Below are 56,355 nucleotides of genomic sequence, written 5' to 3'. Positions count from 1 at the left end.
TGCAGCTGCCCCGTCTGCGCCCGCGTCACCTGATCGTGTAACAAATTAAGGTTTGCGCCCGATGCTGCCGAAAAGCAGGAAAATTCCCACATTGCGCCAAGAAGGTTTCATATTGTTACCATCGCGGCGGATTCTTACCAGTACCGAGCACCTACCGACCGAAAGGGCCTCACGTGGCTAATGCCCTGCGTTTTTTGATCGTTGACGACTTCTCCACCATGCGGCGCATCGTGCGCAATCTGCTCAAGGAGAGCGGCTTTCCCGAAGCCGATGAAGCCGAAGACGGCGTCGTGGCACTGCACAAGCTGCGCAACAGCAAGTTTGATTTCGTGGTGACGGACATCAACATGCCCAACATGAACGGCTTCCAGCTGCTCACCGAAATCAAGCAGGACGACAAACTCAAGCACCTTCCCGTGCTGATGGTGACGGCCGAGGCACGCAAGGAGGACATCGTGGCAGCGGCCCAGGGCGGCGCGGCAGGCTACATCGTCAAGCCCTTCACCAAGGCCACGCTGGAAGAGAAAGTCAACCTGATCCTCAAAAAGCTGGGCCTGTAGGGCACGCGCCATGAGCAACCCGGATGTCCCCGACAGCGTCCACTACAAGGTGGGCGTTCTCACGCGCCAGCTGCATGACTCGCTCAACGAGCTGGGCTATGCGGACCGTTTGCGCGGCAGCATGGGAGAGCTGCCGGACGCGCAAAGCCGCCTTTCCTACATTGCGCGGCTGACCGGAGAAGCCGCCGAGAAGGTTCTGAACCGCGTCGAATTGGCCAAGGTCCAGCAGGACCGGTTGGCCGAGCGTGTCCGCGCCATGCGGGCACAGATGGTCGAGGACCCCGTGGCGGCCGTGGCCAAGGGCCGGGTGATGAACTTCCTGGAGGAAGTCGAGCAGGGCACGCAGCAGGCCGACGAGCACCTCACCGAGATCATGATGTCCCAGGACTTCCACGATCTCACGGGCCAGGTCATCGCCCGCGTGGTCTCGCTGGCCGCCGATCTGGAGGACCAGCTGGTGCAGCTGCTCATCCAGACCTCGCCCAACCCGCAGCAAACGGCGCTGGAGCCCCTGGAAAAGCCCAAGGAGCACCTCGCCGGCCCCGTGGTCGATCCCGAGAAGACGCCCGATGTGGTGACTTCGCAGTCCCAGGTGGACGATCTCCTGGCCAGCCTGGGATTCTGATCACCCCAGGGGGCGCCCGGCGCCTCCCCTCTCATTGCACGGCAGCCTCTTTCGCTTGGGCGCAAGGGGCTGACTGCCATCTTCGCGGCGCCCTTGCACCATGCGGCTGCCGTTCCTCCCCTTGTGCAGACAGCACATAAGCGCCGCTTGAGCCCCGCTTATCGGGGCTTCGCCTGCCTGGCTTGTTCCGACAATGACGCAAATCCTTCCGTCATTGCGCCATGGACTCCAGCCAAGACAAAAGCCTTCCCGCCACCGAACGCAAACTGCAGAAAACGCGTTCTGACGGCCAGGGTGCGCGCTCTCGGGACCTGTCGCACCTGGCCATCCTGGGCACGGGCGCGCTGATGATGCTGATGGGCGCAGAGCCCCTGATCCAGCACCTGCGCATGGCACTGGCCCAGCAATTGGCCTTCGACGCGCACACGGCCAAGACGCCGGCCCTGATGATGGAGCGCATGCTGTCCATGGGCAGCCTGGGCCTGAAGATTTCCCTGGTCGTTGCCGCCGTGACCACTGGTGCGGCCCTGGTGTCGGGCATGCTGGCCGGCGGCTGGATCCTGAGCCTCAAGCCCATCCAACCGCAGTTCAACCGCCTCAATCCGCTGTCGGGCCTGACCAACCTGTTTTCCAAGCAGCAGATGGTGACCGTGGTGAAGATGGTGGTGATGACGGCCATCCTCTCCTTCGTGGCCTGGAAGTTCCTGAGCGGCCATCTCGCCGAGATCGCCGCCATCTCCTCCCAGCCCTCGGCCATGGCGCTGTCCATGACGGGGCAATGGCTGGCCAGCGGCGTGGCCCTGCTGCTGCTGGTGGTGTTCCTGATGGCCGTGATCGACGTGCCGCTGCAGGCCTACCTGTTCAAGTCGCGCCTGAAGATGAGCCACGAGGAAGTCAAGCAGGAGCACAAGGAATCCGACGGCAACCCGCAGATCAAGAGCAAGATCCGCCAGAAGCAGCGCGAGATCGCCGACCGCGCCAGCGTCAACGCCGTGCCGCGCGCCGACTTCGTGGTCACCAACCCCACGCACTACGCCGTGGCCCTGCGCTACGACGAAAAGACCATGGCCGCCCCGCAGGTCATCTCCAAGGGCACGGACCTGGTGGCGCTGAAGATCCGCGAAGTCGCGGGCGCCCACAAGATCCCGGTGCTCGAATCCCCCATGCTGGCGCGCGCCCTGTACGCGCACGCCGATCTGGACCAAGCCATTCCCGCCGCGCTGTACACGGCCGTGGCCCAGGTCCTGGCCTATGTCTACCGCCTGAAGGCCGCGCTGCGCGGCGAAGGCCCCATGCCTGGCGATCTCGGCGAACCCGTCGTGCCCGCCGAACTCGATCCGCACCAGGGCCGCCGCGCGCCAGGCGCCGCCGCGACCACTGAAGGTACTGCTCCATGACGACGAATCCGCTCCAATCCCTGCAATCGATGTGGTCGAGCGAGAACGCCAAGTTCGCTCAGGGCCTAATGGCGCCGCTGCTGGTGGTGGCCATCCTGGCGCTGATGGTGCTGCCCATTCCGCCGTGGCTGCTGGACACCTTCTTCACGCTGAACATCGCCGTGGCGCTGATGGTGATGATGGTGGCGGCCTACATGATCCGGCCGCTGGACTTCGCGGCCTTCCCGTCGGTGCTGCTGCTGACCACGCTGATGCGCCTGTCGCTGAACGTGGCCTCCACCCGCGTGGTGCTGCTGGAGGGCCACACCGGCCCCGGCGCGGCCGGCGCGGTGATCGAGGCCTTCGGCCACTTCCTGATCGGCGGCAACTTCGCCGTCGGCCTGATCGTGTTCGCCATCCTGGTGGTGATCAACTTCGTGGTGATCACCAAGGGTGCCGAGCGTATCGCCGAAGTCTCGGCCCGCTTCACCCTGGACGCCATGCCCGGCAAGCAGATGGCCGTGGACGCCGACCTGAACGCCGGCCTGATCGACGAAAAGGAAGCCAAGCGCCGCCGCGCCGAGGTGCAGGAAGAGGCCAATTTCTTCGGCTCCATGGACGGTGCCAGCAAGTTCGTGCGCGGCGACGCGGTCGCCGGCATTCTGATCCTGGTGATCAACATCATCGGCGGCTTCGCCATCGGCATGATCCAGCACGGCCTGTCGGCCGGCCAGGCCGCCGACAGCTACATCCTGCTGGCCGTGGGCGATGCGCTGGTCGCGCAGATCCCCGGCCTGCTGATCTCGGTGGCCGCGGCCATGGTGATCTCGCGCGTGGGCAAGGAAACCGACATGGGCCAGCAGATCGCGCAGCAGCTGTTCATGTCGCCCAAGGTGCTGGGCATCACGGCCGGCGTGCTGGGCCTGCTGGGCGTCATTCCGGGCATGCCCCACGTCGTGTTCCTGTGCACCGGCGCGCTGCTGGGCTGGCTGGCCTGGATGCTCTCGCGCCGCCAGCAGGAACGCGCCTCCCAGCAGACCCAGGCGCCCGCACCCGTGGCCGCGCCCAGCGATGGCGAAGCCACCTGGGACGACCTGCAGCCGGTGGACCTGCTCGGCCTGGAGCTGGGCTACCGCCTGATCACCCTGGTGGACAAGGGCCGCCAGGGCGACCTGCTGACCCGCATCAAGGGCGTGCGCCGCAAGTTCGCCCAGGAAGTGGGCTTTCTGCCCCCGGCGGTGCATGTGCGCGACAACCTGGAGCTCAAGCCCAGCGCCTACCGCATCACCCTGCGCGGCGTGATGGTGGGCGAGGGCGAGGCCTTCCCCGGCATGTTCCTGGCCATCAATCCGGGCGGCATCAGCACCCCGCTGATCGGCACCCAGACCACCGACCCGGCCTTCGGCCTGCCCGCCCACTGGATCGACGAACGCCAGAAGGAAGCGGCACAAATGGCAGGCTTTACCGTGGTTGATTCGGAAACCGTGATGGCCACCCATTTGTCACACTTGATGCAAGTGCATGCCGCCAAGCTGATCAGCCGTACCGAGACGCAGCAGTTGGTGGAGCATGTGGCCAAACTGGCTCCCAAGCTGATCGAAGAAGTCATTCCGAAAATGGTGTCCATCACGACGTTCCAGAAAGTGCTCCAGCTGCTGCTGGAAGACTCGGTGCACGTGCGTGACATCCGCACCATCATCGAGACGCTGGCCGAGCACTCCTCGACCACGCAGGACCCTGTCGAGCTGGCCCGCCGCGTGCGCATTGCGCTGTCGCCGTCCATCGTCCAGCAGATCTACGGCCCGACCCGCGAGCTGAACGTCATCGCCATCGAGCCCGGACTCGAGCGCCTGCTGGTGCAGGCCCTGTCCAACCCCGGCTCCCCCTCACTGGATCCCGGCGTGGCCGAGATCCTCACCCAGAAGGCGGCCGACATGGCCAACCAGCAAGAAGAGCTGGGCCTGCCTGCCTGCCTGCTGGTTCCCGATTCCATCCGCAATTCCATTGCCCGCCTGGTGCGTCGCGTGGCGCCGCGTCTGCAGGTTCTCGCCCACAGCGAGATCCCCGAAACGCACACCATCCGCATCGGCTCGATTCTTAAAGGTGCATCCGCATGAACATCAAACGCTTCTACGCCCCCACCTCCCGCGAGGCCCTGGCCAAGGCGCGCATGGCTTTCGGAGCGGGCACCCTGATCCTGTCCAACCGCAACACGCCCGATGGCGTCGAGGTCATGGCCACGGCCGAGGACACGCTGGAGCACAGCAAGGCCGCTGCCAGCAGCACGCCGCTGCAGCAGGCCATCGAGCGCCGCTCTGCAGAGGAAACCACGGGCCTGCGCCCGCAGGTGCAGGCCAAGCTGATCCAGGCGCAGACCCAGCCGCGCACGGCGCAGCCGGCAATGCAGGCCGCACAGGCGGCTCCGTCGCGTGCTTCCCAGGCAACGTCGTCGGCGATTGCGCAGGCCATCTCGCAGGCAGCCTCGCTGTCGGCAGACGGTGCCGAGCCGGCCGGCCTGCGCCAAAGCGTGCAGGAAGACACCGAACAGCTGGCCATGAGCACCCTGTCCTTCCAGGACTATGTGCGCGAACGCATGCTGCGCCGCCGCCACGAGGCCGGCGTTGACGAGCCGCTGCCCAGCTTTGCCCAGCGCCGCAGCCTGGGCGACGCCCTGCGCGAAGCACCGGCCGCCGCGCCCACGGCTGCACAGCAGCCGTTCAAGGCACAGCCCGCGCCTTCCGTGGCCCGCCACAACCCGCTGCGCGCCAGCGCCGAAGCGCCGCTGCGCGAGACCCTGCGCAGCGAGCCCGCACCGACCATGGCCTCCCAGGCACTGCGCGATGAGCTGCAGTCCGTGCGCGACCTGATCGAAGAGCGCTTCAACACCCTGACCTGGCTGGGCCAGACGCGCCAGAACCCCATCCACGCCAACCTCACGCACAAGCTGATCCGCGCGGGCTACTCCCCCGTGCTGGCCCGCGCCCTGGTCGAGCACATGCCCCAGGACCTGTCCGCCGGCGACGCCGTGCGCTGGCTGATGCAGGTGCTGGAACGCAATCTGCGCACCGACGCCGACCAGGCCCCGCTGTACGAGCAAGGCGGCGTCTTCGCCCTGGTGGGCTCCACCGGCGTGGGCAAGACCACGACTACGGCCAAGCTGGCTGCCCTGTGCGCCGCCAAGTACGGCGCCGCCAGCGTCGGCCTGATCACCCTGGACACCTACCGCGTCGGCGCCCACGACCAGTTGCGCTCCTACGGCCGCATGCTGGGCGTGGTGGCCCACCTGGCCCATGACCGCGCCGCGCTGCAGGACCTGCTGGGCCTGCTGGCCAACAAGCAGCTGGTGCTGATCGACACCACGGGCGTGGCCCCGCGCGATCCGCGCAAGGACGAGATCCTCGACCTGCTGGACCTGCCCGGCATCCAGAAACTGCTGGCCGTGAACGCGGCCGGCCAGGGCGATGCGCTGGACGATGTGATGCAGGCCTTCAAGGCGCGCGGCTCCAGCCAGGCCATCCTCACCAAGGTGGACGAGGCCGTGAAGCTGGGCCCGTCGGTGGACACACTGATCCGCCACCAGATGCAGCTGCGCGGCGTGACCAACGGCCAGCGCGTGCCCGAAGACTGGGAACGCGCCGATGCGCAGCAACTGGTCTCCGCCTCCATGCGCGCCGCCACCCGCTCGGCCTTCGATCCCAAGGCGCTGGACCTGGACTTCTTCTTCACCCCGTCCAGCCCCAGCACGGAAGGCGAGATCCACCATGCTTGAAACCTTCCCCCAGCTGCACCAGGGCCTGGGCCTGCACGGCCAGCCCGGCGCCGCCGCTCCCATGGGCCTGCGTGTGCTGGCCATGCTGCGCGACACGGCCAACGACCCGCAGGGCCAGGCCGAACAATCCCTGCTGTGGCCGGTCTGTGCCAGCCTGCAGCGCCTGGGCCTGCCCGTTCTGGTGCTGGACGCCAGCCAGGGCGAGTCCCCGGATGCACCGGGCCTGGCGCAGCTGCTGCAGCAAAGCGCCTGGCAGGCCCGTACCGGCCTGCACCCCGATCCCCGTCACAGCTCGGTGGCCGTGCTGCCGGCGCGCCAGGGCCTGGATCTGCTGCCCCAGCAGGCACGCCAGGCCGGCATGACGCCCATGCAATGGCTGCAGCGCCACGTGCGCGGCTACGCCATCGTCATGCTGTATGCCAATGCCGACACGCTGGCCAGCAACCTGGCCGGCCAGGCCGTGCACCCGCTGATGGTGCTGCCCGAACAAGGCACCCGCGTGCTGGGCTGCTACCGCCAGCTCAAGCAGCTGGCAGTGCATGCCGGCCTGCGCTGCCTGCTGGCGCCGCTGCTGCCCAGCGCCGATGACCTGGGCGTGACCAGCTACGATTGGCGCCGTGGACAGACCGGCGCCCGCAGCCAGGCCGAGGATGCGCAACAGCTGCAATCGCAGATCGACGCGCTGATGCGCTGCGCGCAACGCCACCTGGGCCATGCGCCGGGACTGCTGCCCGTGCGCCTGCACCATGCACCGGACTTGCAGCGCCTGGCGCTGCAACTGCTCAACCATGCGGGCAGCGTGTTGCCACATGGCGGCCAGGATCTGGCCGCCGGCTTCGCGCCGCTGCCCGCATCCCATGCCTGGAGCCACTGACTGCCATGTACACCGCCAAAGGCCAACTCGACCGCGATGCACTGATCCGTCGGCATGTACCTCTGGTACGCCGGATCGCGCTGCACATGATCGCCAAGCTGCCTCCCAATGTGGAGCTTGATGATCTGATACAGGTCGGAATGATCGGCCTGGCCGAAGCACTGTCCCGCTTCGAGAGCGAGCAGGGCGTGCAATTCGAGACCTTCGCCAGCCAGCGCATCCGTGGCGCCATGCTCGATGAGCTGCGCGAAGGCGACTGGATGAGCCGCAGCTCGCGCAAGAGCCAAAAGGACATCGAGCACGCGCTGCACCGCCTGGAGCAGCGCCTGGGGCGCACGCCGCTGGAATCCGAGATCGCCGACGAACTGGGCATGGACCTGGACGACTACCAGTCGCTGCTGGGCAAGGTGCGCGGCACGCAGCTGGTGTATCTGGAGGACATGTCGGGCGGCGACGAGGGCGAGGACTTCCTCGAGCGCCACGTGGCCGACAGCGGCGCCGATCCCTTTGCGCTGCTGCGCGACCACCGCCTGCGCGTGGCCCTGGTCGAAGCCATCAAGGCCCTGCCCGAGCGCGAGCAGTACATCATGGGCATGTACTACGAGCACGACATGAACCTCAAGGAAATCGCCGCTGTGCTCGGCGTGACCGAATCGCGCGTGTGCCAGCTGCACAGCCAGGCGATTGCGCGCTTGCGTACGAAGATGCGGGCGCATTGACTGGGGGCACCCCTGAGGCGCTTGCGCGCCTTCCCCCTCTCTACCCGCTACGCGGGGGAGGGGGACGACACCCTTGCGGCGGGGCGGCCCTTGCTCGGTGTCCCTCGCTTTGGGGCGCGCCGGGTTTTGGCGCTGCTGGTCTGATCTATGTTTGCGGATCGATGCCGCATTCCCAGCCTTCCGCCCCCTTTTCCCTCTCCCATTCCCTTTTCTATGCGCTGCCGCGCATGGCCTGGACTTCGCGTTCGAAGATGCGCCAGAAGGCGGGTTCCTGCGTGGTGGCGAAGTTGATGCGCATGCAGGTGCTGGGCTGGCGGCCGGCGTGGAACATGGCGCCGGGGGCGATGAAGTAGCCGGCGTCCAGCAGGCGCTGGGCCAGGGTTTCGGTGTCCACGCCGGTGTCCACCCAGCCGAACATGCCGGCCGGCTCGGCCGCAAAGCGGGCGCCGGCCTGCTGGGCCAGTGCCACGCTGCGCATGCGGGCCTGGGCCAGGTGCTGGCGCAGGCGCTCGGCATGGCGGCGCAGCTGGCCCTGGTCCATGCAGTGGGCCAGGGCGCGTTCCATCAGCGAGGGGGTGGTGAGCGTGGACAGCAGCTTGGTGTCCACCAGGCGCTCCACCAGGGCGGGCGGGGGCGCCAGGTAGCCCACGCGCCAGTTGGGCGCCAGCAGTTTGGCGAAGCCGCTCACATAGATGCTGTGGCTGAGGCGGTCCAGCACGGTCATGCGCGCTGCGTGGTCGGGCGCGATCTCGCCATAGGTATCGTCCTCCACCACGTAGAAGCCGAATCGCCGCGCCAGCTGCAGCACCTCGTGGGCGCTGGCCGGTGACAGGCTGTAGCCGGTGGGGTTGTGCAGCACGCTCACGCTGACGTAGAGCTTGGGTGCGCAGCTTTCGCAGTAGCGCTGCATCACGGCCAGGTCCGGCCCGTCGGGGCCGCGCGGCACGGGCAGCACGCGCATGCCCAGCGATGCCAGGCGCGCGAATTCCACGGCCCAGCCGGGCTCCTCCACCATCACCGGGTCGCCCGGCTGCAGCAGGGCGCGGCTGACCACGTCCAGCCCATGCGTTGCGCCCATGGTGGTGATGATGTGCTGCGGCGCCGCCGCAATGCCCAGGCGCGCCAGGCGCCGCGACAGTGCCTCGCGCAGGCCGATGTCGCCCAGCGGGTCGCCGTAGCCCACGCAGGAGTCGTGCAGGGACTTGCCCGAGCAGGCCTTGCGCATGGCTGCCGCCAGGAAGCCTGCCTCCAGCCACTCGGCCGGCAGCACGCCCGCCCCGGGCTGCGGCCTGCCGCCCACGCTCTGGTGGAACATGCCGCGCACCAGCATGGAGGCATTGATGCGCGTGCCCTTGGGCACGCCAGTGGCCTCCTCGGCGGGGACCGCACGGGCCTGTTCGGGCTGCAGCAGCGGCGCATCCTGCACGAAGTCGCGCACGAAGAAGCCGCTTTGCGGCCGCGCCTCGACCAGGCCCTGGGCCTGCAGCAGGTCATAGGCGGCCACCACCGTGTGCGTGCTCACGCCCTGCTGGCGCGCGCATTCGCGCACCGAAGGCAGGCGTGCGCCCGCAGGCAGCAGCCGCATGCGGATGCGCTCGCCCAGGCGCTCGGCCAGCTGGGTGCTCAGGGTCTGCGGCGCCAGCCGCGAGAGGGGAACGGTCATACGGAAACGGGTGTGAACGGCTGCGAACGGCTGCAAACGGCTGCGAATGGGTCACCAGAAAGTCACTGTATCGGGATAGGCACCAATACAGAACATGCAATTGAGGGTCCAACTGTATTGGCACTGTACAGGTCTTGCACCTATATTTCATGCATTCGTGCTGCGGAGAAGGCCTGCCGTGCCCTCCTCCCCAACAGCCCCTGCCGCCTGTATGGAGACCTTCGGGGCCACCGCCTCATGCCACCGTCCGAACTCACCGCTTTGCTGCTGCTCGCCGCTTCCATGAGCTTCAGCCCCGGTCCCAACACCACGCTGTCCACGGCCCTGGCCGCCAACCACGGCCTGCGCCCGGCGCTGCGCTTCGTCCTGGCCGTGCCAGTGGGCTGGTGCGTGCTGCTGGTGCTGAGCACGGCCGGCGTGGGCGCGGCCATTGTCGCGGCGCCGCTGCTGCTGTGGCTGGTCAAGGCCGCCGGCATCGGCTACCTGCTGTGGATGGCCTGGCGCCTGAGCCGCAGCGCGCAGATGGCCTCGCTGCAATCGCCGCAGCAGCTGCAGGTGGGCTTCTGGCAGGGCGTGGGACTGCAATTCGTGAACATCAAGGCCTGGCTGCTGGCCCTGGCCATCGTGGCCGGCTGGCTGGCCGGGCGCGACGACCTGACCGAGCGCCTGGCCGTGGTGCTGCCCGTCATGGCCGCCTATGCCTTTTTCAGCAATCTGCTGTATGCCTGCGTGGGCGCACTGCTGCGCCACTGGCTGGCCCAGGGACGCAGGCTGCTGTGGTTCAACCGTGCCATGGCGACCATGCTGGCGCTGACGGCGATGTGGATGGTGGCCGCATGAGGGTCCTCCACCCACGCCCAGGCAAAGGCCGTACTGGCCTGCCCAGCTATTGAAGGGAGGATGCGCAGACCCTTCACGCCCGCGACAAAATACCCTCATTGCCGGCGCAAGAGCGAGCGCACTATCCGCACTCCGCTCTTCACATGCGGCCGGCCCGTGCCCCACGACGGCATGGCAATCCATACCAGCCCGCCCGCATGGCGGGCACCGCAAAGACCTGGAACTGCTTTTTTTATGACGACCTGGACGCTGGCAGACCGTGCTGCCAAGATGAACCCCTCCGCCATCCGCGAAATCCTCAAGCTCACTGACCGTCCCGGCATCATCAGCATGGCGGGAGGCCTGCCCTCGCCGCTGGCCTTCCCGCTGGACGAGTTCACCCAGGCCTGCCAGACCGTGATGCAGCGCGATGGCGCCTCGGCCCTGCAGTACGCCACCAGCGAGGGCTTCGCGCCCCTGCGCCAGGCCGTGGCCGACTTCCTGCCCTGGGAAGTGGACCCCGACCAGGTGCTGATCACCACCGGCTCGCAGCAGGCGCTGGACCTGATCGGCAAGGTCTTCCTGGACCGTGGCAGCCGCATGCTGGTCGAAAAGCCCACCTACCTGGGCGCGCTGCAGGCCTTTGCACCGCAGGAACCGATTCCCGTGGGCGTGGACAGCGATGACGACGGCATCCTCGTCGAGGACTTCGCCGCCAAGGCCGGCACCGGCGCCGACAAGGCACGCCTGGCCTACGTGCTGCCCAACTTCCAGAACCCCACCGGCCGCACCATGGCCGAGGCACGCCGCCAGGCCCTGGTGGACAAGGCGCGCGAACTCAACATCCCGCTGATCGAGGACAACCCCTACGGCGACCTGTGGTTCGAGCAGGCCCCTGCCCTGCCGCTGGCCGCGCGCAACCCCGAAGGCGTGATCTACCTGGGCTCGTTTTCCAAGGTGCTGGCCCCGGGCCTGCGCATCGGCTTCCTGGTGGCGCCCAAGTCCGTCTACAACAAGCTGCTGCAGGCCAAGCAGGCGGCCGACCTGCACACGCCGGGCTTCAACCAGCGTGTGGTGTCCGAGGTCATCAAGGACGGCTTCCTGGACCGCCATGTGCCCACCATCCGCGCCATGTACAAGCGCCAGCGCGACGCCATGCTGGCCGCGCTGGAACGCGAAATGGCCGGCCTGGACGTGCAGTGGACCCGTCCCGTGGGCGGCATGTTCCTGTGGGTTCGCCTGCCCAAGGGCATGGATGCGCAAAAGCTGCTGCCCGCCGCCGTGGAACGCGGCACGGCCTTCGTGCCCGGCGCGCCGTTCTATGCGGACGAGCCCCAGGCCAACACGCTGCGCCTGTCCTACGTGACCGTGTCGGCCGAGCAGATCGACAAGGGCATCGCCGCCCTGGCCGACGCCATCCGCTCCACGATGTAAACCACCCCCTGAGCGGCTAGCGCCGCTTCCCCCTCTCTACTTGCTTCGCAAGGGAGGGGGACGACGCCCTCGGCTAGGCGCCCCCGCCGTGAGGCGGCTCTTGCTCGGCGTCCCTGGTGTTTGGGCCAGTTACCTGCTTGGGCCAGGGGGAAGCCGACACGCAGTCGAACCAAAGTCCGGCTTGCTGTCGGCTTTTCCATCCTCCCTTCCATCTGCCCATTGCCATGACACCTGCATACGTCTCCCGCCAGCGCCCCTTCATGACCGTGGACGTGTTCACGGCACGGCCCTACCTGGGCAATCCGCTGGCCGTCGTGCTCGACGCCACCGGGTTGACCGATGCGCAGATGCAGTCCTTCGCGGCCTGGACCAATCTGTCCGAGACCACCTTCGTGCTGCCTCCCACCGAAGCGGGCCGCGCCGCAGGCGCCGACTACCGCGTGCGCATCTTCACGCCGGGCGGCGAGCTGCCCTTTGCCGGCCATCCCACGCTGGGCAGCTGCCAGGCCTGGCTGGCGCAGGGCGGCGTGCCGCAGCAGGCCCAGCGCATTTTGCAGGAATGCGCCAAGGGGCTGATCGGCATCGAGCGCCAGGACGGGCGCCTGGCCTTTCAGGCACCGTCCACCGACATCAGCGACGTGGAGCCCGGCCTGCTGGATGACGTGGCGGCCGCGCTGGGCGCAGAACGCGGCCAGATCCTGCGTGCGGCCTGGCTGGACAACGGCCCGCGCTGGATGGGCGTGCTCTTCGAACACCCCGACCAGGTGCTGTCGCTGGAGCCCGACCATGCAAGGCTCAAGGCGCTGAACACCAAGGTGGGCGCCTGCGCGTTGTACGACAGCGCGCAAGATGCACCGGCACTGATCGGCCGCAGCAGCCGCGAGGCCCGCGCCTTTGCCACGGGCCAGCGGCCAGCCGCAGCCGAGGCGGATGCCGCTCCCAGCCTGGAAGTGCGCGGCTTCGCCAGCCCAGTCGGCGTCACTGAAGACCCCGTCACCGGCAGCCTCAACGCCAGTCTGGCCCTGTGGCTGCGCGGCGAAGGTCTGCTGCATGCGCCCTACATCGCCAGCCAGGGCTGCTGCGTGGGGCGCGACGGGCGCGTCCACGTCAGCGAGGACGCGCAGGGCGCGCTGTGGATAGGCGGCCATGTCGTGGAATGCGTGAGCGGCCAGGTGCTGCTGTAGGGCCCGGCACGGCAGGCCTGTCGCCAAGGCGGCAGCCAGTCGCCCGCAGGACAAACGCCAGCGCCGGCGCTGGCCACAATCCGCGCCATGGGAACCCTCTATCTTGTGCGCCATGGCCAGGCCTCGTTTGGTGCCGAAGACTATGACCAGCTCAGCGAGCGCGGCACGGCGCAGTCGCAAAGGCTGGGTGCCTACTGGCGCGAACGCGGCCTGCGCTTCGACGCGGTCTACACGGGCACGCTGCGCCGCCATGCGCAGACGCTGGCCGGCATCGCCGACGGCCTGGGCAGCCTGCCTGCCGAGCAACACCGCACCCAGGCGCTTGCAGGCCTCGATGAATACGACAGCGGCGCGCTGCTGCAGGCCATCCATCCGGCGCCCCTGCCCAAGCCCGACACGCCCGAGCTGTACCGCCACCACTTCCGCCTGCTGTGCGATGCCCTGGCCCAGTGGATGGCCGGCACCATCAGCCCCAAAGGCATGCCCAGCTGGGATGATTTCTCAGGCGGCGTGCGCCAGGTGCTGGAGCGCGTGCGCCACGAGCATGCCGACGAAAACGTGCTCCTGGTCAGCAGTGGCGGTCCCATCTCCACCGCCGTGGGCCATGTGCTGGGCACCTCGCCCGAGGTCACCATTGCGCTGAACATGCGCATCCGCAACAGCGCCGTGACCGAGTTCACCACCAGCCCCAAGCGCCTGATGCTGCAGACCTTCAACACGCTCAACCACCTGGACACGGACGAGCACCGCAGCTGGATCACGCACGCCTGAGACGGCACCGGCAAGGCTGTCACACAGCTATCACGCCAAGGCATAGCAGCCAGAACACGGGCGCTCTGGGCCGGCCTGCGCTTTTGCGCCAAACTCGCCGGCCAGGAGACAAAAGACCCATGAACAAACGCCGTTTCACGCGCAGCGCCCTGGCCTGCGCGGCCCTGCTGCTGGCCGCCATCACCAGCCAGGCCCAGCCCCTGTCGAACAAGCCCATCCGCATCGTCGTGCCCTTTGGCGCAGGCGGCGTGGCCGACGTCACCTCGCGCGTCGTCGCGCAAAAACTGGCCTCGCAGCTGGGCCAGCCCGTCATCATCGACAACAAGCCCAGCGCAGGCGGCATCGTCGCGGCCGACACCGTAGCCAAGTCCGCGCCCGACGGGCATACGCTGTTCCTCATGTCCAACGGCAGTGCCGTCACCGTGGGGCTGTTCAACCAGCTGCCCTTCGACATGGTCAAGGACTTCACGCCGATATCCACCCTGGGCTACTTCGACATCGGCGTGCTCACCGCCAGCGACTCGCGCTTCAAGAACCTGGGCGAGCTGGTGGCCTGGGCCAAGGCCAACCCCGGCAAGCTCAACATCGGCAGCATCGCCATCGGCAGCACCCAGCATCTGGCAGCCGAACTGTTCAAGACCACCGCCGGCATCGACGCCCAGATCGTGCCCTTCAACGGCACCCCTGCCGTGGTCACGGCCCTGCGCGGCAAGCAGATCGACGCGGCCGTGGAAATCCTCACGCCCATCATGGGCCAGATCAACTCCAAGGCCGTCAACCTGCTGGCCATCACCGGCGACAAGCGCTCGGCCCTGCTGCCCGGCGTGCCCACGGCCCAGGAGTCAGGCGTCAAGGGCTTCGTCGCCTCCTCCTGGAACGCCCTGGCCGCCCCAGCCAAGACCCCTCCGGAAATCATCGCCCGCCTGAACAAGGAAATCGCCGCCGCCGTGAACTCCCCCGAAGTCACGCAGAAACTGCGCGAAATGAACGTGCAGGCCCAATCCAGCACGCCCGAGCAGACCGCGCAATTGCTGCAATCGGAAATCAAGCGCTGGGGCGACGTGATCGTCCAGGCCAAGATCCCAAAGCAATGAAGCAATGAAGCAATAAAGGAATAGGCCGAGCGAAGCAAAGGCCCGAGCAAACTCCCCGTATGTCAGCGCCTGCGTCGTGGCGGTTGCGGGGTTGCAAGCCTGCCGAAGGACAGGCTTGCTTCGTGATCTGACTCGCCGTGATGTTTGAACGTAGCGCGCAGCGCGAAGTGAGTTTCACGGCGAACCCCGCAGCCGCCACGACGCAGGTGGCCCCGCAGCGCAGCGAAGGGGTCGCGGACATTTGGGCGCATTTCTTTGCCTACTTTCTTGCTGCGCGGCAAGAAAGCAGGTCGGCCGCCGGGCCGAATCCCGGCCTCGAAAAACCACCACCCGGCAGGGTCCAAAAAGACCAAAAACTAAAGAGGCTCCGGCGCCCTTCCGACAGTATCCGCAGGCAGCGCAACCATCTCGGACAACAACCGCACCAGCCCCCGAGCCGAAGCCTCCACCATCAAAGCCCCCCGCTCGGCCGTGGCCCCCGCAGCATTCCCCACCGCCCCGCAAACGTTGTAATCCTCGATGGCCCAGCCCATCTTGGCGCTTCGCCCATTGCCCAGCAAGGCATGCCGCTGCGCCCTATCCTCCGAAGTGGAATGAAAGTCCCGCGCATGCTCCATGCGCACGGTCTCCGGCGCCAGGTGCAGCATCATCGACGTCTCCACCTCGCCGCCATGGATGCCGAAGCGGTGCTCATGCGCGCTGAACTGCGCATTGGCCGCATCGTCCACCAGTCCGAACCAGCTGCTGCTGTAGACCAGCAGGCCATGGCGCATGCGCAGCTCGCGCGCCACGATGTCCATCACGCTGACCTGGCCGCCATGGCCGTTGAGCAGCAGCAGCCGGCGCACGCCGGCGCGTGCCACGCAGGCGCCCAGCTCGGTCCACAGTGCGATCACCGTGGCGGGCGACAGCGTCAGCGTGCCGGCAAAGGATTGGTGCTCCACGCTGAAGCCGATGTTCTGCGGGGGAAGGAACAGCGCGGGCAGCTCGGGCGGCAGCAGCGGCAGGGCCGCATCGATCACGCCCTGCAGCAGGCGGGCGTCAACGGACATCGGCAGGTGCGGACCGTGCTGCTCCACGGCGGCCACGGGCAGCACGGCGATGGTTTCGGCAGCCAGGCCACTGGCCTGGGCCTGCGCAAAGTCGCGTGCAGAGGCCTCGGCCCACCAGCGGGAAGGCCAGGCGCCGGGGGATATCTGTTCGGGCGGGGAGTCTTGCATGGCCCGATATTAGGGCCATCCATGGGCTGCCGGAGCCCTCCTCACTCGGCCTTGAAGTTGGATTCCTTGACGATGCGTTTCCAGCGCTCGTTGTCCGACTCGATCAGCCGCGCGAACTCCTCGGGCGTTCCCCGGCGCGGCACATAGCTGTAGCTGCGCAGCTTGGCCAGCACGTCGGGCATCTGCATGACCTTGTCCATCTGCTGCGCGAGCTGGGCCACGATGTCGCGGGGCGTGCCCTTGGGCGCGAGCAGGCCCGACCAGGAACTGAAGCCCATGCCGTCCACGCCGGCCTCCTTGATGGTGGGCACCTGGGGAAAGACTTCGGCGCGCTGGGGCAGCAGCACGGCCAGCGCCTTGACCTTGCCCGTGCGGATCATCTCCACCGAGGTGAAGGAGTCGAACGAGAAATCCACCTCGCCCGCCACCACGGCCTGCATCTGCGGCGCCGTGCCCTTGTACTGGGCGTTGACGATGCCCGGCGCGCCAATCACCTTCTTGAACTGCTCGGTGATCAGCGAAATCATGCTGCTGCCCGAGGACACGCTCAGCGGCTTGCCCTGTTTGGCCATGGCGACCAGCTCCTGCAGGCTGTTCACGGGCAGGTCCTTGCGTGCGATGAGGACGAAGCCTACGTCGCACAGATGGCTGATGGGCTCGAAGCTGGACAGCGCCTCGTAGCTGGTCTTGTAGAGCACGGGGCTCAGGGTCTGCGCGCCGGCCGTGTTCATCAGCAGGGTGTAGCCATCGGGCGCAGCGCGGGCGGCCAGTTCCGTGCCGATGACGCCGTTGGCACCGCCCTTGTTGTCCACCACGAAGGACTGGCCGGTCAGCTCCCCGAGCTTTTGCATGGCCAGCCGCGCCACCACGTCGGTGGTGCCACCGGCGGGAAAGGGCACGATCACGCGCACGGACTTGTCGGGATAGGCAGCGGCCGCGCTTGCGTGCTGCGGCAGTCCCCAGGCTGCGGCCGCTGCCGCGCCAGCGGCCAGGAAGTGGCGGCGAGTTGTCTCCTGCATGGCTTGTCTCCTTGTGTTGCTCTATCCCGGATGGGTGGCCGGTCCATGATGGGCAACGGACATATCGCCTGTCCAATACCAAGCGCCTATGCAACGATATCTTTTGCCAATCGTCCTGCAGCCGGCCACAGGCGATCTCTCTGGACGGCCCGCTACCATCGCAGCCTGCAGCCGGGGGAACCAAAGACCATGCCCCTGGCTCCCACAGTCCGCCATGCCGCACCATCCACCTCTTCGCCACACTGCCCCCAGCACCTCGCCTTCTGGCTCCTCGCCTTTTTCCTTGCCGCCGCCAGCCTGCTTGCCACCCCTGCCGGCGCGCAGCTGCGCCTGAAGACCGGCAGCGGGGCGGCCGCGGCCGTGGACACGCCACGCGTGCGGGCCGAGCTCGTGGCCCAGGCACCCGAAGGCGTTCAGCCCGGACAGACGATGTGGCTGGGCCTGCTGATCACCCACCAGCCCGAATGGCATACCTACTGGAAGAACGCAGGTGACTCCGGCCTGGCCACCGAGCTGAACTGGCAGCTGCCTGCAGGCCTGACGGCGGGCGAGATCCAGTGGCCCGTGCCCGAGGCGCTGCGCGTGGGCCCGCTGCTCAACTACGGCTATGAGGGCCAGGTGCTGCTGCCCGTGCCCGTGCAGGTGGCCGCCGACTTCAAGCCACCCGCGTCCGGCATGCTGGACCTGCGCCTGCATGCGAACTGGCTGGTCTGCCGCGTGGAGTGCATTCCCGAGGAAGGCGATTTCCAGCTGCAGCTGCCCGTGCAGGGCAGCACGGCAGGCCAGGGTCAGGCCTTCACCCAGGCCTGGGCGCTCAAGCCCCAGGCACTGTCTGCGCCAGCCCAGGCCAAGGTGGTGCCGGCCAGCCAGCCAGCAGCAGAAGGCAGGACGCCCGACGAGCGCGTGCAGCTGCGCATCGAGGGCCTGCCGGAATCCCTGCAGGGCCGCACGCTGGACTTCTATCCCGAATCTTCCGACACCTTCCACCACGCGGCGGAACTGGGCAAGGACTGGCAGCAGCGCTGGGATGGTGCGGCCTGGGTGGCCGAGCTGCCCCTGTCCGACATGCGCGGCGACACCCCGGCCAAGCTGCCCGTGGTCCTGGCCCTGCCACCCGCCGAGCGCGCCGCAGCGCTGGAGCAAGGCCAGCCCGTGGCCTGGCGCGCCGAGGCCCCGGTCGAGGGCCGCTGGACGGCCGCCGCCATGGCCAGCGTTTCCCCCGCACTGGCCGCTGCCCTGGCGGCCAACCAGGCCGCTGCGCCTGCTGCCAGCGCCACCAGCCTCTGGATGGCCCTGCTCGGTGGCCTGGTGGGTGGACTGATCCTCAACCTCATGCCCTGCGTCTTCCCGGTGCTGGCCATCAAGATCCTGGGCTTTGCACGCCATGGACAGGACCGCCGCGCCCAGCGCCTGGGCGGGCTGGCCTATACGGCGGGCGTGGTGCTGTCCTTCCTGGCCCTAGGCGGACTGCTGCTGGCCCTGCGCGCGGCGGGCGAGCAGCTGGGCTGGGGCTTTCAGCTGCAGTCGCCGGCCATCGTGGCCCTGCTGGCAGCCCTGTTCACGCTGCTGGGGCTGAACCTGGCAGGCCTGTTCGAGTTCGGCTCCATGCTCCCCGGCCGCTGGGCTGCGGCCCATGCGCGCCATCCGGTGGCCGATGCCTTTCTGTCCGGCGTGCTGGCCGTGGCCATTGCCTCGCCCTGCACGGCGCCGTTCATGGGCGCCTCACTGGGCTTTGCCATCGACATGCCGGCCCTGCAGGCGCTGACGGTGTTCGCCGCTCTGGGCCTGGGCATGGCCCTGCCCTATCTGCTGGCCAGCTTCGTCCCCGCCGTGGTGCGCTGGCTGCCGCGCCCGGGCGCCTGGATGGATACCTTCCGCCGCGCCATGGCCTTCCCCATGTTCGCCACCGTGGTCTGGCTGGTCTGGGTGCTGGGGCACCAAAGCGGCATCGACGCCGCCACCGCGCTGCTGGCCCTGCTGCTGGCCTTCAGCGCCCTGGTCTGGACGCTGACGCTCAAGGGCCGCACGCGGGCCGTGCTGGCCACGCTGGCCGTGGTGCTGGCAGGTGCGCTGCTGGCCACCACCGCGCCCCTGATCACCACGCCTGCCCAGGCCGAGGGCACGGGCACGGCGTCCGCTGCAGGCGAGCGCTGGCAGCCCTGGTCGGCCGCCCGCGTGGCCGAGCTGCAGGCGGCGGGCAAGCCCGTGTTCGTGGACTACACGGCCGCCTGGTGCGTGACCTGCCAGGTCAACAAGCGCACCACGCTCAACCATGAGGAGGTGCTGGCCGCCTTCGACAAGCACGGCGTGACCCTGCTGCGCGCCGACTGGACGCGGCGCGACCCTGCGATCACCGCTGCGCTGCAGCAACTGGGCCGCAGCGGCGTGCCCGTCTATGTGCTGCATGCGCCGGGCAAGCCCCCGGTGGTACTCAGCGAGCTGCTATCGAAGAGCGAGGTACTGGGGGCATTGGCCACGCTTTGACGGCACGCCCTCCTGGGACAAACCCCGATTTTGGGTAGGTCCCAGGCCTACATTTGTTGCAGCGCACGCCGTCCTAGACTGGATGCATCCGGGGAATACCGCAATCCGAACGCTAGGCGCCGCGGCTGCCGCCCGACTCCGGAGACCCGCCCGCGCGGCAACTGCCCGCCCTGCACGACACAGGAGGTGGGCCATGCATGCACTGATCACCCATTCGCACCCTTCGGGGGTGCACCATCGTTCACGCGGCAAGGGTTTGCTGCTGGCGCTGGGGCTTGCCAGCCTGGCCGTGGCGGGGATCGTCCTGCCCTTTGTCTGGGACCTGCTGGGCTTCGTCAACGGATTGCCCAAGATGGGATGGCTGCAGTCCATCCTGGCGGTCTCGCCGGTGTTCAGCTGGCTGATGATGTTCGCCTGGGGCCTGGCCGTTCCCGTGGCGCTGATCTATGCGCTCTACCACCCGCAGACCCATCCCTGGGGCAATGCCGCCATGGTGGCGGGCGCCATGTTCATCGCCGTCACCTGGTACGTGCACATGCCCGCCGCATCGCAGTGCACGGCGATGTACCCGCAGACCGCCATGGCCTGCTCGGTGCTGCAATGGGGCTTCAGCATGAGCCTGGGCGTGGCAACGGCGGCCTATGTGTTCCTGGTCTTCATGATTGCGCTGTCCTCGCTGGGGCTGCTGGCCGAATGCGTTGCGCGCAATGAGCCGCCCAGGCCCTGAATCCGCAGGGTCTTGCGCAAGCGTCCCGGCCGCCGATTTTTTGCCGCCGGGCCGCCCCAAGGCAAAAAGCGGCCCCCTCGGGGGGGGGCAGCGGACCTTGCGCAGCAAAGGGAGTGGGGGCTTCTTTTATAATGGCCGCTGGGTGTCCAGACCGCATGGGGCGGCAGGACAGGTGTTGATAGCGCAGGTCGGGCCGCCTGCGCACTGGGGCCGCAAGGCCCCTTTGCTGCTTTGCACATGAACACCTACACGACCCCGCGGCCGTCCGGCCCGCGCACGCCCCTTTTCCTGTCTTTCGCCGATCGCGTCGGCGCCTTCCTGTCCCGCTGGTCCCATGCCGAGGCCGCGGGCGGCATCGTGCTGCTGCTGGCTGCGGCCGCCGCCCTGGTCTGGGCGAACTCCGGCTGGGCCGGTTCCTATGAGGCGCTGTGGCACACGCCGCTGAGCGTGGGCCTGGGCCCGTGGCAGCTGTCGCAATCCCTGCATTTCTGGGTCAACGATGCGCTGATGAGCGTGTTCTTTCTCGTGGTCGGCATGGAGATACGCCGCGAGATGCATTCCGGCGCACTGGCCCAGCCGCGCCAGGCGCTGCTGCCCGTGATGGCCGCGCTGGGCGGCGTGGTGGCGCCGGCCCTGATCTTCCTGGCCTTCAACGCCGCGCCGCCGCTGCGCAATGGCTGGGCCGTGCCCACGGCCACCGACATCGCCTTTGCCATGGGCGTGCTGGCCCTGCTGGGCCGGGGCCTGCCGCCCGCGCTGCGCGTGTTCCTGCTGGCGCTGGCCATCATCGACGACCTGGTGGCCGTGCTCATCATTGCGCTGTTCTATTCGGGCGGGCTGCAGTGGGACCAGCTGCTGGTGGCCGCCGCCGGCCTGGCCGGCGTGTTCCTGCTGCAGTCGCTGGGCGTGCGCCGCGCCTGGGCCTATGTGCTGCCGGGCGCCGTGCTCTGGTGGGGCATCTGGCAGACCGGCGCCCATCCCACGCTGGCCGGCGTGGTGCTGGGCCTGGTGACGCCCGTGCACGCACTGGCAGGCCGCGAAAGCGCAGCGCCCGTGGAGCGTGTGCAGGCGGACCTGCATCCCTGGGTGGCCTTTGGCGTGATGCCGCTGTTTGCGCTGGCCAATGCCGGCGTGCCGCTGCAGGGCGCGGGCACCGCTGGCATTGATGTGGCGGGCACGTCGGCCGTGATGTGGGGCGTGGCCCTGGCCCTGGTACTGGGCAAGCCGCTGGGCGTGCTGCTCAGCTGCTGGCTGGCCGTGCGCCTGCGGATGTGCGCGCTGCCGCCAGGCATGGGCTGGGGCGACACGCTGCTGGCAGGCCTGCTGGCAGGCATTGGCTTCACCATGGCCATCTTCATCGCCACGCTGGCCTTTGACAGCGAGGCCCTGCTCAATGCCGCCAAGCTGGGGGTGCTGATGGCGTCGGCCACGGCCGCCGTGCTGGGCCTGGCCTGGGGCCTGGTGCTTCGCCGCCGCCATGCTGCGGCCGCGACAGTGCAGCCGGCCTGATCCGCATGCGCTGCGTACACTGCGGCGCATGAGTGATACAGCCACAGACTCCCGCCTGCGTGACATCCTCGTGCAGTGCCGCACCCTGGCCGTGGTCGGCCTGTCGCCGCAGCCCGACCGGCCCAGCCACCAGGCCTCGCAGTACATGCAGCGCCACGGCTACCGCATCGTTCCCGTGAACCCCGTGGTGGCACGCGAAGGCGGACGCATCCTGGGCGAGCCCGTCCATGCCAGCCTGGCCGACGCTGCGGCCGCGCTGGCTGCCCAGGGCCTGCGCATCGACATGGTCGATTGCTTCCGAAAGAGCGAGGACATCCCGCCGCTGGCCGCCGAGGCCGTTGCCATCGGCGCGCGCTGCCTGTGGCTGCAATTGGGCGTGGTCAACGACAAAGCCCTGGAACTGGCCCGCGCTGCAGGCCTGTGGACCGTGCAGGACCGCTGCGTGAAGATCGAGCACCAGCGCCTTCTGGCCGATGCCCCAGCCGCTGCCCGGTAGCTCAGGAATTGCCCATGAAAAAGGCCGCAGCCCCTGAAAGGCTGCGGCCTGCAATTGGCGTGGACCAAGGCCCGGTCAGTCCGGTGCAGGTTACCTGCCTCCGTCCGGGTGTCTGCTTCAGCCCACATCCAGCATCATGCACGGTCTTTGTGACAGCCCTGTGATGCACATCACGGTCCGGCTCACTGCACAAGAAGCCGGATCCGCCCTCTCTTTCCGAAAATTCCCCGATTCCCCCAGGCACCGGGACGGCCTCAGCCGCGCCGCGTGAACAGGCGCATGTAGCGCGAAGGCAGGTCCTGCATGCGCATCATGATGGGCAGGTCTGCCGTGTTGAAGTCGCTGTCCCAGGCCGGCGCGCCCAGCACCTTGGCGCCCGTGCGCAGATAGCCCTGGATCAGCGCGGGCGGCTCCACGCTCATGCCGCTGGTGCTGACCGATGCCAACTCCTCGGGCAGGGCCACGCGGGGACGCACCTGCAGCTCGGGCTCGGCCAGATGGGTCTGGCGCAGTTGCTGCCAGACGCGCGCCGGGCCCTCGCCGTGGGCCAGGCCCGGGTACTGCATGGGAATGCTGGCGCAGCCGACCATGGCGTCCAGCTGGTTGCGCTGCATGAATTCGGCCAGGGCGCCCCACAGCGCCAGGATCACGCCGCCCTGGCGGTGCGACGCATGCACGCAGCTGCGGCCCAGCTCCACCATGCGCGGGCGCCAGGCGTGCAGCGGGGCGAGGTCGAATTCCTGGTCGGAGTACAGGCCCCCGGCGCGCAGCGCCTGGGTGGGCGTGAGCAGGCGGTAGGTGCCGATGACCACGCCCCGGTCGGCGTCGCAGACCATCAGGTGTTCGCAGAAATCGTCGAAGGCGTCGATGTCGTGTCCGGCCAGCGGGGTCTGCAGCACGGCGCCCATCTCGGCGGCGAACACCGCGTGGCGCAGGCGCTGCACCTGTCGCACCTCGTCGAGATGTCGGGCCCAGCGCACATCCAGCCGCAGCGGCTTGTCCGCGGCCTGGGGTGGCTGGAGAAGCGCGGAAAGCGGGGGCTTGGCGACGTCGATCGCCGCGTTGCGAAGGGTGTCAAGAACGTCCATATGCCCGCCTTCCTCGTCATGTTGGACGCAGTCGGTGACCTGCCTGTGCCACTCGGTTTGCCTGCGTGCCGCCATTGTGGAAAGCCGCCATGAAAGTCCCGCGACGGTTGCGTTACAGCAACATGTCACACCGCACTGCAATGGTGCACTGCAGCAAATGCCTCTATGACAGGTGTTGCGCGCAAGTTGGTGCACGCCATCCCAGGGTTGGCATGTCGTCAAGAATGAAACAAATTGTGCGTTAATGACAGGGCCGCATGCCCGGCCATCGCGGCTTGCGGAGTCCTCAGTCTTCCCTTGCCGCGCCATGCTCCAGACCCTTCGCTCCAAGATTCTTGCCATCAGCACAGCCACCGTGGTCGGCGCCCTTGCCATCACGGGGGCCGCCACGTACCACATCGTCCGCGGCAGCACGTTCCAGACCATCGAACAGGATCTGGATGCCATCACCGCAGGCAACACCATGGCCATCGACCAGTGGGTGGCCTCCAAGGCACGCGCCGTCAGCGCCGCCGCCGCCGTGATCGAGCATGGCGACCCGCAAGGCTTTGCCGCCCACATGGGCCAGGCCAGCGGCTTTCCCATCACCACGGTGGGCTGGGAAGACAAGACCTACAAGTCCACCACCAGCACCCCGCCCGACTACGACCCCACGGCCCGCCCCTGGTACAAGAGCGCCGTGCAGGCCGGCAAGCTGACGCTGACCAAGCCCTATGGCGACTCCACCACGGGCGTGCCCTATGTGGCCTTCGTGGCGCCCATGCTGCGCGGCGGCGCGCTGCAGGGCGTGATCAGCGGCGCCGTGCCGCTGGAGGGCGTGCGCGAGGTGGTCTCCGCCATCCGCCCCACGCCCGGCAGCCTGGGCTTTGTGGTCAGCCGTGACGGCCAGGTGCTGGCGCATGCCGATGCCAAGCTGCTGCTCAAGCCCACCTCCGACCTCTCCGAGCTGCTGACGCCGGCTGCGCTGACCGCGCTGGCCAGCGCCACGGCGCCGCTGGAAGTGAACCTGGGCGGCAGCGCCAAGCTGCTCAAGGCCCGCCCGGTGCAGGGCACGGACTGGCTGCTGGTGGTGGCGCTGGACAAGGCCGAGGCCACGACCGGCCTGCAAAGCGTGCTCAAGACGCTTGCCATTGCCATCGTGCTGCTGGCCTGCCTGGCCACGGCCGTGGCGGCGGCGCTGACGGCCCAGTCCTTCCGGCGCCTGTCGCAGGTACGCGACGCCATGGACAAGATCGGCTCGGGCGGCGGCGACCTGACGCAGCGCCTGCCGGTGTCGGGCAATGACGAAGTGGCGCAGATCGCCTCGTCCTTCAACGGCTTCGTCGAGCAGATCGGCACCGTGCTCAAGGATGTGCGCAACGGCGTGGAGTCCATGAAGACCGCCACCGACGAGATCAAGCTGGGCAACCTGGACCTGTCCAACCGCACCGAGTCCTCGGCCAGCAGCCTGCAGGAGACCTCGGCCTCGCTGTCGCAGCTGACGGCCAATGTGCGCCAGTCGGCCGAGGCGGCCGCCATGGCCACGCGCCTGGCCCAGTCGGCCAGCAGCTCGGCCACCAAGGGTGGCGACGTGGTGGGCAGCGCCGTGAGCACCATGGACGACATCTCCAAGGCCTCGTCCAAGATCGGCGAGATCATCGGCGTCATCGACGCCATCGCCTTCCAGACCAACATCCTGGCGCTCAATGCCGCCGTCGAGGCAGCCCGCGCGGGTGAGCAGGGCCGGGGCTTTGCCGTGGTGGCGGCAGAAGTGCGCAGCCTGGCCCACCGCAGCGCGGCGGCCGCCAAGGAGATCAAGACCCTGATCGACGCCTCGGGCGCCAGCGTGGCCATGGGCACGGACCGCGTGCGCGCGGCCGGCCAGACCATGGGCGAGATCGTGGAGGGCATCCAGCGCGTCTCCCAGATCATTGTCGAGATCAACGGCGCCATGACCGAGCAGAGCGTGGGCATCGGCCAGATCAACCAGGCCGTGGCCGACATGGACCGCGCCACGCAGCAGAACGCCGCGCTGGTGGAGGAGTCCACCGCCGCATCGTCCGTGCTCAACGAGCAGGCCCACCACCTGTCGCGCACGGTGGCCGGCTTCACGCTGGAAGGGCGTGCGCCTGCCCGGGATCAGCTGCTGCTCACCAACTGAGCCGCAGCAAGCGACGGGCTCAGGCCTGGGCCGGCGCTCCCAGGCGCTGGGACAGGCTGCGCGCCTGGGCCTGCAGCAGCAGGGCCGGCCGGCCTTGCAGGTCCAGGTCCAGCGTGGCCGAAGGGCCGATGGCGGCAATGGCCAGCACCAGCTGGCCAAAGCCGTCGAACACCGGCACGGCCAGCGCGCTCACGCCTGACAGCAGCTGGTTCTCGACCCGGCTCAGGCGGCTGGCGCGGATGGCGGCCAGCTCCTTTGCAAAGGCGGGCTCGTCCAGGCTGTGGCCTTCCGCGTCCAGCAGGGGCGCGATGCGCCCGGGCTCGCCAAAGGCCGCAAAGATCTTTCCCGTGGCCGTGTGGCGCAGCGATGCGGGCGTGCCGTGGCGCATGGCCACATAGACATGGGTGGGCCCCTCTTCCACGCGGATGATGGTCGGCCCCTGGCCGCTCCACATGGCAATCGACACCGTGCTGCCCACCTCCTGCGCCAGCGCGGGCAGCTCGGCAATCGCCAGGCGCACGGGATCGGCCTGCTGCAGGCTGATCAGCCCCATCTGTATGGCCAGCGGCCCCAGGCCGTAGTGGCCGCTGGCGCGGTCCTGCTCCATCAGGCCCAGCTTGCAGAAGCTCACCAGGTAGGGGTGGGCCTTGGCCGCCGTCATGCCGGCCTCGCGCGCCAGATCCTTCAGCGCCATGCGCCGGCCCGTGCGCGCCAGCGCCTTGAGCAGCTGGCCGCCGACCTCCACGCTCTGGATGCCGCGCGGGCCGCGCGCGGGCTCGTCATCGGCGCTGTCGGAGGGGAAGACGGGGTCGTTCGGGGAGGAGGCGGCATCGGACATGGCAGGCATTGTGAAGGCTGGAACCCGAAGTTTGCGGCTCCGAGGGTTTTTCACTATGTCAAATGAATTGTTCAATGTTGAATTTTTCCCTAGCATTCAGGCATTCGATAAAAACAAATGCATTTGTCCATCTCAAAAGCAGGATGCCCATGACCACCAAGACCTTTGCCTCCGCCGCCGACCTCGAAATCAAGCAGGTCAGCTTCGACAAGCTCTCCGAGCACGCCTATGCCTACACGGCCGAAGGCGACCCCAACACCGGCATCATCATTGGCGACGACGCCGTGATGGTGATCGACACCCAGGCCACGCCCGTCATGGCCCAGGACGTGATCCGCCGCATCCGCGAGGTCACGGACAAGCCCATCAAGTACGTGACGCTGTCGCACTACCACGCGGTGCGCGTGCTGGGCGCCTCGGCCTTCTTCGCGGAAGGCGCCGAACACATCATCGCCAGCCAGGACACCTACGACCTCATCGTGGAGCGCGGCGAGCAGGACAAGGCCAGCGAGATCGGCCGCTTTCCCCGCCTGTTCCAGAACGTGGAAAGCGTGCCCGACGGCATGACCTGGCCCACCCTCACCTTCACCGGCAAGATGACGCTGTGGCTGGGCAAGCTGGAAGTGCAGATCCTGCAGCTGGGCCGCGGCCACACCAAGGGCGACACCGTGGTCTGGCTGCCCCAGGACAAGGTGCTGTTCAGCGGCGACCTGGTGGAGTTCGGCGCCACGCCCTATGCGGGCGATGCCTACTTCCAGGACTGGCCGCACACGCTGGACGCCATCGCCGCCCTGCAGCCCGAAAAGCTCGTGCCCGGCCGGGGCGCCGCGCTGCAGACGCCGGCCGAGGTGCAGGCCGGCCTGGCCGGCACGCGCGACTTCATCAGCGACCTGTGGACCGAGGTCAAGGCCGGCGCCGACGCCAAGCAGGACCTGCGCAAGGTCTACGAGGCCGCCTTCGCCAAGCTGCAGCCCAAGTACGGCCAGTGGGTGATCTTCAACCACTGCATGCCCTTCGATGTGACCCGCGCCTATGACGAGGCATCGGGCCACGCCGACCCGCGCATCTGGACCGCCGAGCGCGACCGCCAGATGTGGCTGGCGCTCGAAGGCTGATGCACGGCGGCGTCCGGGCCTGAACACCGGCACGCCCGCCCCTCGCACCCGTCCGTGAACCGGCGCCCTGGCGCGCCGGCGGGGATGGCTGCGCCCTTTTTTTCCACACTGCCCACGCCAGAGGACGAACACCATGTCCCACCCCGCCATCTCCCTGCAAGCGCTGCGCGGCAGCGGCGCAGACATACAGTCCATCCACATTCCCTACGAGCGCCATGCCGACCAGGACGCCGGTGCGGACACGCCTGCCCGGCATCCCGTGGTCATCGTCGGCGCCGGCCCCGTGGGCCTGTCGCTGGCCATCGACCTGGCCCAGCGCGGCCAGCGCGTGGTGCTGCTGGACAACGACTGCCGGCTGTCCACGGGCTCGCGCGCCATCTGCTTTTCCAAGCGCACTCTGGAGATCTGGGACCGCCTGGGCGTGGGCCAGCCCATGGTGGACAAGGGCGTGTCCTGGAACCTGGGCAAGGTCTTCTTCAAGGACCAGCCGCTGTACCGCTTCGACCTGCTGCCCGAGGACGGCCACGAGCGCCCGGCCTTCATCAACCTGCAGCAGTACTACGCCGAGGCCTACCTGGTCGAGCGCGCACTGCAGCTGCCGCTGATCGACCTGCGCTGGCACAGCAAGGTCACGGCACTGGAGCCGCAGGCCGAGGGCGCGCTGCTGACCGTGGAGACACCCGACGGCAGCTACCGCATCGATGCGCAATGGGTCCTGGCCTGCGACGGCTCGCGCTCGCCGCTGCGCGGCCTGCTGGGCCAGGAAAGCCATGGCCGCATCTTCCGCGACCGCTTCCTGATCGCCGACGTGAAGATGCATGCCGAATTCCCCACCGAGCGCTGGTTCTGGTTCGACCCGCCCTTCCACCCGGGCCAGAGCGTGCTGCTTCACCGCCAGCCCGACGATGTCTGGCGCATCGACTTCCAGCTGGGCTGGGACGCGGACCCCGAGGAAGAGAAAAAGCCCGAGAACATCGTGCCGCGCATCCGCGCCCTGCTGGGCAAGGACGCGCCCTTCGAGCTGGAATGGGCCAGCGTCTACACCTTCGCCTGCCTGCGCATGGACCGCTTCGTCCATGGCCGCGTGGTCTTCGCGGGCGACAGCGCCCACGGCGTCTCGCCGTTTGGCGCACGCGGCGCCAACAGCGGCGTGCAGGATGCCGAGAACCTGGCCTGGAAGCTGGACCGCGTGCTGCGCGGCCAGGCCGATGCCTCGCTGATCGCCACCTACGGCGCCGAGCGCGAATACGCGGCCGACGAGAACATCCGCAACTCCACGCGCGCCACCGACTTCATCACGCCCAAGAGCGAGATCAGCCGCCTGTTCCGCGACGCCGTGCTGGACCTGGCGCGCGACCATGAATTCGCGCGCCGCATCGTCAACAGCGGGCGGCTGTCCGTGCCGGCCACGCTGCATGGCTCCGCGCTCAACACGCCTGACACCGACACCTTCGACGGAACGCAGCTGCCCGGCGCCGTGCTGGCCGATGCGCCCATGCGCCGGCCCGGCGCAGACGGCACGGCCTGGCTGCTGCGCGCTCTGGGACCGGACTTCACGCTGCTGCACTTCGGCCCCACGCCCGCCTGGGCGCAGGCGCTGCCCGGCGTGCTCAACCTGTCCATTGCGGCCGAGGGCGAGGCCCATGCGCCAGACGCCGACCTCATCGATGCGCGCGGCCTGGCGGCCAAACGCCTGGATGCGCGCCCCGGCACCAGCTACCTGCTGCGGCCTGACCAGCATGTCTGCGCCCGCTGGCGCCGCCCCGACGAAGCCAGCGTGCGTGCCGCGCTGCAAAGAGCCTGCGGCGCCGCCGCCACGGCCTGAACCTCTTACGCCCCATCCACAGGAGACTGCCATGCTGCTGTCCACCCACCCCAACCTGCAGGCCTGCGACGATTTCTACGAAGCCCTGATCGCCACCCACCAGGGGCTCGATACCGCGCAAAGCCATGCCCTCAATGCCCGCCTCGTGCTGCTGCTGGCCAACCACATTGGCCACCAGGGCACCTTGCTGCATGCGCTCGAACTGGCCCGCGCCAGCGCAGGACTTGCCCCTGCCGGCGCGGACCCCGCCGAGCGCGGCGCCGTGACGCCGGTCGCCCCGGTGCACGCGGCAGCCTGAAGCCGCGCGCCGCCGCCCGTGCGGCGGCCTGCCATCCCCACAAAGGCGCCCGCCTCACACCTTGGACATCTCACAAGGGCGCCGCATACAACATGGAGACAAGGATGCAACGCAAGCAGTTTCTGGCCGCACTGGCCTGCTCGGGCCTGGCCCTGGCCGCAGGGCCTGCCGCCCTGGCACAGGACAAGCCCCTGGAATGGGTCGTGGGCTATGCGGCCGGCGGCGGCTCGGACGTGGTCGCCCGCGTCATCGCCGAGGCCATGGGTCGCAACATGGAGCGGGTCATCGTCATCAACAACAAGCCAGGCGCGGGCACCAACATCGCGGCCGAGTACAGCGCCCGCTCGCGCGACTACGGCAACCTCATGTTCACGGCCGACTTCGCCACGCTGGCGGCCAACCCCTTCCTGTTCAGCAAGCTCAACTACAACGCCGAGCGCGACTTCAAGCCCGTGGGCATGCTGGTGCGCTTTCCCATGCTGCTGGTGGTCAACAACGAGGTGCCCGCCACCAATCTCGCCGAATTCCTGGCCTGGGCCAAACAGCAAAAGACCGGCGTGAGCTGGGGCTCGGCCGGCCTGGGCAGCCCCCACCACCTGGTGGGCGAACTGTTCCGCGAACAGGCGGGCATCAGCAACATGACCCATGTGCCCTACCGTGGCGCCGCTCCGGCCGTGCAGGACGTGGTCGGCGGCCAGATTCCCGCCATGTGGGCCGACAGCGCCACCATCATTCCCTTCCTGAGCGAGAAAAAGCTCAAGGCCATCGGCGTGGCCAGCCCCGCCCGCGTGGATGTGCTGCCCCAGATCGCCACGCTGCAGGAGCAGGGTCTGAAAGGTTTCGAGGGCTATGCCTGGCAGGGCATCGTCGTGCCCACGGGCAGCTCGGCCGAGGTGGTCAAGAAGTTCAGCCAGTCGCTGCAGCAGGCCCTGGCCGACACCCGCACCAAGGCACGCCTGGCCGCCATGGGCGTGGAACCCATGCCCGGCAGCGCCGACCAGATGGGCCAGTTCGTACGCGCCGAGCGCAGCAAGTGGGGCCGGGTGATCTCGGCCAACAACATCAAGCTGGATTGAGCGCCCCGCTGCAGATGCAAAAAGGCTGCCGGTCCGGCAGCCTTTTTTCGTTGTGGCGGAGGGTTGCGTCTCAGGCCACCGCCTCCGCACTGCGCCCCATCCCCAGATAGGTATCGATGATGCGCCGGTCGTGCAGCAGCTCCCTGGCCGCGCCGCTGAGGGCCACGGCGCCCATCTCCAGCACGTAGGCACGGTCGGCCACCTTGAGGGCAGCGCGCGCATTCTGCTCGACCAGCAGCACCGAGACGCCGTGGTCGCGCAGGCCGGCCACGACCTGCAGCACCTCGCGCACGATCAGCGGCGCCAGGCCCAGCGAGGGCTCGTCCAGCAGCAGCAGGCGCGGGCGCGCCATCAGCGCGCGGCCGATGGCCAGCATCTGGCGCTCGCCGCCCGACAGGGTGGAGGCCATCTGCGGGCGCCGCTCCCTCAGGCGCGGGAAGATGGCAAAGACCTCGTCCATGCGCTGCGCCTGGTCGCGCAGGCCCCGGCGCCAGCGCGAGAAGCCGCCCAGCAGCAGGTTGTCCTCCACCGACATCTCACCGAACAGCTCGCGCTTTTCGGGCACCAGGGCCACGCCGTTGGCCACCATGACCTCGACGCCGGGGCGTGCGATGCGCTTGCCGTCCAGATGGATCTCGCCGCGCGAGGGCAGCAGGCCCATGGCGGCCGACAGCAGCGTGGTCTTGCCCGCGCCGTTGGGGCCGATGACGGTGACGATCTCGCCGCTGCGCACATCCAGATCCACCTGGTGCACGGCCTCCACGGGGCCGTAGGACACGCTCAGGCCCTTGAGCTGCAAAAGGGTGTCGCTCATGCCGTCTCTCCCGTTGCCTCGTCGTCGTCGCCGCCGCCCAGGTAGGCATCCAGCACGCGCTGGTTGACCTGGATCTGGGCCGGCGTGCCTTCGGCAATCACGGTGCCGAACTCCAGCACCGTGATGCGGTCCGCAAGATTCATGACGAACTCCATGTCGTGCTCCACGACGAGAATGCCCAGCCCCTCGGCGCGCAGCTGGCGCAGCAGGTCGGCCAGGGCCTGTTTTTCCAGGTGGCGCAGGCCGGCGGCCGGCTCGTCCAGCAGCAGGGCCGCCGGCTGGCCGGCCAGGGCGCGTGCGATCTCCACGATGCGCTGCTGGCCCAGGGCCAGCGAGGCGGCCGGCACGTCGGCGAAGGCGCCCAGGCCGCAGCGCTCGATCTGGCGGCGCGCCTCGGCCAGCACCGAGGCCTCCTCGGCCCGGTCCAGGCGCAGCATGGAGGCCAGCCAGCCCCGGTGCGCACGCCGGTGCGCGCCCACGGCCACGTTCTCCAGCACGCTGCGCTGGCCCAGCAGGCGCACATGCTGGAAGGTGCGGCCCAGGCCCAGGGCGGCAAAGCGGCGCGAGGGCGCATCGTTCATGGCCTGGTCCATGAAGCGGACCTGGCCCTCGGTGGGCGAGTCCACGCCCGAGATCATGTTGAAGAAAGTGCTCTTGCCCGCGCCGTTGGGGCCGATCAGCGCATGCACCTCTCCGGCCTTGAGCGTCATGGCCACATCGTTGTTGGCCACCAGGCCGCCAAAGCGCTTGGTCACATGCTCGGCCGCCAGCAGCACCTGGCCCGTAGCGGGCAGCGCGCGCTGCGCCAGCGGCGCCGCGTCCGCCAGCTTCAGATCGGACACGGGCCGGCGCACCCAGCGTGCCGTGAGCGCCTGCAGCGTGGGCCACAGGCCTTCTGCAAAGCGCTGCAGCACCAGCACCATCAGCAGGCCGAAGACGATGACCTCGAAGTTGCCGCTGGTGCCCAGCAGGGCCGGCAATATGTCCTGCAGCTTTTGCTTGACCAGGGTGATCAGCGTGGCGCCCAGCACCGCGCCCCACAGGTGGCCGGCGCCGCCGACCACGGCCATGAACAGGTACTCGATGCCCACGTTGAGGTTGAAGGGCGCCGGGCTCACGAAGCGCTGCATGTGGGCGTAGAGCCAGCCCGACAGCGTGGCCAGCAGGGCCGCCAGCACGAAGAGCTTGACGCGGTAGTGCGCCGTGTCGATGCCCATGGACTCGGCCATGACGCGGCCGCCGCGCAGCGCGCGGATGGCCCGGCCCTCGCGCGAGTCCAGCAGGTTGTGCAGCAGCCACAGCGCCACCAGCAGCACGGCCCAGATCACCACGCCCATGGCGCGCGGCGAGGCCAGCGAGACGCCGCCGATCACCAGCGGCGCAATGCCCGTGATGCCGGTCTGCCCGCCCAGGAACTCCATGTTGCCGAACAGGTAGTACAGGCTCAGCCCCCAGGCGATGGTGCACAGCGGCAGGTAGTGGCCCTGCAGCTTGACCGTGACCGCGCCCAGCAGCCAGGCCACGACGAAGGTGATGAGCAGGCCCAGCGCCAGGCCCACCCAGGGCAGGCCCGCCGCGCCCACCAGCCCGCCCAGCGCCGCCACCGAGGCAGGCGCCGTGCAGACCCAGGCCGTGGCATAGGCGCCGATGCCCACGAAGGCCGCCTGGCCGAACGAGGTCATGCCGCCCACGCCGGTCAGCATCACCAGGCCTGCGGCCACCATGGCGAACAGGCCGATGTAGCTGAGGATGACGACGGTGAAATCGGGCAGGAAGCCCCAGGACGCGGCCAGCAGCGCAATGGCCGCCACCGTGAGCACGCGCGTGCTGATGCCGCCCGAAGCGGCCTTGGCAGGCGCCGCGGCCTGCGAGGAAACGGGGGCGCTCATTCTTCTTCCTCCACATGGTGGCTATTGCGCGATCGCCACCACAGCACCGGGATGATCAGCGTGAACACCAGCACCTCCTTGTAGGCACTGGCCCAGAACGACGAGAAGGCCTCCAGCAGCCCGACCAGCAGCGCGCCGGCCAGGGCCAGCGGGTAGCTGGCCAGCCCGCCCACGATGGCGGCCACGAAGCCCTTGAGGCCGATCAGAAAGCCGGTGTCGTAGTACACCGTGGTCAGCGGCGCGATCAGCAGGCCCGAGATGGCGCCGATCAGCGCGGCCAGCGCAAAGCTCACGTCGCCGGCCATGGCCGTGGGAATGCCCATGAGGCGTGCGCCCACGCGGTTGATGGCCGTGGCGCGCAGCGCCTTGCCGATCATGGAGCGCTCGAAGAACACGAACAGCAGGGCCACCAGCACCAGGGTCACGCCCACAACCACCAGGGACTGGCCCGAGATCGTGATGTCGCCCAGGCGCAGCTGCGCCTCGGAAAACGCGGGGGTGCGCGAGCCTTCGGCCCCGAAGAACAGCAGCCCCAGGCCGACCAGCACGCCGTGCATGGCCACCGAGACGATGAGCAGCATCAGCACCGAGGCATGGGCCAGCGGCCGGTAGGCCAGGCGGTACAGCAGCGGCCCCATGGGCGTGATCAGCACCAGGGTGGCCAGCGCCTGCAGCATCAGCGAGGAAGGGCGCAGCCCCCAGGCCAGGGCCACGGCAATGGCCGGCAGCGCCAGGCACCACAGGAAGGTGGCGGGCCAGCTCACCTGGCTGCCCGCGCGCCAGCGCAACAGGTCCACCACCAGCACGGCGGCGGCCAGGGCCAGCAGCAGCCACAGCGTGGTGGGCACGCGGCCGGCCTGCATCATGGCCAGGGTGAGCGCGCCGAAGGCGACGAACTCGCCCTGCGGAATGAAGATGATGCGGGTGACCGAGAACACCAGCACCAGGGCCAGCGCCATCAGGCCGTAGACGGCGCCGTTGACGATGCCGTCCTGCCCCAGCAGCAGGGCGATTTGCAGATCCATGATCGACTTTCGAGCAGGCGCGGCCGAGCGCCACAGCGGCCACCGCCAGGTGCGGCAGCCGCTGCGGCCTCAGGCCCGCAGGTTCAGGGCTGGTACTTCCAGGTGCCGTTCTCGATCTTGACCATGACGGCCGCGCGCTGGTCCAGGCCCAGGTGGTCGGTGGGCGTCATGTTGAAGATGCCGTGGGCGCCGGCCACGTCCTTGGTCTGCTCCAGCGCATCGCGCAGGGCGGCGCGGAACTCGGCCGTGCCGGGCTGGGCCTTCTTGAGCGCGGCGGGAATCGCCGCTTCGAGCACGCGGCCCGCATCCCAGGAATGCGCGCCAAAGGTCGATGCCGTGCCCTTGCCGTTGGCGGCCTCGTAGGCCTCCACATAGGAGACGGCAGACTTCTTGACCGGGTTGCTGTCGGGCAGCTGGTGGGCCACCAGCACGGGGCCGGCGGGCAGCAGCGTGCCTTCCACATCCTTGCCGCCCACGCGCAGGAAGTCGGCATTGGCCACGCCGTGGGTCTGGTAGATCTTGCCCTGGTAGCCGCGCTCCTTGAGCGATTTCTGCGGCAGTGCGGCCGGCGTGCCCGAGCCTGCGATCAGCACCGCATCGGGCTTGGCGGACATGAGCTTGAGCGTCTGGCCCGTGACCGAGGTATCGCTGCGCGAATACGCCTCGGTGGCGGTGAGCTTGAGGCCCTTGGCCTCGGCCACCTTGCGGAACTCCTGCAGCCAGCTTTCACCGTAGGCGTCGTTGAAGCCGATGTAGCCCACGGTCTTGATGCCGGCCTTGGCCATGTGCTCGCCGATGGCGGCGGCCATCATGGCGTCGTGCTGGGGCGTCTTGAAGACCCAGAACTTCTTGGCATCCACGGGCTCGACGATCTTGGCCGAGGCCGCCAGCGTGATCATGGGCGTCTTGGCCTCGGACACCACGTCCACCATGGCCAGCGAGTTGGGCGTGATGCTGGAGCCCAGGATGACATCGACCTTGCTCTCGCTGATCAGCTTGCGCGTGTTGGCCACGGCCGCCGTGGTGTCGGAGGCGTCGTCCAGGATGATGTAGTTGACCTTCTGGCCCGCCACCGTGCGCGGCATCAGCGCGACCGTGTTCTTCTCGGGAATGCCCAGGGAGGCCGCCGGTCCGGTGGCCGAGACCACCACGCCCACATTGATGTCGGCCAGGGCCGAACCCCAGACCGTGGCCAGGGTCGCGGCCAGCAGGCCCAGTTTCGTCAAACGCTTCATGTCTGTCTCCTTGTGTTGGATGGGGCGTGGCACCTTCAGGCGCCACAATTTACCGTGGTAACTATTTTTTTGCCAGCGGTTTGATGCCCGGGTTTGCCTGGGGTCTGCACGGCCGGCAGGCCTCCGAGGAACAGGTCGGCCACCACGGGGGCCATGGCCTCGTGGTCCAGCGAGCCGTCGGGCCGCAGCCAGGTGAACATCCAGTTCATCATCCCGAACAGCAGCATGGCCAGCGCCTTGGACAGGCCCGCGCCATCGGCGTCAGGCCGCAGCTGGGCCACCGCCTGGGCAAAGGTTTCGACCACGGCGCGCTCCTTGCCCAGCACGCGCTGGCGGTCGTCGTCCTGCAGGAAGCGCACGTCCTCGGTCAACACGCGGTGGGCATGGCGGGCATGGGCGTATTCCTGCACGAAGCGCTCGATCAGCATGCGCAGCCGCGGCTCGGGCGGCAGGCCCATGGACTGCACTTCGTCCACCAGGGCCTGCAGCCGCGTCATGTGGCCATCGGTGATGTCCACCAGCAGCGCGTACTTGTCGCGGAAGTAGTGGTAGATGGTGGGCTTGGACAGGCCGCAGGCCTGGGCCACCTCGTTCATCGAAGTGCCGGGGTAGCCGCTGCGCGCGAACAGCGCGGCGGCATGGCCCAGGATCAGTTCGCGCTGGTCGTCGTATCCGGAAGATCGGCCTCGGGCCATGGGACTCCTGTGCGCGCTCAGCGGCTGCGGTGGTCGATCACGCGGCGGGCCTTGCCCACCAGGGTGCGCTCTATGGAATCGGGTCGCAGCACCTCGACCTCGGCGCTCACGCCGACCAGGGTCTTGATGCGCTGCTGCACCCACAGTGCCAGCGCCTCGGTGTCGCCCTGCGTGCCCGGCTGCATCTCGCAGCGCACGGCCAGCCGGTCCAGGTTGCCGTCGCGCGTGACCACCAGCTGGTACTGGCCCGACAGCTGGGCGTTCTGCAGCACGATCTCCTCGATCTGCGTGGGAAACAGGTTCACGCCGCGGATGATGAGCATGTCGTCGCTGCGCCCCACGATCTTGCCCATGCGCCGGAAGCTGCGCGAAGTCGGCGCCAGCAGCCGCGTCAGGTCCCGCGTGCGGTAACGAATGATGGGCATGGCTTCCTTGGACAGCGACGTGAAGACCAGCTCGCCCTCGCTTCCATCGGGCAGCACCTCACCCGTGTCCGGGTCGATGATCTCGGGATAGAAATGGTCTTCCCAGATCACCGGCCCGTCCTTGCTCTCCACGCATTCGCTGGCCACGCCCGGGCCCATGACTTCGGACAGGCCGTAGATGTCCACGGCATCCAGCCCCGCCTTGCCCTCGATCTCGCGGCGCATGGCCTCGGTCCAGGGCTCGGCGCCGAAGATGCCGATCTTGAGCGAGCTCTCGCGCGGGTCCAGGCCCTGGCGCTGCATCTCCTCCACGATCACCTGCATGTAGCTGGGCGTGACCATGATGATGTCGGGCCGGAAGTCCTGGATCAGCTGCACCTGCTTTTCGGTCTGCCCGCCCGACATGGGCACCACGGTGCAGCCCGCGCGCTCGGCGCCGTAGTGCGCGCCCAGGCCGCCCGTGAACAGGCCGTAGCCATAGGCCACATGCACCATGTCGCCGGGCCGCCCGCCCGCCGCGCGGATGGAGCGCGCCACCAGGTTGGCCCAGTTGTCGATGTCATTCAACGTGTAGCCCACGACCGTGGGCTTGCCCGTGGTGCCCGAGGAGGCATGCACGCGCGCCACCTTCTGGCGCGGCACGGAGAACATGCCGAACGGGTAGTTGTCGCGCAGGTCCTTCTTGGTGGTGAAGGGAAAGCGGGCCAGGTCGGACAGCGTGCGCAGATCGGACGGATGCACGCCCTTCTCATCGAACGCGCGGCGGTAGTGGGGCACGTTGTCATAGGCATGCTGCAGCGACCAGCGCAGGCGCAGCAGCTGCAGCGAGGCGATCTCGTCGCGGCTGGCGGTTTCGATGGGGTCGAGTTCGCCGGGGGCGGGGCGCTGCAGGGACATGGCGGACCTCTTCAGGCGGGCTCTGTCAGGCCGGGCACGGTGGGCCGGCCCTTGAAGCTGTGCGAGCGGCCACGGAACAGCGCGATCACTTCCTGGCGCTGGTTGGTGACCTGCACGTCATAGACGCCGGTGCGGCCTGCGCGCGAGACTTCGCGGGCCTGGGCCGTGAGCACGTCGCCGGGCCGGCCGGGCGCGACGAAGTCCACGCTCAGGCCCGAGGCCACCGTCATCTCGTTGCGCGCATTGCAGGCATAGGCAAAGGCCGTATCGGCCAGCGCCGTGATGAAGCCGCCGTGGCAGATATCGAAGCCGTTGAGCATGTCGTCGCGCACGGCCATCTCCATGCGCGCCGCGCCGGGTGCGATGTCCGTGATGCGCAGGCCCAGGCCTTGCGCGGCGCGGTCGCGCGCCAGCATGCCGTCGCGCACCTGTTCGGCCAGGCGCTGCGCGGCTTCGTCCGGGGTGTGGGTGTCTTGCATGGCGCCGCTCCTCAACGGTCCGAGAACACGGCAGCCCGCTTGCCCAGGAAGGCGGCCACGCCCTCCTGGTAGTCGTGGGCCGCGCCCAGCTGGCCCTGCTGGCGCGCCTCGCGCGTGAGCGCATGTTCGTAGTCCAGCAGTTGGGCAGAGTCCATGGCCTCCCGCGTGCGCGCCAGGGCCCGCACGGGCATGGCGGCCAGGCGCTGGGCCAGGGCCTGGGCCTCGCTGCGCAAATCGGCATCTTCCACGCAGCGCCAGATCAGGCCGATGCGTTCGGCCTCGGCCGCAGGCAGCTTGTCGCCCAGCAGGGCCAGCCCCAGGGCGCGCGCACGGCCCACCAGGCGCGGCAGCAGCCAGGTGCCGCCGCAGTCGGGCACCAGGCCGATCTTGGCAAAGGCCTGGATGAAGCTGGCCGAGCGCGCGGCCAGCACCAGGTCGCAGGCCAGCGCGATATTGGCGCCCGCGCCTGCGGCCACGCCGTTGACGGCGGCCACCACGGGCACGGGCATGGACTTGAGCCGCAGGCACAGCGGCTGGTAGCGGCGCTCGATCAGGTCGCCCAGGTTCTGGTCGGGCGCGGCCTCGGGGTCGGACAGGTCCTGGCCCGCGCAAAAGCCGCGCCCCGCGCCCGTGAGCACCACGCAGCGCACCGTGGCATCGCCGGCGGCGTGCTCCAGGGCCGAAAGCAGCTGCTCGTGCAGTTGCGCGTTGAAGCTGTTGAGCGCGTCGGGGCGGTTCAGCACCAGGGTGCGGACGGCGTCGTGCTGCTCAACCAGAACCAGCGATGGGGGCATGGAAGTCTCCGTGGCCTGTCTGCCGTCTTTATGCGGCAGATCAAACATAATTTACCGAATGGTCGGTAAATGTTAGTCGCCAGACCCGTTCCACCACAAGCGCCCAGGCACCGAGGAAACCCCTAGGCCCCATGAAAAATGCCCCCCACGCTGCCCTTGCTGCGCAAGGTCCGCTGCCCCCCGAGGGGGCGTTTTTCATCTTGGGGCGGCCCGGCGATGAAAAAAGGCCCGCACGGGCCATTTTTCTTGAAGGCTCAGGGCTTGAAACCCGAGCGCTGCACCACCGGCGTCCACTGCGCGCGGTAGGCCTTGAGCATCTCGGCCGTCTGCGCGCTGCTGCTGGAGACCGGGGTCAGCCGGCTGGCCTCGAATTTCTGGCGCGTGTCGGGCTCCTTCATGATCTCCTGCACCATGCGCGACAGGCGCTCGGCAACGTCGGGCGCCATGCTCTGCGGCGCGAACAAGGTGTTCCAGCCCATGCCCGACAGGTTCAGGCCCGATTCCTTGAGCGTGGGAATGTCCGGCGCCATGGTGCTGCGGCGCTCGCCCGACACGGCCAGCACGCGGATCTTGCCGGCCTCGTGCTGGGGCAGCAGCACGTCGAAGGTGTCGATGGCCAGCGGCACTTGGCCGCCCACCAGGTCGGTCAGCAGCGGGGCCGAGCCCTTGTAGCCCACGGTTTCGGTGCGGACCTTGGCGGCCTCGCCCAGCATCAGCGAGAAGAAGTGCGGCAGGCTGCCCGTGGCCGGCACGCCCACGTTGGCCTGCTGCGGATTGGCACGCAGCCAGGCCAGCAGGTGCGACAGCTGCCTGACGGGCACGGCACTGGCCACGGCCACGCCGAATTCGTAGCGATTGACCTCGCTGACCGGGCGGAAGTCCTTGTCGGGGTCGTAGCCCGAGTCGGGGAACACCAGGGGCGCCACCAGCATCACGGCCGGGTTGGCCAGCAGCAGCGCGGGCTGGGAGGCCGGCGCGTTCTTCACATACTGGGCCGACAGGCGGCCGCCCGCGCCAGGCTTGTTCTCCACCACCACGGGCGAGCCCACGCGCGCCTGCAGCTTGTCGGCCACGATGCGCGCCACGCGGTCGGTGGCGCCACCGGGCGGGTAGCCCACGACGATGCGCAGCGGCGCCTTGCCCGGAAACAGCGGCTCGGCCGCCGTGGCACTTCCAGCCAGCCAGCTGGCGGCCGAAACAGCCGGGGCCAGGGCCAGGATCTGGGTCAGGGTTCTTCGCTGCATCGCAAACTCTCTCCTTGCATGGACGGATTCCCGTGCGGAACGCACGCCGCACAATGTAGCGGCCTCAAAAAGCCCGTTGCCGCCGATATTGACCAGGGTTAACCCGAGGCAAGACGCCCTGCGCCGCTCGGGCATCGCGACAGCCTGGCGAAGCCGACTCGGCGACAATCGCCCACCATGAGCTTCGCCCCCCTGACCAACGACACCTTCCTGCGCGCCTGCCGGCGCCAGGCCACCGACTACACGCCGCTGTGGCTGATGCGCCAGGCGGGCCGCTATCTCCCCGAATACAAGGCCACGCGCGCCCGGGCCGGCAGCTTCATGGGTCTGGCCACCAACGTGGACTACGCCACCGAGGTCACGCTGCAGCCACTGGAGCGCTTCCCGCTGGACGCGGCCATCCTGTTCTCCGACATCCTGACCGTGCCCGACGCCATGGGCCTGGGCCTGTCCTTTGCCGAAGGCGAAGGCCCGCGCTTTGCCAAGGTGGTGCGCGACGAGGCCGCCGTGGCCGAGCTGGCCGTGCCCGACATGGACAAGCTGCGCTATGTGTTCGACGCCGTGACCAGCATCCGCCGCGCGCTCGATGGCCGCGTGCCGCTGATCGGTTTCTCGGGCAGCCCCTGGACCCTGGCCTGCTACATGGTCGAGGGCAAGGGCAGCGACGACTACCGCCTGGTCAAGAGCCTGATGTATGCGCGCCCCGACCTGATGCACCGCATCCTGTCCGTCAACGCCGACAGCGTGGCCGCCTACCTCAACGCCCAGATCGATGCGGGCGCCCAGGCCGTGATGGTGTTCGACAGCTGGGGCGGTGTGCTGGCCGACGGCGCCTTCCAGGAATTCAGCCTGGCCTATACCAAGCGCGTGCTGGCCGGACTCAAGCGCACGGGCGTCGATGGGCAGGACGTGCCGCGCATCGTCTTCACCAAGGGCGGCGGCATCTGGCTGCCCGACATGAAGGACCTGGACTGCGAGGTGCTGGGCCTGGACTGGACGGCCAACCTGGCCCGCGCCCGCGCCATCGTCGGCGGCGAGGTGGGCGGACCCGGCAAGGCGCTGCAGGGCAACATCGACCCCAATGTGCTGTTCGCACCGCCCGAGCGCGTGGCCGAGCAGGCACGCGCCGTGCTCGACAGCTTCGGCGCTCCGCACACCGACAGGACCACCACGGGCCCCACGCACATCTTCAACCTGGGCCACGGCATCAGCCAGTTCACGCCGCCCGAGCATGTGGCGGCCCTGGTGGAGACCGTGCACAGCCATTCGCGCGCCCTGCGCCAGCGCTGAGCGAGCCGCCTCCCCGCCCCCGCTTCTCCCGAACCCCAGGGCCGGACGCCAGCGCAGCGCCGGCCCCTGCCGGGGCCGCCAACGGCCCGGCAAGGCCCCGCTGTCCACAAGCCGGGTACCCGACAGCCGCTTGCTGCACAAGATGGCCACAGACCATCTTATGCACAGAAAAATCCGAGCGAGGCCCTAGGAGTTGCAGTTGTCATCCGCGCCTGCACGCCGGCGACATATCGATATAAGCCATTGTTTTTGAATAATTTTTTTGATAGCAACATTTTCAGCATGCACCGATTGGCAAGGCCGGATAAGCAGGTGCATGCCCATAGATCCGAATAATCCCCACAAAGTTATCCACAGAAATTGACGATATACCCAGAAACCCGCAGTCACCGGCCGGGGCGTCTGGTGTAGAACGCCGCACCCAGGCTCCGGGCAGCGCCAAAGGCTTATGCTTGGCGGCTTGGTTGCCGCAGGCCCTGCCGTGCGGCGCCCGCGTTTTCAGGCCCCGCTTTCCCCGCATTCGCATGTCCCTCCCCGCCCACACCGTCCATGTCGCCGTCCAGACGCCGGCGCACAGCGCCGTGGGCGAACTGCTGAGCTACACCTGCGACCAGCCCCTGGAGGCGGGCACCCTGGTGCGCGTGCCCCTGGGTCGCCGGGACCTGCTGGGCGTGGTCTGGGACGCCCCGCCCCGCCCCCCCGCCATGCCCGAAGGCGTGGAGCTGCGCCCCATCGCCGCCGTGCTGCAGGGCATTGCGCCGCTGCCGGCCGCCTGGCGCCGGCTGGTGGCCTTCGCCGCCTACTACTACCAGCGCAGCGTGGGCGAAATCGCCGTGACGGCCCTGCCCCCGCAACTGCGCGAGATGACGGCCGAGCAGCTGGCGCGCCGGCTCAGGCCGACCAAGGCCGCGGCGAAGAGAGCGGCCAAGGCTGCAAAAGAGGAACAGGCGGAACAGGCGCCTGGCACTGCGCCTGCATCAGCGCCTGCATCAGCGCTCGCACCGGCCCCGGCCGCCGCAGACATTCCCCCCATCGTCCTCAGCGCCGAGCAGGCCGACGTCTTCACGCAGATCGCCGCCCATCCCGGCCCCTTTCTGCTCTTCGGCAGCACGGGCAGCGGCAAGACCGAGGTCTATCTGAGAGCCACCCAGGCCGCACTGGACGCCGACCCCGGCGCCCAGGTGCTGGTGATGGTGCCCGAGATCAACCTCACGCCCCAGCTGGAGCAGCGCTTCACGGAGCGTTTCGCGCCGCAGTACGGCGCCGCCTGCGTGGTCAGCATGCACAGCGCAATGACCAACCCCCAGCGGCTCAAGAGCTGGCTGGCCGCGCACACCGGCGTGGCGCGCATCGTGCTGGGCACGCGCATGTCGGTCTTCGCCAGCCTGCCGGGCCTGTCGCTGATCGTGGTGGACGAGGAGCACGACGCCAGCTACAAGCAGCAGGAAGGCGCACGCTACTCGGCGCGCGACCTGGCCATCTGGCGCGCGCGCGATACCGGCGCCAAGGTCATCCTGGGCAGTGCCACGCCGTCGCTGGAGAGCTGGCACGCCAGCCGCCCGCCCAATGCCGACGAGCCGCAGGGCGGCCGCTACCTGCGCCTGCACATGCCCAGCCGCATCGGCGCGGCCGCCCTGCCGCGCGTGCGCCTGGTGGACATGGGCCAGCAGCCGCGCAAGGCCGTGTTCTCGCCGCCGCTGATAGATGCCATCACCGAGCGCGTGCAGCGCGGCGAGCAAAGCCTGGTGCTGCTCAACCGCCGCGGCTTCGCGCCCGTGCTGTTCTGCGCCGACTGCGGCTGGAAAAGCGACTGCCCGCACTGCAGCGCCCACCAGGTCTTCCACAAGGCCGACCGCACGCTGCGCTGCCACCACTGCGGCTACACCCAGCGCGTGCCCATGGCCTGCCCCGGCTGCGGCAATCCCGACATCCTGCCGCTGGGCAAGGGCACGGAGCAGCTGGAGGAAGAACTGGCCCGCCTGCTGCGCAATGTGCAGCGTCCCGACCGCGAGCCCGCCCGCGTGGCGCGCATCGACGCCGACACCACGCGCGCCAAGGGCGCGCTGGAGGAGCAACTGGCCCAGGTGCATGCGGGCGACATCGACGTGCTGGTGGGCACCCAGATGGTGGCCAAGGGCCATGACTTCCGGCGCATCACCCTGGTAGCCGCCGTGCAGCCCGACAGCGCTCTTTTCTCCAGCGACTACCGAGCGCCCGAGCGCCTGTTCAGTCTGCTTATGCAGGCCGCCGGCCGCGCAGGACGCGACGCGCACTACGTGGCCGCCCAGGGCAGCCACCCGGAGATGTGGATACAGACCCACGACCCGTCCCACCCCGTCTACACCGCGCTGCGCTCGCACGACTACCCGGCCTTCGCCGCGCGCCAGTTGCGCGAGCGGCGCGATGCGGGCATGCCGCCCTTCGCCTTCCAGGCCATCGTGCGGGCCGATGCGCGCACGCAGGAAGCCGCCCAGGCCTTCCTGGCCGCTGCGGCCGAGGCCGCCCGCCAGGCCGGCCTGCCCCATGTGGACGATGTCTTTCTCTACCCGCCCATTCCCATGTCCGTGCAGCGCGTGGCCAATGTGGAGCGCGCGCAGATGCTGATCGAGTCGGCCCAGCGGCCCGCCCTGCTGCGCTTTCTCTGGGCCTGGCAGGCGCACCTGCACTGGATCAGGGCACAGCCCGGGCACCGCGCCCTGGTGCGCTGGCTGGTGGACGTGGACCCGCTGGCCATCTGAGCGTGGCACGGCCTCTGGAACGGCCCCAAAAAACCTCAAGCCTTTCAGGCCTCGGGCGCAATCCCGCAAAGCGTTCACCGCTCCTTTTTCGGAAGCGCTTTTAGCGCATTCGCTGCGTGGCTCCCATCGGGATTTGCGCTGATGCAGGCGGGGCATGTTTATTGCATCGTGCCGCATTCAGCCCACAAGGCTGGATCATTCAATGCCTTTCCAGGAGCGATACATGCCGTTCACCCCCTTCCGTATGACCTTGATGGCCGTCGCGCTTGCGCTGGCAGGCTGCGCGTCCCAGCCCGGCGCCAGCCAGGCCCCCGCAGCCGCAGCGCCCGCCACGGCGACCGCCCCTGCACCCGCTCCCACCGCACAGGCCGGCAAGCCCAACGTGGTCGTCCTGGCCACGGGCGGCACCATTGCCGGTGCGGGCGCCAGCGCCGTCAACAGCGCCACCTACACGGCCGCCAAGGTGCCCGTGGACAAGCTGCTGGCCGGCCTGCCCGAGCTGAGCAACATCGCCAACGTGTCCGGCGAGCAGGTCTTCCAGATCGCCTCCGAGAGCTTCACCAACAAGGAACTGCTGACGCTGGCCCGCCGCGTCAACGAGCTGGCCAAGCAGCCTGGCGTGGACGGCATCGTCGTCACCCACGGCACGGACACGCTGGAGGAAACCGGCTACTTCCTGAACCTGGTGGTGCCCACCGACAAGCCCATCGTCATGGTCGGCTCCATGCGCCCCGGCACGGCCATCTCGGCCGACGGCGCGCTGAACCTGCTGGGCGCCGTGGCCACGGCCGCGTCCAAGGACTCGGCGGGCAAGGGCGTGCTGGTCAGCATGAACGACAACATCGACTCCGCGCGCGATGTCGCCAAGCTCACCAACATCAAGACCAATGCCTTCGCCAGCCAGTGGGGCCCGCTGGGCATGGTGGTCGAGGGCAAGACCTACTGGTTCCGCGCCCCCGTCAAGCGCCACACCAGGGGCAGCGAGTTCAACATCGAGCAGATCACCGACCTGCCCGCCGTGGACATCGTCTATGGCTACGGCAACGTGCCCGCCACGGCCATCGACGCGCTGGGCAAGGCCGGCGTCAAGGCCATCGTGCATGCAGGCACGGGCAATGGCTCGGTGGCCGACCGCATCGTGCCCAAGCTCAACGAACTGCGCCAAAAGGGCGTGATCGTGGTGCGCAGCTCGCGCGTGCCGGCCGGCTTCGTGCTGCGCAATGCCGAGCAGCCCGATGACAAGTACGACTGGGTCGTCGCCCATGACCTGAACCCGCAGAAGGCGCGCCTGCTGGCGGCCGTGGCCCTGACCAAGACGCAGGACACGAAGCAGTTGCAGCGCATCTTCTGGGAATATTGATAGGCACCCCCTGAGGCGCTTGCGCGCCTTCCCCCTCTCTACCCGCTTCGCGGGGGAGGGGGACGACAGCCTCGGTGCGGGGCGGCCCTTCCTCGGTGTCTCTCGCCTTGGGGTGCGTCGGTTTTTTGCGTTGCGCCCTGAAAGCCCGGTCATTTTTGGCCGGGCTTTTTCTATTGCCGCTTGCTAGTTCGATGTGAACAGCGGGGTGAGGGGGCCTTGGGCGATGTGGCAGTGCGCTTGTTCCAGGGCCTGGGCGAAGGCGTCGGAGCGCAGGTAGGCGTATTCCACGGCGCGCTGGGCGCCTATGGCGTCGCCCTGGACGGGGGCGGTGGCGGGGTGGCACATCATGAGGCTGCCGGGCTGCAGCTGGGCCAGCCATTGGGCCATGTGGCGGCCATAGCCTTCGGGCGTGGGCTGGTCGAAGGCGTAGACGCCGCCGAAGCCGTGGTTGAGCGGCACGCCCTGGCGGCGCAGGCGGCGGGTGGTGGTCCAGCCGCCCAGCAGGGCGATGATGGCGGCCTTGGGGTCGCGCCAGAGCTGGCCGGCCGGGGTGGTGGAGCGGACCCAGGGCAGGTCGTCGGCGTTGTCGCCATAGCGCTGGCGCAATTCCTGCACCAGCGCGGCACGCACGCCGGGGAGCTGGTGCACGTGCTGGTGGCCGTCGATGAAGTCGGGGGCCATGCCCAGCGCGTCCTCGAAGGCGTCGAGCTGGCGGCGCCAGGCGTCGCGCATGGCGGCGCCGCCGAGTGCGCCGGCATAGGCGCGCGCGATCACGGCACCGATGCCGGCGGCGGGCTGCAGGCCGTGGCCTTCGGTCAGGTTGAAGTGCAGGCCCAGCGACAGGCGCGGGCGCAGCGCGGGCAGGCGCCTGGCGGCCTGCCTCCAGTGCGGCGAGGTGGTCATGCAGCTGGTGGCCGACAGCCGGCCCTGCAGCGTGAGCTGCTCCACGGCTTCATCGACCAGGGGGTGCAGCGCATAGTCGTCGGCGCACAGGACGACGGTTCTGGCCGAGGCCTTCTCCCCGTTGTTTCTGGCAGGTACGGTGTTCATGAGGATTCCTTGCGGCCGGGGGCCGCAAAGGCCCAGAACTTGGCGAAGACGAAGGTGCCCACCGCCACCAGCACCAGCACCAGGGCCAGGCTCCAGAAATAGTGCCAGTGCAGCCAGTGCAGGGCCACCCAGTACAGCAGCTCGTTGGCCACGAAGGAGGCGCAGGCCACGGCGAAGTACTTGCCGGCCACGGCCCAGCCTTGCGCCCCGGCCTGCACGAAGGTGAACAGCGCATGGCCGTTGTAGCTGACCACGAAGGCCACGAGAAAGGCCAGCACGTTGGCATGCAGCGGCGCCATGCCCACCCGTTGCACCAGCAGGGCGACCACGGCCAGGTGCGTGGCGGCCGCGCAGCCCCCTACCAGCACGAACTGCAGCGCCTGCGGCAGGCGGCGCAGTTGTGCGATCACGTCGTGCATGGCTAGTCCCGTGGCGCCAGCGGGCTGCGGTCTTCGTCGCGCGCCAGCAGGTAGGTGGGACGGCGCTTGACCTCGTCGTAGATCCGGCCGATGTACTCGCCCAGGATGCCGATGGACATCAGCTGCACGCCCGAGAACAGCATGATGCTGGCCGCCAGCGTGGGCCAGCCGTCCAGCGGGTTGCCGAAGATCAGCGTCTCCATGGTGATCCACAGCCCGTAGAGCAGGGCCGCCAGCGAGATGATCCCGCCCACCACGCTCCATACGCGCAGCGGCAAGGTGGTGAACGAGGTCAGACCCAGCAGGGCCAGCGAGCCCAGGCGCCGGAAATTGAAGCTGGACGCCCCGGCCGTGCGGTCGGCCGGCACGAACGGCAGGGCCGCGGCCTTGAAGCCCACCCAGGCGTACAGGCCCTTCATGAAGCGGTGGCTCTCCGGCAGGGCCTTGAGCGCGTCGGCCACGCAGCGGTCCAGCCAGCGGAAGTCGCCGGCATTGGGCGGGATCTTCACCAGGTTGCCGGCATTCATGAGCCGGTAGAACAGATTGGTGCCCACGCGCTTGGCGCCGCTTTCGGCGCCCCGGTCCGCGATCACGCCATAGACCATGTCGTAGCCGGACTGCCACAGCTCGCACATCTGGGGCAGCATCTCCAGCGGATGCTGGAAGTCGGCGTCGATCAGCACCACGGCGTTGCCGCGCGCATGGTCTATGCCGGCCGACAGCGCCGCCTCCTTGCCGAAGTTGCGCGACAGCGCCAGATAGCGCACGGGCAGTTCCTGGGCCATGCGCAGCGCGATCTCGTGCGTGGCGTCACGGCTGCCGTCGTTGACGACGATCAGCTCGTAGTCGGGCGTCAGCGTGCGCACCGTCGCGTCCAGGGCGCGCAGGAACGCCTCCAGGTTGCCCTCTTCATTGTGGGCTGGCACCACGCAGCTCAGCCGCAGCGGGGGGCGCGGCAGCATCCCCTTGGGAGCGGCCGGAGCAATGTCAGCATGCAATTCGGTCATAGGCCAGCATTGTCAGCGGGCTGGCTGCCCGCGCGCGGCAACACGTCAAAAACCGCATAGGCATAGGGACTGGGCCGAGGAAAACGCCAGCCCGAGCGTTGCACCGTGAGCACACGCGCCTCCTGTGGCAGGCCCAGCTTCGCCAGCCAGGCCTGCGCCTGCTGCTCGCAGTCGCGCGATTTCGCGGTCGGGCCGGGCTCGCTGGCCACCGGGCCGCGCGGGCACAGCAGCAGCCCGGGCTGCTGGCGCCAGTCCGGCAGCGCCAGCACGCGCGCATATTCGCTGTCGGGCAGGCCGGGAATGGTGCGCAGATGCGGCTGGGCATAGAAAGACAGCATGGCGTTTTCCGCCCAGTCGCCGCCCACCCACTGCAGCGGCTGCTGCGGGTGGCGCTGGTTCCAGGACAGCACGATGGCCTGCGCCGCATCGGCCGCGGGGCGGTAGTAGTCGGAGCCGCTCTTGCGCGCATTGCCCCAGCCCGCGGCCAGCCCGATCACCAGCACCACGGCCATGCTCGGCCACCAGGCGCGGCGCAGCGCGGCCAGGGCGGCCTGCGTCACGGCGGGCGCCTCGGCGTCCAGGTTGCGCAGCCACAGCAGCACGAAGGCATAGCCGATGGGAATGGCCCAGGGCGTGGACAGCTCCACCACGCCGGTGGCGCCAAAGCCCAGCGTCGCAAGCCAAGGCATGAGGGCCAGCCAGAACAGCGTGTCGCCGCGCCCCTGCCAGCACCAGCTGCGGCGCAGGAAACGCGCACTCCAGCGCAGCCAGCCGCCGCCTTGCTGGCGGGCCTGCATGAAGCCATACACCAGGCACACGGCCAGCCAGGCCGGCAGCCAGTAGAAGATGGGCGCCAGCGCAAAGCGCAGCACATAGCCCCACACCACCTGCCCGCCGCCCTGGTCCATGGCATAGCCCAGCGTCACCCACTGGTGGTGGGCAATCCAGGCCACATGCGGCGCCAGCGCCAGGCCAAAGGCTGCCAGCGCCACGTAGGGCCGGGGTGTGAGCAGCCACTGGCGCCCTTCACGCACCAGGAAGATGGGCAGCAGGAAACCGGCCAGGAACACGCCGCTGTAGTACTTGCTGAGCATGCAGGCGGCCGAGACCACGCCCAGCGCCACGCTGAAGGCCACGCCGCGCGCGCCCTTTTCCTGCCAGCTGGCCAGCAGCAGGGCCGCCGCCCAGGGCCACAGGGACAGCAGCTGGCTGTTGGCGTTGAACTTGCCGGCCAGCGTCGTATACGGAAAGCACCACAGCAACAGGGCCGCGCCCAGCGGCGCCAGGCGCGCCAGCCCCAGGCGCCTGCCCAGCACGTAGACGCCCCAGATGCCCACGCCCACATTGGCATAGGACAGCAGGCGATAAAAGCCGTCGTTCTGCGGGAACACCATGAACCACAGGCCGACCACCCAGGCGAAGAACGGCGGATGCTTGTGCGTGCCCAGCTGCAGCGGCTGGGCCCAGGCATAGTTCTCCAGCATGTCGTGGTAGCCGTCCAGATTGCCATTGGCCAGCCAGGACACCAGGGCCCAGAGCAGGCAGGCCAGCGTCACCATCCAGAGCAGGGCCGCGCCCGTGGGAACGCCTGCCGGGGCAGAGGGGGAGGATTTCATGCGATCCCGTCGAGGTGGTGAAAAAACATGGGCGGGATTGTAGTGAGCACCAGCATGCCCGTGCGCCCCGGGCCTGCCGCTCAGGTGTGCCCGGGGCCCGCTCAGGTCATCAGCGCCACGGCGCCCGAGAAGCTCAGGAAGGCCAGCACCGTGGACACCAGGATGATGCGGGCCACGCGCCCGCCGTGCGCCCCGAAGCGCTCGGTCAGCAGCGATACATTGCTGGCGCTGGGCAGCGCGGCCAGCAGCACCAGCGCCACAAAGGCCTCTTCACCGAGCGGCAGGCCCAGCGCCATGGCCGCACGGGCCATGGCCCAGACCAGCAGCGGGTGGACCAGCAGCTTGGCCAGTGCAATGGGCACGTAGTCGCGCGCAGCCACGCGCTCGTGGCTGTTCATCTGCGAGCGCGCCAGCACGGCGCCAATGGTGAACAGCGCCACGGGCGATGCCGCGCCCGCCAGCATGGCCACGGTGCGGTCGATGGGACCGGGCAGCGTCCAGCCTGCCGCCGAGGCCACGCCACCCAGCACGATGGCCCAGGGCATGGGATTGGCGGCCATGCCGGCAAACGCCCTGCGCAGCGCCACGGACACACCATGCCCGCCCGGCAGCCCCAGGCGCGACAGCGCAATGCACAGCGAAGTGGTCACCACCATGTCGATGGCCATGGTGACGATGACCGGGCCTGCGGCACGCTCGCCCAGCAGCGCCACCAGCATGGGCACGCCCATGAAGCCGGTATTGGGAAAGGCCGCCACCAGCGCGCCAAAGGCTGCATCGTTCCAGCCCACGCGCCGCACGGTCAGCGCCACGGTGGCGCCCACCATCAGCAGCGCGCACAGCAGGTAGACCACGGAGACGCCCACATCCAGCAGCTGGGCAATCGGCGTCTGCGCGCCAAAGCGGAACAGCATGCAGGGCAGCGCGAAATACAGCACGAAGGCGTTGAGCCCCGGTATCGCCGCCTGCGGCAGCACGCCACGCCAGGTGGCCGCAAAGCCGCAGGCCACAAGCGCGAAGAAGGGGAAGGTGATCAGCAGGACGGACAGCACGCGGCGATTCTGGCAGCAAGCCGGTGCCGCTGCCGCGCGCCCGTGTCACCGCGCGGACGCCGGGCGAAAAAAACCTGCCGGAATACGCATCCGGCAGGTCGGGCGTGAGCGCAACAAGCGCGTGCGCTTACAGCGCCAGGTCCTTCTCGACGTCCTGCACCTTGCGGCGGGCCAGTGCCAGATTGGAGCGGCTCTTGTCCAGCACCAGGTAGAAGAACACACCTTCATGGGCGGCCACGGGCCGGATGATGTGGTACTGGTGCGTCAGGGTGATCAGGATGTCGTCGATGGCGTCATCGAGCTTGAGCATGCGCATGGTCTTGAGCTTGGCGCGCACCACCTCCGTGTTGCCGGCAGCGGCCAGCTCCATGTCGAGGCCGGAGCCCACGCTGCCCATGAGCATGCCGCTGGTGCTGTCCACCAGGGCCGCGCACAGGGCGCCATCGATGCCCAGCAGGCCGTTCAGAGAATCATGTATCGAAGCCATATGCCACCTTTTCAAATAGCAAGGGCAGGCTGTGCGATGGACCACCGCGCCCGCTCCTCGGGGGAAGAAAACCAAACTTCTGCAGCGGATGCCGCGGATCAGGAACGGGACAGTTCGGAGGCCACTTCGCCCGCCGCCCACAGCGCGCGGCCCAGCAGGGCGCTTTGATCGACCACCATGCACAGGATGGCCGGCTGGTTGCCGGCCACGGCCTGGAAGAGGACGGTGCCCAGCTCGGTCTCGAAGGTCAGCCGCCGGCAGGACTTGTGGCCTATCTCGGTGGCCACGGCCCTGGCCATGGCCATGAGCGAGCCCGCCATGGCCGACAGGCGCTCCGTCGGCAGTTCGCTCCTGACCCGCAGGGAGGTGATCTCGAAGCCGTCAGGCGTGCACAGCAAGGCGATGTGCACGCCCTCCAGGGGCGCCACCACGCGGTGGAGCACATCGCTGCCAGCTTCGATCAGAGAGGGAGGAATCCGGGGAAGCGTTGGTGTCTTCATACCTGACTTTGCAAGGAAAGCAAGGAAACGAGCACCCCCAGCGCATCCAGCAACTGCTGCCGGTCACGGGGGTCCGCCTGGATGACAGGCACTATACCGTGACCTCTGTCCGCCAAGGCGCTGCTGAATGCTTCCTGCTGTTGCTCGCTGGCATCACGGCAACTGACCACCACCACCAGGGGCCCGGATTCCAGAGAGGCGATCTCGGCCAGGCACTGCGCCGCGTAGTCCGGTGCGCTGGCGTCGCAGACATCCACCATCAGCAGCACGCCCACCGAGGCATTGAGCACCCAGCGGCGCACGAAGTCGAAGCGTTCCTGCCCCGGGCTGCCCACCAGCTGCAGCCGCTCTCCACCGCCCAGGTCGATCTCGCCGAACTCGGCACCCACCGTGGTGAATTCCTTGGAATGGGAGGCCCGGTCCAGATTGGGCACATCCGCCGCCGCCATCAACGCGCCGCACAGGCTGCGCAGGGCCGTGGTCTTGCCTATGCCCATGGGGCCCACCAGGCTCACCCGTACCAACCCGGCAGCAGGCTGCGCGTTCATCCACAGGCTCATGCCACTCCTCCGCGCCGGATCCAGCCGGCTAGCTTCTGCACCCACTGGCGCGGCAGGCCGGCCACCGCGTCGGGCGCCTGTGCGCGGCTGCGGCGCAGCGGCGGGAGATCGTTTTCGCGCGCGGGCCGCAGGCTGCACTCCAGCAGGCCGCGCAGCCGGGGATGGCGCAGCAGTTCGGCCACGGCGCGGGCCTGCATGCCGCTGTGCTCGCACAACAGGGCCACCTCCATGGGGCCACGGCACAGCATGGCCAGGGCACGCAGGCATTCGGAGTTGTTCCACGGCGCGGGCAGCGCCACCCATGCCTTGAGCTGGAAGCGGTAGCGGCAGTCCACGCCCTGCTGCTGCAGATCGTCCAGCGCCCGCGCCAGCGTATGCGACGTCGCCACCTGCTGGCGCACCGTCCAGTCCATGAGGAAGACGGCCGCCCGGTCCAGCATGTCGATCAGGTCGGACAGCGTGAAATTCATGTCCAGATAGGTTGCCAGCCGCTGCTGCGTGCGCTCCAGGTGCTGTCCCTGGGGCACTCCACCCACGTAGACCACGCAGGGCATCCACCCTGCAGCCTCGGGCGCGGGCATGTTGCCATCGACGACCAGCACCTGGGCGCTGACCAGGGGCACCTGCCGCCAGCCGCGCAGCGACTTGCGGGACGCCACGGCGAACAATGCCTCGAAACGCTGCTTGAGCAGAGGAGACCACAGCTCGGCAGCCAGGCCGATCTCGTCTGTAGTGCGAGCCATCTTTGACACCTCACCGGATAGGAACTGAAATGGACAAACCAGATTCGCCCGTGACAGAACATCGGCGAAGACTGATATTTTGGATAGTTTTTACACATTACTCACTTGATTTAATGTGAACTTTTCTATTTAGACCAACGCCGCCACAGTGCGGACCAGAGTGGCCGCGAGATTTGTCGCCGAATTCCAAGGGTGCTTACACATGGCCTGATGGCCACGATCCCCGAAGCGGTATGCTCCCGCTTCCCTCACTTTCACGCCTTTCCCCGCGCAACGCACCCATGTCCGCAGGACTCAATCTGGCCCAGCTCCAGGCCGTCCACTACACCGAAGGCCCCTGCCTGGTCCTGGCCGGCGCGGGCTCGGGCAAGACACGCGTGATCACGCACAAGATCGGGCGCCTGATCGAGATGGGCATGGCGCCGCGCCGCATCGCGGCCATCACCTTCACCAACAAGGCCGCAGCCGAAATGCGCGAGCGCGCGGCCGGCCTCATCGGCCGCCAGGCCAAGGACGTGCTGGTGTGTACCTTCCACGCCCTGGGCGTGCGCATGGTGCGCGAGGACGGACACGTGCTGGGCCTCAAGCCCCAGTTCAGCATCCTGGATGCCGACGACGTGACGGGCATCCTCAAGGACTGCTCGGGCGGCACCACCGACCTGGCCACGGCGCGCCAGTGGCAGTGGACCATCAGCAACTGGAAGAACGCCGGCTGGGACAGCCGCAAGGCCCTGGCCATGGCCCAGGACGACAACGAGCGCAGCACGGCGCTGATCATGCAGCGCTACGAAGAGCGCCTGACCGCCTACCAGAGCGTGGATTTCGACGACCTGATCGGCATGCCCATGCGCCTGCTCAAGAACCACATCGAGGTGCGCGAGAAATGGCAGCGCCTGCTGGGCCATGTGCTGGTGGACGAATACCAGGACACCAACGCCACGCAGTACGAGCTGCTCAAGATGCTGGTGGGCAGCCGCGCCCACTTCACCGCCGTGGGCGACGACGACCAGAGCATCTACGGCTGGCGCGGCGCCACGCTGGACAACCTCAAGAAGCTGCCGGTGGAGTTCCCGCAGCTCAAGGTGATCAAGCTGGAGCAGAACTACCGCTCCACCTCGGCCATCCTGCGCGCGGCCAACAACGTCATCCAGCCCAACCCCAAGCTCTATCCGAAGACGCTGTTCTCGGAGCTGGGCGAGGGCGAGCCCGTGCGCATCGTGGACTGCGACACCGAGGAGCACGAGGCCGAGCGCGCCGTCGCCCGCATCCAGAGCCTGCGCGCGGCCAGCAACCCGCCGCCGGACTGGAAGGATTTCGCCATCCTCTACCGCGCCAACCACCAGGCCAAGCCCTTCGAGAAGGCCTTGCGCAAGGCCAGCATTCCCTACAAGGTCTCGGGCGGCACCAGCTTCTTCGACCGCGCCGAGATCAAGGACCTGTGCGCCTGGTTCCGGCTGTGGATCAACAACGACGACGACCCCGCCTTCCTGCGCGCCATCGGCACGCCCAGGCGCGGCATAGGCCACACCACGCTGGGCAAGCTGGGGGAGTTTTCCTCGCAGCACAAGCTCAGCATGTTCGGCGCCCTGTTCGCGCACATGCTGGAAGCGGCCCTGCCCAAGAAGGCGCATGACAGCCTGCTGGAGTTCGGCCGCTACATCAACGACCTCGAATACCGCGCCCGCCACACGCTGGGCGCCGAGCAGTCGCGCGGCTTCATGCTCGACTGGCTCAAGGAGATCGGCTACGAGCAGTACCTCTACGACAGCGAGGACAGCGAATCGGTGGCCGCCGCCCGCTGGAGCAACGTGCTGGAGTTCTGCGACTGGATGGCCCAGCGCGCCGGCGGCCAGATCGAGGACGCGGCGGGCACGACCACGCACACCGAGGTCAAGAGCCTGCTGGAAGTGGCGCGCAACATCGCCCTGCTGTCCACCATCAGCGAGCGCGAGAAGGAGCAGGACATGGTCATCCTGTCCACCCTGCACGCCTCCAAGGGCCTGGAATGGCCGCATGTGATGCTGGTGGGCGTGACCGAGGGCATGCTGCCCTTCAAGCTCGACGACGACAACGGCCGCCAGCAGAAGGTCAGCGACGAAACCGCCCAGCGCCTGCAGGAAGAGCGCCGCCTCATGTACGTGGGCATCACGCGCGCCCGGCGCTCGCTGGCCGTGAGCTGGACCAAGCGCCGCAAGAAGGGACGCGAGATGGTCTCCACCCTGCCCAGCCGCTTCATCAAGGAAATGGGCCTGGACGCCGCCACCTCGCGCGAGGACCCGCGCGAGAAGCTGCGCCAGCTGCGCGCAGAGTTCGCCCTCAAGGCGCAGCAGTCCACGCCCACCGACTCCTGATTCCAGAAAGACACCGCATGCGTTTTTACCGCCCCGTTCTCAGCCTGGCGCTGGTGGCCGTGACCACCGCCTGCTCCAGCACGGACCTGCAGACCACCACCCGGCCCACCCTCCAGGCCGCGCCCAAGGCCGCCCGCGCTGCCACCGCCCTGCCACACGCCCCATGCCCCGGCGACGAGGAGATGAAGGACAGCCAGCTGCAGGGCGAATGGACGGGAACCGTCGAAGGCCAGTCCCAGCCCGTGCGCCTGCAGCTGGGGCCGCACCCCCAGTGGAAGGGCAACGTCAAGGGCACGATTGCGCGCGGCGCAGACACCCGCCCCATGGTCGGCGACGTGGCCGATGACCACATCACGCTGGAAGAAAGCGCCGACGGCAAGCGCATCACCGCCACCTGGCTGGGCGATGTCGTCGAAGGCAGCTGCGCCCGCGAGATCCGCGGCAACTTCATCGAAGGCGACGATGCGGCGCCCCGGCCCTTCGTGCTGCGCAAGCTCGCGCCGTGACCGGCCCCCGAGCCTGCACACGAGCCCCCTGCTCCCTCTTCACTCAATTACCCCTTACTCTTCGCTCCTTCCATCACCGGACCCAAGCCATGACGACTCCTACACACCTGGATCGCCGCAAGCGCCCAAGCCGCACGCCGACACCCCTGCAGTGGGCCCTGGCCATGGGACTGGGCGCCACGCCCTGGCTCGGCGCCCAGGCGCAGACCGCGCCCCGCCCCCTGTCCGAGGACGCCTGGCGCCAGTGCGCCGCCACCACGGACAACCAGTCTCGCCTGGCCTGCTTCGACACCTGGGCCCAGCAGCAGCAACCGCTGACCGCGCCGCCGGCCACCGGCTGGAGTGCTCCGGCCGCCAGCGCCGCAGCCGATCCTGGTGCCCTGCCCACGCCCGCCCCCGTGGTGACGGCCGACAGCGGCCAGGGCCTGGCGCTGCCCACCACCCCCACCAACGGCG

The 56,355-nt window shown here is 68.6% G+C and carries 51 protein-coding genes (2 of these 51 only partly in view); 28 read left to right on the top strand and 23 right to left on the bottom strand.

The annotated features are described in order from the left end of the window. From motB to CLV01_RS03070, 8 genes are all read left to right on the top strand, one after another. A protein-coding gene (gene motB / locus CLV01_RS03105) for a flagellar motor protein MotB (RefSeq protein ID WP_099732411.1) crosses the window boundary here: on the top strand, window positions 1-49 show its final stretch. It extends 989 nt beyond the left edge of the window; 49 of the gene's 1,038 nt are visible here — the last part of the coding sequence; the start codon falls outside the window, past its left edge; its stop codon occupies window positions 47-49. A gap of 124 nt (window positions 50-173) precedes the next feature. Then, on the top strand, window positions 174-560 hold the full coding sequence (cheY, locus tag CLV01_RS03100; RefSeq protein ID WP_012202534.1) for a chemotaxis response regulator CheY: 387 nt from the start codon (window positions 174-176) through the stop codon (window positions 558-560). A 10-nt stretch (window positions 561-570) separates the two neighbouring features. Then, the gene (locus CLV01_RS03095; protein WP_012202533.1) at window positions 571-1,185 is read left to right on the top strand and encodes a protein phosphatase CheZ; all 615 of its coding nucleotides are present in this window, start codon (window positions 571-573) and stop codon (window positions 1,183-1,185) included. Window positions 1,186-1,406: 221 nt separating this feature from the next. After that, a complete protein-coding gene (locus tag CLV01_RS03090) occupies window positions 1,407-2,582 on the top strand; it encodes an EscU/YscU/HrcU family type III secretion system export apparatus switch protein (RefSeq protein ID WP_013800346.1) in 1,176 nt (391 codons plus the stop codon). Beyond that, entirely contained in the window at window positions 2,579-4,678 is a 2,100-nt protein-coding gene (gene flhA, locus CLV01_RS03085) for a flagellar biosynthesis protein FlhA (protein WP_012202531.1), read from the top strand. The genes CLV01_RS03090 and flhA overlap by 4 nt, the downstream gene beginning before the upstream one ends. Beyond that, complete coding sequence (gene flhF / locus CLV01_RS03080) at window positions 4,675-6,330, top strand: flagellar biosynthesis protein FlhF (RefSeq protein WP_099732412.1); 1,656 nt, start codon at window positions 4,675-4,677, stop codon at window positions 6,328-6,330. The genes flhA and flhF overlap by 4 nt, the downstream gene beginning before the upstream one ends. After that, the gene (locus tag CLV01_RS03075; RefSeq protein ID WP_013800344.1) at window positions 6,323-7,204 is read left to right on the top strand and encodes a hypothetical protein; all 882 of its coding nucleotides are present in this window, start codon (window positions 6,323-6,325) and stop codon (window positions 7,202-7,204) included. Before flhF ends, CLV01_RS03075 begins: the two co-directional genes overlap by 8 nt. Before the next feature lie 5 nt (window positions 7,205-7,209). Continuing rightward, the gene (locus tag CLV01_RS03070) at window positions 7,210-7,923 is read left to right on the top strand and encodes an RNA polymerase sigma factor FliA (RefSeq protein WP_012202528.1); all 714 of its coding nucleotides are present in this window, start codon (window positions 7,210-7,212) and stop codon (window positions 7,921-7,923) included. Window positions 7,924-8,134: 211 nt separating this feature from the next. Here the strand turns inward: CLV01_RS03070 and CLV01_RS03065 are convergent, their stop codons facing one another. Beyond that, window positions 8,135-9,586 carry an aminotransferase-like domain-containing protein gene (locus CLV01_RS03065; protein WP_099732413.1) on the bottom strand — a complete coding sequence of 484 codons (1,452 nt, stop codon included), beginning with the start codon at window positions 9,584-9,586 and terminating at the stop codon, window positions 8,135-8,137. Between the two features lie 237 nt (window positions 9,587-9,823). Here CLV01_RS03065 and CLV01_RS03060 point away from each other — a divergent pair, with 237 nt between their 5' ends. The 5 genes from CLV01_RS03060 (at window position 9,824) to CLV01_RS03040 (ending at window position 14,888) form a co-directional block, all read left to right on the top strand. Next, window positions 9,824-10,426 carry a LysE family translocator gene (locus CLV01_RS03060; protein WP_099732414.1) on the top strand — a complete coding sequence of 201 codons (603 nt, stop codon included), beginning with the start codon at window positions 9,824-9,826 and terminating at the stop codon, window positions 10,424-10,426. A gap of 234 nt (window positions 10,427-10,660) precedes the next feature. After that, complete coding sequence (locus CLV01_RS03055; protein ID WP_034398011.1) at window positions 10,661-11,839, top strand: aminotransferase-like domain-containing protein; 1,179 nt, start codon at window positions 10,661-10,663, stop codon at window positions 11,837-11,839. 224 nt (window positions 11,840-12,063) lie between these two features. Continuing rightward, window positions 12,064-13,023: a PhzF family phenazine biosynthesis protein gene (locus CLV01_RS03050; protein WP_099732415.1), complete on the top strand. Its 960-nt coding sequence runs from the start codon at window positions 12,064-12,066 to the stop codon at window positions 13,021-13,023. Between the two features lie 87 nt (window positions 13,024-13,110). Next, a complete protein-coding gene (locus CLV01_RS03045; protein WP_034398008.1) occupies window positions 13,111-13,794 on the top strand; it encodes a histidine phosphatase family protein in 684 nt (227 codons plus the stop codon). A gap of 119 nt (window positions 13,795-13,913) precedes the next feature. After that, window positions 13,914-14,888: a Bug family tripartite tricarboxylate transporter substrate binding protein gene (locus CLV01_RS03040; RefSeq protein ID WP_013800338.1), complete on the top strand. Its 975-nt coding sequence runs from the start codon at window positions 13,914-13,916 to the stop codon at window positions 14,886-14,888. A gap of 356 nt (window positions 14,889-15,244) precedes the next feature. Here the strand turns inward: CLV01_RS03040 and CLV01_RS03035 are convergent, their stop codons facing one another. Next, window positions 15,245-16,108 (bottom strand): creatininase family protein, encoded by an 864-nt coding sequence (locus CLV01_RS03035; protein ID WP_071953731.1) that lies wholly within the window; start codon window positions 16,106-16,108, stop codon window positions 15,245-15,247. Window positions 16,109-16,149: 41 nt separating this feature from the next. Next, complete coding sequence (locus tag CLV01_RS03030; protein WP_099732416.1) at window positions 16,150-17,127, bottom strand: Bug family tripartite tricarboxylate transporter substrate binding protein; 978 nt, start codon at window positions 17,125-17,127, stop codon at window positions 16,150-16,152. 189 nt (window positions 17,128-17,316) lie between these two features. On the opposite strand from CLV01_RS03030, the gene CLV01_RS03025 reads away from it, so the two are divergent. From CLV01_RS03025 to CLV01_RS03005, 4 genes are all read left to right on the top strand, one after another. Continuing rightward, complete coding sequence (locus tag CLV01_RS03025) at window positions 17,317-19,611, top strand: protein-disulfide reductase DsbD family protein (RefSeq protein WP_099735274.1); 2,295 nt, start codon at window positions 17,317-17,319, stop codon at window positions 19,609-19,611. Between the two features lie 193 nt (window positions 19,612-19,804). Beyond that, entirely contained in the window at window positions 19,805-20,338 is a 534-nt protein-coding gene (locus CLV01_RS03020; RefSeq protein ID WP_099732418.1) for a hypothetical protein, read from the top strand. Between the two features lie 237 nt (window positions 20,339-20,575). Beyond that, window positions 20,576-21,847: a Na+/H+ antiporter NhaA gene (gene nhaA, locus CLV01_RS03010; RefSeq protein ID WP_099732420.1), complete on the top strand. Its 1,272-nt coding sequence runs from the start codon at window positions 20,576-20,578 to the stop codon at window positions 21,845-21,847. A gap of 28 nt (window positions 21,848-21,875) precedes the next feature. After that, window positions 21,876-22,343 carry a CoA-binding protein gene (locus CLV01_RS03005; RefSeq protein ID WP_034397998.1) on the top strand — a complete coding sequence of 156 codons (468 nt, stop codon included), beginning with the start codon at window positions 21,876-21,878 and terminating at the stop codon, window positions 22,341-22,343. A gap of 254 nt (window positions 22,344-22,597) precedes the next feature. Here the strand turns inward: CLV01_RS03005 and CLV01_RS03000 are convergent, their stop codons facing one another. Next, the gene (locus CLV01_RS03000; RefSeq protein ID WP_065346541.1) at window positions 22,598-23,431 is read right to left on the bottom strand and encodes a GNAT family N-acetyltransferase; all 834 of its coding nucleotides are present in this window, start codon (window positions 23,429-23,431) and stop codon (window positions 22,598-22,600) included. 307 nt (window positions 23,432-23,738) lie between these two features. Here CLV01_RS03000 and CLV01_RS02995 point away from each other — a divergent pair, with 307 nt between their 5' ends. Beyond that, window positions 23,739-25,571 (top strand): methyl-accepting chemotaxis protein, encoded by a 1,833-nt coding sequence (locus tag CLV01_RS02995; protein ID WP_099732421.1) that lies wholly within the window; start codon window positions 23,739-23,741, stop codon window positions 25,569-25,571. 19 nt (window positions 25,572-25,590) lie between these two features. Here CLV01_RS02995 and CLV01_RS02990 read toward each other — a convergent pair whose 3' ends face one another. Next, window positions 25,591-26,409, bottom strand: coding sequence for an IclR family transcriptional regulator (locus CLV01_RS02990; RefSeq protein WP_180288352.1), 819 nt, complete (start codon window positions 26,407-26,409; stop codon window positions 25,591-25,593). A gap of 149 nt (window positions 26,410-26,558) precedes the next feature. Here CLV01_RS02990 and CLV01_RS02985 point away from each other — a divergent pair, with 149 nt between their 5' ends. The 4 genes from CLV01_RS02985 to CLV01_RS02970 all read left to right on the top strand — a co-directional run bounded on the left by CLV01_RS02985 (window position 26,559) and on the right by CLV01_RS02970 (window position 30,723). Beyond that, window positions 26,559-27,524, top strand: coding sequence for an MBL fold metallo-hydrolase (locus CLV01_RS02985; protein WP_099732423.1), 966 nt, complete (start codon window positions 26,559-26,561; stop codon window positions 27,522-27,524). A 133-nt stretch (window positions 27,525-27,657) separates the two neighbouring features. Further along, a complete protein-coding gene (locus tag CLV01_RS02980) occupies window positions 27,658-29,349 on the top strand; it encodes an FAD-dependent oxidoreductase (RefSeq protein ID WP_099732424.1) in 1,692 nt (563 codons plus the stop codon). A 31-nt stretch (window positions 29,350-29,380) separates the two neighbouring features. Beyond that, window positions 29,381-29,647, top strand: a complete 267-nt coding sequence (locus CLV01_RS02975) for a DUF2783 domain-containing protein (RefSeq protein WP_013800326.1) — start codon at window positions 29,381-29,383, stop codon at window positions 29,645-29,647. Between the two features lie 104 nt (window positions 29,648-29,751). Then, window positions 29,752-30,723, top strand: a complete 972-nt coding sequence (locus CLV01_RS02970; protein WP_034397991.1) for a Bug family tripartite tricarboxylate transporter substrate binding protein — start codon at window positions 29,752-29,754, stop codon at window positions 30,721-30,723. A 70-nt stretch (window positions 30,724-30,793) separates the two neighbouring features. Here the strand turns inward: CLV01_RS02970 and CLV01_RS02965 are convergent, their stop codons facing one another. The 9 genes from CLV01_RS02965 to CLV01_RS02925 all read right to left on the bottom strand — a co-directional run bounded on the left by CLV01_RS02965 (window position 30,794) and on the right by CLV01_RS02925 (window position 40,220). Continuing rightward, on the bottom strand, window positions 30,794-31,537 hold the full coding sequence (locus tag CLV01_RS02965; RefSeq protein WP_097204432.1) for an ABC transporter ATP-binding protein: 744 nt from the start codon (window positions 31,535-31,537) through the stop codon (window positions 30,794-30,796). Further along, window positions 31,534-33,426, bottom strand: coding sequence for a branched-chain amino acid ABC transporter ATP-binding protein/permease (locus CLV01_RS02960; RefSeq protein WP_012202506.1), 1,893 nt, complete (start codon window positions 33,424-33,426; stop codon window positions 31,534-31,536). The genes CLV01_RS02965 and CLV01_RS02960 overlap by 4 nt, the downstream gene beginning before the upstream one ends. Then, complete coding sequence (locus CLV01_RS02955) at window positions 33,423-34,451, bottom strand: branched-chain amino acid ABC transporter permease (protein ID WP_012202505.1); 1,029 nt, start codon at window positions 34,449-34,451, stop codon at window positions 33,423-33,425. The genes CLV01_RS02960 and CLV01_RS02955 overlap by 4 nt, the downstream gene beginning before the upstream one ends. An 83-nt stretch (window positions 34,452-34,534) precedes the next feature. Then, complete coding sequence (locus CLV01_RS02950) at window positions 34,535-35,686, bottom strand: ABC transporter substrate-binding protein (RefSeq protein ID WP_012202504.1); 1,152 nt, start codon at window positions 35,684-35,686, stop codon at window positions 34,535-34,537. Between the two features lie 35 nt (window positions 35,687-35,721). Continuing rightward, on the bottom strand, window positions 35,722-36,381 hold the full coding sequence (locus CLV01_RS02945; protein WP_063327653.1) for a TetR/AcrR family transcriptional regulator: 660 nt from the start codon (window positions 36,379-36,381) through the stop codon (window positions 35,722-35,724). 17 nt (window positions 36,382-36,398) lie between these two features. After that, window positions 36,399-37,703, bottom strand: coding sequence for a phenylacetate--CoA ligase PaaK (gene paaK / locus CLV01_RS02940; protein ID WP_099732425.1), 1,305 nt, complete (start codon window positions 37,701-37,703; stop codon window positions 36,399-36,401). A gap of 11 nt (window positions 37,704-37,714) precedes the next feature. Next, complete coding sequence (paaI, locus tag CLV01_RS02935; RefSeq protein WP_034397981.1) at window positions 37,715-38,182, bottom strand: hydroxyphenylacetyl-CoA thioesterase PaaI; 468 nt, start codon at window positions 38,180-38,182, stop codon at window positions 37,715-37,717. 11 nt (window positions 38,183-38,193) lie between these two features. Next, complete coding sequence (locus CLV01_RS02930) at window positions 38,194-38,976, bottom strand: enoyl-CoA hydratase-related protein (protein ID WP_099732426.1); 783 nt, start codon at window positions 38,974-38,976, stop codon at window positions 38,194-38,196. Between the two features lie 254 nt (window positions 38,977-39,230). After that, complete coding sequence (locus CLV01_RS02925) at window positions 39,231-40,220, bottom strand: tripartite tricarboxylate transporter substrate-binding protein (protein ID WP_063327655.1); 990 nt, start codon at window positions 40,218-40,220, stop codon at window positions 39,231-39,233. A gap of 177 nt (window positions 40,221-40,397) precedes the next feature. Between CLV01_RS02925 and hemE the strand changes: the two genes are divergently transcribed. The 3 genes from hemE (at window position 40,398) to CLV01_RS02910 (ending at window position 45,608) form a co-directional block, all read left to right on the top strand. Then, window positions 40,398-41,510 (top strand): uroporphyrinogen decarboxylase, encoded by a 1,113-nt coding sequence (hemE, locus tag CLV01_RS02920; protein ID WP_013800317.1) that lies wholly within the window; start codon window positions 40,398-40,400, stop codon window positions 41,508-41,510. 524 nt (window positions 41,511-42,034) lie between these two features. Beyond that, a complete protein-coding gene (gene priA / locus CLV01_RS02915; protein WP_099732427.1) occupies window positions 42,035-44,248 on the top strand; it encodes a replication restart helicase PriA in 2,214 nt (737 codons plus the stop codon). 223 nt (window positions 44,249-44,471) lie between these two features. Then, window positions 44,472-45,608, top strand: coding sequence for an asparaginase (locus CLV01_RS02910; protein ID WP_043824343.1), 1,137 nt, complete (start codon window positions 44,472-44,474; stop codon window positions 45,606-45,608). Window positions 45,609-45,791: 183 nt separating this feature from the next. On the opposite strand, the gene CLV01_RS02905 is transcribed toward CLV01_RS02910, so the two are convergent. The 9 genes from CLV01_RS02905 to CLV01_RS02865 form a co-directional block, all read right to left on the bottom strand. Continuing rightward, window positions 45,792-46,658, bottom strand: coding sequence for a ChbG/HpnK family deacetylase (locus CLV01_RS02905; RefSeq protein WP_043824320.1), 867 nt, complete (start codon window positions 46,656-46,658; stop codon window positions 45,792-45,794). Further along, entirely contained in the window at window positions 46,655-47,077 is a 423-nt protein-coding gene (locus tag CLV01_RS02900) for a GtrA family protein (RefSeq protein ID WP_012202494.1), read from the bottom strand. The genes CLV01_RS02905 and CLV01_RS02900 overlap by 4 nt, the downstream gene beginning before the upstream one ends. A 2-nt stretch (window positions 47,078-47,079) precedes the next feature. Further along, on the bottom strand, window positions 47,080-48,084 hold the full coding sequence (locus CLV01_RS02895; protein WP_012202493.1) for a glycosyltransferase family 2 protein: 1,005 nt from the start codon (window positions 48,082-48,084) through the stop codon (window positions 47,080-47,082). Next, the gene (locus CLV01_RS02890; RefSeq protein ID WP_099732428.1) at window positions 48,081-49,700 is read right to left on the bottom strand and encodes a glycosyltransferase family 39 protein; all 1,620 of its coding nucleotides are present in this window, start codon (window positions 49,698-49,700) and stop codon (window positions 48,081-48,083) included. Before CLV01_RS02890 ends, CLV01_RS02895 begins: the two co-directional genes overlap by 4 nt. A 101-nt stretch (window positions 49,701-49,801) precedes the next feature. Continuing rightward, the gene (locus CLV01_RS02885; RefSeq protein WP_099732429.1) at window positions 49,802-50,752 is read right to left on the bottom strand and encodes an AEC family transporter; all 951 of its coding nucleotides are present in this window, start codon (window positions 50,750-50,752) and stop codon (window positions 49,802-49,804) included. Between the two features lie 127 nt (window positions 50,753-50,879). Further along, complete coding sequence (locus CLV01_RS02880; protein ID WP_012202490.1) at window positions 50,880-51,239, bottom strand: hypothetical protein; 360 nt, start codon at window positions 51,237-51,239, stop codon at window positions 50,880-50,882. A gap of 98 nt (window positions 51,240-51,337) precedes the next feature. Next, a complete protein-coding gene (locus tag CLV01_RS02875; protein ID WP_012202489.1) occupies window positions 51,338-51,739 on the bottom strand; it encodes a roadblock/LC7 domain-containing protein in 402 nt (133 codons plus the stop codon). Beyond that, complete coding sequence (locus CLV01_RS02870; protein WP_043824315.1) at window positions 51,736-52,299, bottom strand: GTP-binding protein; 564 nt, start codon at window positions 52,297-52,299, stop codon at window positions 51,736-51,738. Before CLV01_RS02870 ends, CLV01_RS02875 begins: the two co-directional genes overlap by 4 nt. Next, window positions 52,296-53,042 (bottom strand): hypothetical protein, encoded by a 747-nt coding sequence (locus CLV01_RS02865; protein WP_099732430.1) that lies wholly within the window; start codon window positions 53,040-53,042, stop codon window positions 52,296-52,298. Before CLV01_RS02865 ends, CLV01_RS02870 begins: the two co-directional genes overlap by 4 nt. A gap of 281 nt (window positions 53,043-53,323) precedes the next feature. On the opposite strand from CLV01_RS02865, the gene CLV01_RS02860 reads away from it, so the two are divergent. The 3 genes from CLV01_RS02860 to CLV01_RS02850 form a co-directional block, all read left to right on the top strand. Beyond that, complete coding sequence (locus CLV01_RS02860; protein ID WP_099732431.1) at window positions 53,324-55,393, top strand: ATP-dependent helicase; 2,070 nt, start codon at window positions 53,324-53,326, stop codon at window positions 55,391-55,393. A 17-nt stretch (window positions 55,394-55,410) separates the two neighbouring features. Next, window positions 55,411-55,899 (top strand): hypothetical protein, encoded by a 489-nt coding sequence (locus CLV01_RS02855; RefSeq protein WP_013800308.1) that lies wholly within the window; start codon window positions 55,411-55,413, stop codon window positions 55,897-55,899. Window positions 55,900-55,988: 89 nt separating this feature from the next. Beyond that, window positions 55,989-56,355, top strand: the start of a protein-coding gene (locus CLV01_RS02850; RefSeq protein WP_012202484.1) for a phospholipase A. Its footprint extends 854 nt past the window's final position; 367 of the gene's 1,221 nt are visible here — the first part of the coding sequence; the start codon lies at window positions 55,989-55,991; the stop codon falls past the right edge of the window.

This window comes from Delftia sp. 60, assembly GCF_002754395.1.
Classification (GTDB): domain Bacteria; phylum Pseudomonadota; class Gammaproteobacteria; order Burkholderiales; family Burkholderiaceae_C; genus Comamonas; species Comamonas acidovorans.
Note: the sequence above shows the minus strand (reverse complement) of the source record. Positions and strands in the feature narration are given on the sequence as shown.

Excerpts from the sequence above, each read along its gene's own strand:
- CLV01_RS03095 (WP_012202533.1), top strand. The coding sequence starts at position 571 with ATGAGCAACCCGGATGTCCCCGACAGCGTCCACTACAAGGTGGGCGTT.
- CLV01_RS03090 (WP_013800346.1), top strand. The coding sequence starts at position 1,407 with ATGGACTCCAGCCAAGACAAAAGCCTTCCCGCCACCGAACGCAAACTG.
- flhA (WP_012202531.1), top strand. The coding sequence starts at position 2,579 with ATGACGACGAATCCGCTCCAATCCCTGCAATCGATGTGGTCGAGCGAG.
- flhF (WP_099732412.1), top strand. The coding sequence starts at position 4,675 with ATGAACATCAAACGCTTCTACGCCCCCACCTCCCGCGAGGCCCTGGCC.
- CLV01_RS03075 (WP_013800344.1), top strand. The coding sequence starts at position 6,323 with ATGCTTGAAACCTTCCCCCAGCTGCACCAGGGCCTGGGCCTGCACGGC.
- CLV01_RS03070 (WP_012202528.1), top strand. The coding sequence starts at position 7,210 with ATGTACACCGCCAAAGGCCAACTCGACCGCGATGCACTGATCCGTCGG.
- CLV01_RS03065 (WP_099732413.1), bottom strand. The coding sequence starts at position 9,586 with ATGACCGTTCCCCTCTCGCGGCTGGCGCCGCAGACCCTGAGCACCCAG.
- CLV01_RS03060 (WP_099732414.1), top strand. The coding sequence starts at position 9,824 with ATGCCACCGTCCGAACTCACCGCTTTGCTGCTGCTCGCCGCTTCCATG.
- CLV01_RS03055 (WP_034398011.1), top strand. The coding sequence starts at position 10,661 with ATGACGACCTGGACGCTGGCAGACCGTGCTGCCAAGATGAACCCCTCC.
- CLV01_RS03050 (WP_099732415.1), top strand. The coding sequence starts at position 12,064 with ATGACACCTGCATACGTCTCCCGCCAGCGCCCCTTCATGACCGTGGAC.
- CLV01_RS03045 (WP_034398008.1), top strand. The coding sequence starts at position 13,111 with ATGGGAACCCTCTATCTTGTGCGCCATGGCCAGGCCTCGTTTGGTGCC.
- CLV01_RS03040 (WP_013800338.1), top strand. The coding sequence starts at position 13,914 with ATGAACAAACGCCGTTTCACGCGCAGCGCCCTGGCCTGCGCGGCCCTG.
- CLV01_RS03035 (WP_071953731.1), bottom strand. The coding sequence starts at position 16,108 with ATGCAAGACTCCCCGCCCGAACAGATATCCCCCGGCGCCTGGCCTTCC.
- CLV01_RS03030 (WP_099732416.1), bottom strand. The coding sequence starts at position 17,127 with ATGCAGGAGACAACTCGCCGCCACTTCCTGGCCGCTGGCGCGGCAGCG.
- CLV01_RS03025 (WP_099735274.1), top strand. The coding sequence starts at position 17,317 with ATGCCCCTGGCTCCCACAGTCCGCCATGCCGCACCATCCACCTCTTCG.
- CLV01_RS03020 (WP_099732418.1), top strand. The coding sequence starts at position 19,805 with ATGCATGCACTGATCACCCATTCGCACCCTTCGGGGGTGCACCATCGT.
- nhaA (WP_099732420.1), top strand. The coding sequence starts at position 20,576 with ATGAACACCTACACGACCCCGCGGCCGTCCGGCCCGCGCACGCCCCTT.
- CLV01_RS03005 (WP_034397998.1), top strand. The coding sequence starts at position 21,876 with ATGAGTGATACAGCCACAGACTCCCGCCTGCGTGACATCCTCGTGCAG.
- CLV01_RS03000 (WP_065346541.1), bottom strand. The coding sequence starts at position 23,431 with ATGGACGTTCTTGACACCCTTCGCAACGCGGCGATCGACGTCGCCAAG.
- CLV01_RS02995 (WP_099732421.1), top strand. The coding sequence starts at position 23,739 with ATGCTCCAGACCCTTCGCTCCAAGATTCTTGCCATCAGCACAGCCACC.
- CLV01_RS02990 (WP_180288352.1), bottom strand. The coding sequence starts at position 26,409 with ATGTCCGATGCCGCCTCCTCCCCGAACGACCCCGTCTTCCCCTCCGAC.
- CLV01_RS02985 (WP_099732423.1), top strand. The coding sequence starts at position 26,559 with ATGACCACCAAGACCTTTGCCTCCGCCGCCGACCTCGAAATCAAGCAG.
- CLV01_RS02980 (WP_099732424.1), top strand. The coding sequence starts at position 27,658 with ATGTCCCACCCCGCCATCTCCCTGCAAGCGCTGCGCGGCAGCGGCGCA.
- CLV01_RS02975 (WP_013800326.1), top strand. The coding sequence starts at position 29,381 with ATGCTGCTGTCCACCCACCCCAACCTGCAGGCCTGCGACGATTTCTAC.
- CLV01_RS02970 (WP_034397991.1), top strand. The coding sequence starts at position 29,752 with ATGCAACGCAAGCAGTTTCTGGCCGCACTGGCCTGCTCGGGCCTGGCC.
- CLV01_RS02965 (WP_097204432.1), bottom strand. The coding sequence starts at position 31,537 with ATGAGCGACACCCTTTTGCAGCTCAAGGGCCTGAGCGTGTCCTACGGC.
- CLV01_RS02960 (WP_012202506.1), bottom strand. The coding sequence starts at position 33,426 with ATGAGCGCCCCCGTTTCCTCGCAGGCCGCGGCGCCTGCCAAGGCCGCT.
- CLV01_RS02955 (WP_012202505.1), bottom strand. The coding sequence starts at position 34,451 with ATGGATCTGCAAATCGCCCTGCTGCTGGGGCAGGACGGCATCGTCAAC.
- CLV01_RS02950 (WP_012202504.1), bottom strand. The coding sequence starts at position 35,686 with ATGAAGCGTTTGACGAAACTGGGCCTGCTGGCCGCGACCCTGGCCACG.
- CLV01_RS02945 (WP_063327653.1), bottom strand. The coding sequence starts at position 36,381 with ATGGCCCGAGGCCGATCTTCCGGATACGACGACCAGCGCGAACTGATC.
- paaK (WP_099732425.1), bottom strand. The coding sequence starts at position 37,703 with ATGTCCCTGCAGCGCCCCGCCCCCGGCGAACTCGACCCCATCGAAACC.
- paaI (WP_034397981.1), bottom strand. The coding sequence starts at position 38,182 with ATGCAAGACACCCACACCCCGGACGAAGCCGCGCAGCGCCTGGCCGAA.
- CLV01_RS02930 (WP_099732426.1), bottom strand. The coding sequence starts at position 38,976 with ATGCCCCCATCGCTGGTTCTGGTTGAGCAGCACGACGCCGTCCGCACC.
- CLV01_RS02925 (WP_063327655.1), bottom strand. The coding sequence starts at position 40,220 with ATGCAGCGAAGAACCCTGACCCAGATCCTGGCCCTGGCCCCGGCTGTT.
- hemE (WP_013800317.1), top strand. The coding sequence starts at position 40,398 with ATGAGCTTCGCCCCCCTGACCAACGACACCTTCCTGCGCGCCTGCCGG.
- priA (WP_099732427.1), top strand. The coding sequence starts at position 42,035 with ATGTCCCTCCCCGCCCACACCGTCCATGTCGCCGTCCAGACGCCGGCG.
- CLV01_RS02910 (WP_043824343.1), top strand. The coding sequence starts at position 44,472 with ATGCCGTTCACCCCCTTCCGTATGACCTTGATGGCCGTCGCGCTTGCG.
- CLV01_RS02905 (WP_043824320.1), bottom strand. The coding sequence starts at position 46,658 with ATGAACACCGTACCTGCCAGAAACAACGGGGAGAAGGCCTCGGCCAGA.
- CLV01_RS02900 (WP_012202494.1), bottom strand. The coding sequence starts at position 47,077 with ATGCACGACGTGATCGCACAACTGCGCCGCCTGCCGCAGGCGCTGCAG.
- CLV01_RS02895 (WP_012202493.1), bottom strand. The coding sequence starts at position 48,084 with ATGACCGAATTGCATGCTGACATTGCTCCGGCCGCTCCCAAGGGGATG.
- CLV01_RS02890 (WP_099732428.1), bottom strand. The coding sequence starts at position 49,700 with ATGAAATCCTCCCCCTCTGCCCCGGCAGGCGTTCCCACGGGCGCGGCC.
- CLV01_RS02880 (WP_012202490.1), bottom strand. The coding sequence starts at position 51,239 with ATGGCTTCGATACATGATTCTCTGAACGGCCTGCTGGGCATCGATGGC.
- CLV01_RS02875 (WP_012202489.1), bottom strand. The coding sequence starts at position 51,739 with ATGAAGACACCAACGCTTCCCCGGATTCCTCCCTCTCTGATCGAAGCT.
- CLV01_RS02870 (WP_043824315.1), bottom strand. The coding sequence starts at position 52,299 with ATGAGCCTGTGGATGAACGCGCAGCCTGCTGCCGGGTTGGTACGGGTG.
- CLV01_RS02865 (WP_099732430.1), bottom strand. The coding sequence starts at position 53,042 with ATGGCTCGCACTACAGACGAGATCGGCCTGGCTGCCGAGCTGTGGTCT.
- CLV01_RS02860 (WP_099732431.1), top strand. The coding sequence starts at position 53,324 with ATGTCCGCAGGACTCAATCTGGCCCAGCTCCAGGCCGTCCACTACACC.
- CLV01_RS02855 (WP_013800308.1), top strand. The coding sequence starts at position 55,411 with ATGCGTTTTTACCGCCCCGTTCTCAGCCTGGCGCTGGTGGCCGTGACC.